Source organism: Clostridioides sp. ES-S-0005-03 (genome assembly GCF_020658455.1).
Lineage (GTDB): Bacteria > Bacillota > Clostridia > Peptostreptococcales > Peptostreptococcaceae > Clostridioides.
Genome location: NZ_JACVWI010000008.1, coordinates 1 through 57,671 on the forward strand (window position 1 = coordinate 1; position 57,671 = coordinate 57,671).

The 57,671-nt window shown below is 24.4% G+C and carries 56 protein-coding genes and 2 tRNA genes (1 of these 58 running past the window's edge); 46 read left to right on the plus strand and 12 right to left on the minus strand.

All coding sequences use genetic code 11. From position 1 onward, the window contains the following. Positions 1-280: 280 nt before the first annotated feature. The 6 genes from IC218_RS18485 (at position 281) to IC218_RS18510 (ending at position 7,717) form a co-directional block, all read left to right on the plus strand. Positions 281-799, plus strand: coding sequence for an ImmA/IrrE family metallo-endopeptidase (locus tag IC218_RS18485; protein WP_227825143.1), 519 nt, complete (start codon positions 281-283; stop codon positions 797-799). 120 nt (positions 800-919) lie between these two features. Then, the gene (locus IC218_RS18490) at positions 920-1,180 is read left to right on the plus strand and encodes a hypothetical protein (RefSeq protein ID WP_227825144.1); all 261 of its coding nucleotides are present in this window, start codon (positions 920-922) and stop codon (positions 1,178-1,180) included. 13 nt (positions 1,181-1,193) lie between these two features. Further along, positions 1,194-4,397, plus strand: coding sequence for a tetratricopeptide repeat protein (locus IC218_RS18495; RefSeq protein ID WP_227825145.1), 3,204 nt, complete (start codon positions 1,194-1,196; stop codon positions 4,395-4,397). A gap of 151 nt (positions 4,398-4,548) precedes the next feature. Further along, positions 4,549-5,232: a DUF4116 domain-containing protein gene (locus IC218_RS18500; RefSeq protein WP_227825146.1), complete on the plus strand. Its 684-nt coding sequence runs from the start codon at positions 4,549-4,551 to the stop codon at positions 5,230-5,232. A gap of 905 nt (positions 5,233-6,137) precedes the next feature. Beyond that, positions 6,138-6,428, plus strand: coding sequence for a hypothetical protein (locus tag IC218_RS18505; protein ID WP_095903682.1), 291 nt, complete (start codon positions 6,138-6,140; stop codon positions 6,426-6,428). 152 nt (positions 6,429-6,580) lie between these two features. Continuing rightward, a complete protein-coding gene (locus IC218_RS18510; protein WP_227825147.1) occupies positions 6,581-7,717 on the plus strand; it encodes a hypothetical protein in 1,137 nt (378 codons plus the stop codon). A 56-nt stretch (positions 7,718-7,773) separates the two neighbouring features. Here IC218_RS18510 and IC218_RS18515 read toward each other — a convergent pair whose 3' ends face one another. After that, on the minus strand, positions 7,774-8,421 hold the full coding sequence (locus IC218_RS18515) for a hypothetical protein (protein ID WP_227825148.1): 648 nt from the start codon (positions 8,419-8,421) through the stop codon (positions 7,774-7,776). Between the two features lie 131 nt (positions 8,422-8,552). Here IC218_RS18515 and pth2 point away from each other — a divergent pair, with 131 nt between their 5' ends. Both pth2 and IC218_RS18525 read left to right on the plus strand, forming a co-directional pair. Then, positions 8,553-8,960 (plus strand): aminoacyl-tRNA hydrolase, encoded by a 408-nt coding sequence (gene pth2, locus IC218_RS18520; protein WP_227825149.1) that lies wholly within the window; start codon positions 8,553-8,555, stop codon positions 8,958-8,960. Positions 8,961-8,987: 27 nt separating this feature from the next. Beyond that, positions 8,988-9,791, plus strand: a complete 804-nt coding sequence (locus IC218_RS18525; RefSeq protein ID WP_227825150.1) for a hypothetical protein — start codon at positions 8,988-8,990, stop codon at positions 9,789-9,791. A gap of 360 nt (positions 9,792-10,151) precedes the next feature. Here IC218_RS18525 and IC218_RS18530 read toward each other — a convergent pair whose 3' ends face one another. Both IC218_RS18530 and IC218_RS18535 read right to left on the minus strand, forming a co-directional pair. Then, on the minus strand, positions 10,152-10,892 hold the full coding sequence (locus IC218_RS18530) for an MjaI family restriction endonuclease (protein WP_227825151.1): 741 nt from the start codon (positions 10,890-10,892) through the stop codon (positions 10,152-10,154). Between the two features lie 155 nt (positions 10,893-11,047). Further along, a complete protein-coding gene (locus tag IC218_RS18535; RefSeq protein WP_227825152.1) occupies positions 11,048-12,058 on the minus strand; it encodes an NlpC/P60 family protein in 1,011 nt (336 codons plus the stop codon). Between the two features lie 221 nt (positions 12,059-12,279). Here IC218_RS18535 and IC218_RS18540 point away from each other — a divergent pair, with 221 nt between their 5' ends. After that, complete coding sequence (locus IC218_RS18540) at positions 12,280-12,579, plus strand: hypothetical protein (RefSeq protein WP_227825153.1); 300 nt, start codon at positions 12,280-12,282, stop codon at positions 12,577-12,579. A 32-nt stretch (positions 12,580-12,611) separates the two neighbouring features. Here the strand turns inward: IC218_RS18540 and IC218_RS18545 are convergent, their stop codons facing one another. Next, a complete protein-coding gene (locus tag IC218_RS18545) occupies positions 12,612-13,040 on the minus strand; it encodes a hypothetical protein (protein WP_227825154.1) in 429 nt (142 codons plus the stop codon). Positions 13,041-13,255: 215 nt separating this feature from the next. Between IC218_RS18545 and IC218_RS18550 the strand changes: the two genes are divergently transcribed. From IC218_RS18550 to IC218_RS18600, 11 genes are all read left to right on the plus strand, one after another. Further along, on the plus strand, positions 13,256-13,798 hold the full coding sequence (locus tag IC218_RS18550; RefSeq protein WP_227825155.1) for a DUF2196 domain-containing protein: 543 nt from the start codon (positions 13,256-13,258) through the stop codon (positions 13,796-13,798). Between the two features lie 193 nt (positions 13,799-13,991). Beyond that, positions 13,992-14,756: a hypothetical protein gene (locus IC218_RS18555; RefSeq protein ID WP_227825156.1), complete on the plus strand. Its 765-nt coding sequence runs from the start codon at positions 13,992-13,994 to the stop codon at positions 14,754-14,756. 34 nt (positions 14,757-14,790) lie between these two features. Next, positions 14,791-15,936, plus strand: a complete 1,146-nt coding sequence (locus IC218_RS18560; protein WP_227825157.1) for a toxic anion resistance protein — start codon at positions 14,791-14,793, stop codon at positions 15,934-15,936. 140 nt (positions 15,937-16,076) lie between these two features. After that, positions 16,077-16,577, plus strand: a complete 501-nt coding sequence (gene nrdG, locus IC218_RS18565; protein ID WP_227825158.1) for an anaerobic ribonucleoside-triphosphate reductase activating protein — start codon at positions 16,077-16,079, stop codon at positions 16,575-16,577. 77 nt (positions 16,578-16,654) lie between these two features. After that, the gene (locus IC218_RS18570) at positions 16,655-17,206 is read left to right on the plus strand and encodes a hypothetical protein (RefSeq protein ID WP_227825159.1); all 552 of its coding nucleotides are present in this window, start codon (positions 16,655-16,657) and stop codon (positions 17,204-17,206) included. A 284-nt stretch (positions 17,207-17,490) separates the two neighbouring features. After that, on the plus strand, positions 17,491-19,029 hold the full coding sequence (locus IC218_RS18575; protein ID WP_227825160.1) for a hypothetical protein: 1,539 nt from the start codon (positions 17,491-17,493) through the stop codon (positions 19,027-19,029). Between the two features lie 54 nt (positions 19,030-19,083). Then, positions 19,084-19,419 (plus strand): hypothetical protein, encoded by a 336-nt coding sequence (locus IC218_RS18580; protein WP_227825161.1) that lies wholly within the window; start codon positions 19,084-19,086, stop codon positions 19,417-19,419. 87 nt (positions 19,420-19,506) lie between these two features. Continuing rightward, positions 19,507-19,728, plus strand: coding sequence for a hypothetical protein (locus IC218_RS18585; RefSeq protein ID WP_227825162.1), 222 nt, complete (start codon positions 19,507-19,509; stop codon positions 19,726-19,728). Between the two features lie 347 nt (positions 19,729-20,075). After that, positions 20,076-20,402: a hypothetical protein gene (locus IC218_RS18590; protein ID WP_227825163.1), complete on the plus strand. Its 327-nt coding sequence runs from the start codon at positions 20,076-20,078 to the stop codon at positions 20,400-20,402. Positions 20,403-20,909: 507 nt separating this feature from the next. Next, positions 20,910-21,917, plus strand: a complete 1,008-nt coding sequence (locus IC218_RS18595) for a hypothetical protein (protein ID WP_227825164.1) — start codon at positions 20,910-20,912, stop codon at positions 21,915-21,917. A 13-nt stretch (positions 21,918-21,930) separates the two neighbouring features. Beyond that, the gene (locus IC218_RS18600; protein ID WP_227825165.1) at positions 21,931-22,473 is read left to right on the plus strand and encodes a hypothetical protein; all 543 of its coding nucleotides are present in this window, start codon (positions 21,931-21,933) and stop codon (positions 22,471-22,473) included. A 38-nt stretch (positions 22,474-22,511) separates the two neighbouring features. On the opposite strand, the gene IC218_RS18605 is transcribed toward IC218_RS18600, so the two are convergent. Beyond that, positions 22,512-22,859, minus strand: coding sequence for a DNA-directed RNA polymerase subunit alpha C-terminal domain-containing protein (locus IC218_RS18605; protein WP_227825166.1), 348 nt, complete (start codon positions 22,857-22,859; stop codon positions 22,512-22,514). 162 nt (positions 22,860-23,021) lie between these two features. On the opposite strand from IC218_RS18605, the gene IC218_RS18610 reads away from it, so the two are divergent. Next, on the plus strand, positions 23,022-31,757 hold the full coding sequence (locus IC218_RS18610; RefSeq protein ID WP_227825167.1) for an immunoglobulin-like domain-containing protein: 8,736 nt from the start codon (positions 23,022-23,024) through the stop codon (positions 31,755-31,757). Positions 31,758-31,804: 47 nt separating this feature from the next. On the opposite strand, the gene IC218_RS18615 is transcribed toward IC218_RS18610, so the two are convergent. Both IC218_RS18615 and IC218_RS18620 read right to left on the minus strand, forming a co-directional pair. Next, on the minus strand, positions 31,805-32,077 hold the full coding sequence (locus IC218_RS18615; protein ID WP_227825168.1) for a hypothetical protein: 273 nt from the start codon (positions 32,075-32,077) through the stop codon (positions 31,805-31,807). 83 nt (positions 32,078-32,160) lie between these two features. Then, positions 32,161-33,162, minus strand: a complete 1,002-nt coding sequence (locus tag IC218_RS18620; protein WP_227825169.1) for an LCP family protein — start codon at positions 33,160-33,162, stop codon at positions 32,161-32,163. 120 nt (positions 33,163-33,282) lie between these two features. On the opposite strand from IC218_RS18620, the gene IC218_RS18625 reads away from it, so the two are divergent. Next, positions 33,283-33,945: a hypothetical protein gene (locus IC218_RS18625; RefSeq protein WP_227825170.1), complete on the plus strand. Its 663-nt coding sequence runs from the start codon at positions 33,283-33,285 to the stop codon at positions 33,943-33,945. A 6-nt stretch (positions 33,946-33,951) separates the two neighbouring features. On the opposite strand, the gene IC218_RS18630 is transcribed toward IC218_RS18625, so the two are convergent. Further along, positions 33,952-34,587, minus strand: coding sequence for a hypothetical protein (locus IC218_RS18630; protein WP_227825171.1), 636 nt, complete (start codon positions 34,585-34,587; stop codon positions 33,952-33,954). Positions 34,588-34,731: 144 nt separating this feature from the next. Here IC218_RS18630 and IC218_RS18635 point away from each other — a divergent pair, with 144 nt between their 5' ends. The 8 genes from IC218_RS18635 to IC218_RS18670 all read left to right on the plus strand — a co-directional run bounded on the left by IC218_RS18635 (position 34,732) and on the right by IC218_RS18670 (position 38,902). After that, a complete protein-coding gene (locus IC218_RS18635) occupies positions 34,732-35,601 on the plus strand; it encodes a hypothetical protein (protein WP_227825172.1) in 870 nt (289 codons plus the stop codon). Positions 35,602-35,707: 106 nt separating this feature from the next. Then, positions 35,708-36,178, plus strand: a complete 471-nt coding sequence (locus tag IC218_RS18640; protein ID WP_227825173.1) for a Panacea domain-containing protein — start codon at positions 35,708-35,710, stop codon at positions 36,176-36,178. 28 nt (positions 36,179-36,206) lie between these two features. After that, complete coding sequence (locus IC218_RS18645; RefSeq protein WP_227825174.1) at positions 36,207-36,410, plus strand: hypothetical protein; 204 nt, start codon at positions 36,207-36,209, stop codon at positions 36,408-36,410. Between the two features lie 20 nt (positions 36,411-36,430). Next, entirely contained in the window at positions 36,431-36,940 is a 510-nt protein-coding gene (locus IC218_RS18650; RefSeq protein ID WP_227825175.1) for a Panacea domain-containing protein, read from the plus strand. A gap of 10 nt (positions 36,941-36,950) precedes the next feature. Further along, a complete protein-coding gene (locus IC218_RS18655) occupies positions 36,951-37,472 on the plus strand; it encodes a Panacea domain-containing protein (protein WP_227825176.1) in 522 nt (173 codons plus the stop codon). Next, a complete protein-coding gene (locus IC218_RS18660) occupies positions 37,473-37,832 on the plus strand; it encodes a hypothetical protein (protein ID WP_227825177.1) in 360 nt (119 codons plus the stop codon). Positions 37,833-37,920: 88 nt separating this feature from the next. Then, positions 37,921-38,454: a hypothetical protein gene (locus IC218_RS18665; protein ID WP_227825178.1), complete on the plus strand. Its 534-nt coding sequence runs from the start codon at positions 37,921-37,923 to the stop codon at positions 38,452-38,454. 19 nt (positions 38,455-38,473) lie between these two features. Then, positions 38,474-38,902, plus strand: a complete 429-nt coding sequence (locus IC218_RS18670) for a DUF4116 domain-containing protein (RefSeq protein ID WP_227825179.1) — start codon at positions 38,474-38,476, stop codon at positions 38,900-38,902. A gap of 33 nt (positions 38,903-38,935) precedes the next feature. Here the strand turns inward: IC218_RS18670 and IC218_RS18675 are convergent, their stop codons facing one another. Then, positions 38,936-39,781: a DUF6076 domain-containing protein gene (locus IC218_RS18675; protein WP_227825180.1), complete on the minus strand. Its 846-nt coding sequence runs from the start codon at positions 39,779-39,781 to the stop codon at positions 38,936-38,938. Between the two features lie 420 nt (positions 39,782-40,201). On the opposite strand from IC218_RS18675, the gene IC218_RS18680 reads away from it, so the two are divergent. Next, positions 40,202-40,507, plus strand: coding sequence for a hypothetical protein (locus tag IC218_RS18680; RefSeq protein WP_227825181.1), 306 nt, complete (start codon positions 40,202-40,204; stop codon positions 40,505-40,507). A gap of 205 nt (positions 40,508-40,712) precedes the next feature. Beyond that, complete coding sequence (locus IC218_RS18685) at positions 40,713-42,152, plus strand: DUF4116 domain-containing protein (protein WP_227825182.1); 1,440 nt, start codon at positions 40,713-40,715, stop codon at positions 42,150-42,152. A 287-nt stretch (positions 42,153-42,439) separates the two neighbouring features. Here the strand turns inward: IC218_RS18685 and IC218_RS18690 are convergent, their stop codons facing one another. Continuing rightward, complete coding sequence (locus IC218_RS18690; RefSeq protein WP_227825183.1) at positions 42,440-43,486, minus strand: DUF6076 domain-containing protein; 1,047 nt, start codon at positions 43,484-43,486, stop codon at positions 42,440-42,442. A gap of 260 nt (positions 43,487-43,746) precedes the next feature. Here IC218_RS18690 and IC218_RS18695 point away from each other — a divergent pair, with 260 nt between their 5' ends. Next, positions 43,747-44,061, plus strand: coding sequence for a hypothetical protein (locus IC218_RS18695; RefSeq protein WP_227825184.1), 315 nt, complete (start codon positions 43,747-43,749; stop codon positions 44,059-44,061). 546 nt (positions 44,062-44,607) lie between these two features. Continuing rightward, positions 44,608-45,291 (plus strand): hypothetical protein, encoded by a 684-nt coding sequence (locus IC218_RS18700; RefSeq protein WP_227825185.1) that lies wholly within the window; start codon positions 44,608-44,610, stop codon positions 45,289-45,291. A 597-nt stretch (positions 45,292-45,888) separates the two neighbouring features. Here IC218_RS18700 and lepB read toward each other — a convergent pair. Then, positions 45,889-46,413 carry a signal peptidase I gene (gene lepB / locus IC218_RS18705; protein WP_227825186.1) on the minus strand — a complete coding sequence of 175 codons (525 nt, stop codon included), beginning with the start codon at positions 46,411-46,413 and terminating at the stop codon, positions 45,889-45,891. Positions 46,414-46,618: 205 nt separating this feature from the next. Further along, complete coding sequence (locus tag IC218_RS18710; protein WP_227825187.1) at positions 46,619-47,368, minus strand: hypothetical protein; 750 nt, start codon at positions 47,366-47,368, stop codon at positions 46,619-46,621. A 471-nt stretch (positions 47,369-47,839) separates the two neighbouring features. On the opposite strand from IC218_RS18710, the gene IC218_RS18715 reads away from it, so the two are divergent. From IC218_RS18715 to IC218_RS18770, 12 genes are all read left to right on the plus strand, one after another. After that, a tRNA-Pro gene (locus IC218_RS18715) sits at positions 47,840-47,911 on the plus strand. Between the two features lie 792 nt (positions 47,912-48,703). Further along, positions 48,704-48,776 (plus strand) — tRNA-Met (locus IC218_RS18720). A gap of 301 nt (positions 48,777-49,077) precedes the next feature. Then, positions 49,078-49,431, plus strand: coding sequence for a hypothetical protein (locus IC218_RS18725; RefSeq protein ID WP_227825188.1), 354 nt, complete (start codon positions 49,078-49,080; stop codon positions 49,429-49,431). A 162-nt stretch (positions 49,432-49,593) separates the two neighbouring features. Beyond that, positions 49,594-50,115 (plus strand): hypothetical protein, encoded by a 522-nt coding sequence (locus IC218_RS18730; RefSeq protein ID WP_227825189.1) that lies wholly within the window; start codon positions 49,594-49,596, stop codon positions 50,113-50,115. A gap of 415 nt (positions 50,116-50,530) precedes the next feature. Continuing rightward, positions 50,531-52,954 (plus strand): helix-hairpin-helix domain-containing protein, encoded by a 2,424-nt coding sequence (locus IC218_RS18735; RefSeq protein WP_227825190.1) that lies wholly within the window; start codon positions 50,531-50,533, stop codon positions 52,952-52,954. 10 nt (positions 52,955-52,964) lie between these two features. Next, positions 52,965-53,309, plus strand: coding sequence for a helix-turn-helix domain-containing protein (locus IC218_RS18740; RefSeq protein WP_227825191.1), 345 nt, complete (start codon positions 52,965-52,967; stop codon positions 53,307-53,309). A gap of 103 nt (positions 53,310-53,412) precedes the next feature. Next, on the plus strand, positions 53,413-53,691 hold the full coding sequence (locus IC218_RS18745; RefSeq protein ID WP_227825192.1) for a hypothetical protein: 279 nt from the start codon (positions 53,413-53,415) through the stop codon (positions 53,689-53,691). Between the two features lie 195 nt (positions 53,692-53,886). Then, positions 53,887-54,357: a hypothetical protein gene (locus IC218_RS18750; RefSeq protein WP_227825193.1), complete on the plus strand. Its 471-nt coding sequence runs from the start codon at positions 53,887-53,889 to the stop codon at positions 54,355-54,357. A gap of 47 nt (positions 54,358-54,404) precedes the next feature. Then, a complete protein-coding gene (locus IC218_RS18755; protein ID WP_227825194.1) occupies positions 54,405-54,737 on the plus strand; it encodes a hypothetical protein in 333 nt (110 codons plus the stop codon). 16 nt (positions 54,738-54,753) lie between these two features. Then, positions 54,754-55,392 carry a hypothetical protein gene (locus tag IC218_RS18760; protein ID WP_227825195.1) on the plus strand — a complete coding sequence of 213 codons (639 nt, stop codon included), beginning with the start codon at positions 54,754-54,756 and terminating at the stop codon, positions 55,390-55,392. Between the two features lie 91 nt (positions 55,393-55,483). After that, positions 55,484-55,882, plus strand: coding sequence for a hypothetical protein (locus IC218_RS18765; RefSeq protein ID WP_227825196.1), 399 nt, complete (start codon positions 55,484-55,486; stop codon positions 55,880-55,882). Positions 55,883-56,120: 238 nt separating this feature from the next. Continuing rightward, positions 56,121-57,671, plus strand: the 5' portion of a protein-coding gene (locus IC218_RS18770; protein WP_227825197.1) for a radical SAM protein. The gene runs 183 nt beyond the window's last position; the window shows 1,551 of its 1,734 coding nt (coding positions 1-1,551); its start codon is at positions 56,121-56,123; its stop codon lies beyond the right edge, outside the window.

Consider the following 57,671-nt stretch of genomic DNA (forward strand, 5'->3'; position numbering starts at 1 on the left):
GCTATCGAATAGGAATCTTCATCTTCAAACGCTACCAAGGGTAGTTAAGGTGGAGTAGTTCAAAATATGTTAATAGATGATAAAAATATCTTTAAATATAATAACTTAAATTCTCAAAAAGATGATTATTTAATTTTTTTAAAACATTTAGAAGAAAAATAATAAAAAATATTTATATTAATAAAAATTATAAAATAATATATTATTTTATAAAAAATAATAATATTTATGCTTATTCGTAAAAATAAATATTATTTTATAAATATTTAGGAGAATTATTATGAATAAAAAAAATATCAATTTAATTAATGAACTAACAAAAGATATAATAGATATTTATATGATTGAAATTCCAATAAAAGATATGAATAATGTTATTGATAAAATGGGAGGAATAATTAAAAAAGATGATTCTTTAAGTGAATTTTCAGAATCTTATATTAGAAAATTAAAAAATAATCACTATGAATTTGAAATAGTGATTCCTTATGGTCAATCTAATCATATACGCAATATGCATATAGCTAAAGTATTAGGACACTTATTTTTGCACATGAGATATAATATAGATGAGGAAGTATGGAATTCTCAGAAAATAAATGAATTTTATAAAAGTAAAAATTTGCAAGAAGAAGAACAAGCTAAAGAGTTTGCACTTGCATTATTAATGCCTAAAAGTGAATTTGAGCTTATTGAAGAGAATGATGTAATTAATATAGATAAAGTTTCTAAATATTTTAATGTTACTCAAAGAGATTCTTTAAATCGAGTAAATAGTTTAGGATATATAAAAAAATAATTGTTTAAAAAGGTGCTTTTAAAAGCACCTTTTTAAATTCCTTGTTGAAGTATATATTTTATTTAAGATATAATTTTAATTATATAGGTAATATATCCCATAGAAATAGAGGTGAGGACCATGGATAATTTAGATTGGAGCAAGATAGGAGCTATAGGTACAATTGTAATAGGAGTAATAACTATAATATTAACTTTTATAGGAGTACGTCAGAATAAAATAAATGTAAGTAAGAAAAATAACAAGCAAGTTATTAAGGGTAAAGATATCTTAAATAACGAAATATCTCAGTTAAATAATAATAAGAAACAAGGAGATAATAAACAACTTATTAAAGGTAAGAAGATATCTAAAAATAAAATAAAACAAAATAATAAATAAAAGGATTAATATTATGGGAATAAGGAAAATATTAAGTGGAATCTTTTTTAATAACAATATTTCTGAACAAAAGATAAATGGGGTAATTTTAAGTGGAAACACTATAATACAAGAATCAAATATTTATAAAAATGAAAAAATAGTAGATGATTACATGAATGGAAAATTAGATGAAATAGAGTCTTTGTTTGAGGTCCAAAAATATGAAGAGATAGAAGATAAGATTAACTGGATATATAGGAAAAAACAAGATAGGTTTAGCGAAGTTATTGAAAGAAAGTTATTACAATATAATTGTTTTTTATCAATAGTAACAAATAAGAAAGATAGATTAATTGAATACTTCAAAGAACTAAAAAAATATGGAGAAGAAACAGCTGAATTTATAAATGTTAAATTTAACATAGCTATTTTTTATAAGGATGATAAGGTCTTTAGAGAATTAATGGTTATATTTGATCGTATGGATATGAATAGAACAGATATAGATTGTAAGGAAGCTAAATATTTATATCTTTCTCAACAATACAGTACTTTAATAGAAAAGTTTAACAATGAAAGATATTTAGAAATATTAGAAATAAAATCATATGTAGCTAAATCTTTAATTGCAATTAAAGATTTTAATAAAGCAGAGAAACTTTTATTTGAGATAAAAGAAATGGGAAGTAAGTATAAGGCTGATTATATACTTTGTAAATTAAATCCTATAAGTAGATGCTTAGATGAAGTCAATGAAAATGAAAGAGCCTTTCTTAATGAATGTTTGATTGAAATAGAAGAAATAAATAAAAAGGAATTAGAATTTAATCAGTTTAAGGAAATATCATACTATAAACTTCTGGCTCTTTTATTTGTCGATGAAAAATTAGCTCTTGAAGAAATTAATAATATACCTGATATCTTTAAAGAAGACACTGATTTTAATGTTTTAAAGATAAATATTTTTAATTTAAATGATAAATATGAAGAAGCAGAGGAACTTAGCAAATATCTTTTAGAAAATAATGCTGAAATAGATATATATATTCCAAGTATAATTAATAATTATTTAAGCCTTGAAAATTGGTCTAAAATAATAGAATTATTTCAGAAACATAGAGATTTTTTAGAAAATGTAGAGTTTGCTTTTTTTGCTTATGGTTTGTCTGTATTAAATTTGCATGGAGAAGATTTTTTAATTAAAGTAATAGATAAAGAATGTAAGATAAAAGGACATCTTATAGATTTATTATGTGCTAAAGCTAATTCAAAAAATAAAGAAAAGAGTGAATTTTATTTAGATAAAATTGTAAAAGATGTAAAAAATAAAGCTTCAATTTTATTAGAGGTAGCAAGTGAATATAAAGAGATGAATAATACTAAAAAAGCTCTTAACATAGTAAAAGAAAATAGTATTTATGATATAAGATTTTTTAAAAGATATCTTTCTATTGTTTTAAGTGAGAATATGGATGAGTATTATGATAATATCTTAGAAATATATATTAAATTTTATAGTGATACCTATAATGAATATATAGAAAAATGTATGTATTCTATCTATCTTAAAAAAGAGTTATATAAAGGGGCTTACTTTGTGGCTAAAAAATCATTTGAAAAATCTAAAAAAATAGATTGGGCAAATGAATTAGCTAAGATGAAATTAGTAAATAAAGAATTAGATAATTTAAAAGAATTTGCTGATATGTTAAACAACGAGAAAGAGCCATTATATTTAATAACTGCAAGTGAATTGTATTTGAAGCTTGGAGATACTGTTAAGGCGAGAGAATTAAGTTATAAGGTTGCTTTTAATGTAAATAACATAGATGTAAATCTTGCAAATAGGATAGGAAATGTTTTGTTAAAAAGCAAGAAACAAAATTTATCTGATCTTAAAAAGAATATGGAAGAAATTAAATTAGTTGAATCTGATTATGTTGTTATATTAAGATCGGATAAAAACAAGTTTTTGAAAGTTTGTTTAAATAAAGAATTTTTTTATAGAATTAGTGATATGAGATTTGGTTGTTTACAGATTAATACAAATGAAGATCTATGGATTAATCTTTTGGGAAGTAAAGTTGGGGATGAAATTTATTTCAAACAAGAAAAATATATAATAATAGAGATAATTAATAAATATAACTTTTTAACAAGATTGTGTTTAGAAATTAGATGTAAAGAAAAAGATAGTAGTATAAAAAGCTTTTCTATAAAAGAAAAAGATTTAAAGGATAATAAAAATAATGAGTTAATGGTAGAATTACAAAAAGATTTAGATTTGTTTTATAAACGTATTAATATTTATTTAGGGGAAGATGAACAAATGGAGTCTTTTGGAGCTCCTATTAATTATTTGTTTTCTGATTTAGAAAGGATTAATGATACAATAGACTATTTATTACTATCTAAAGATTTGTATTTCAAGGCAGGTATTCCAAATTATGTAGAGAAAGATAGTAAAGTAGTGCTAACAATGGTTACAACGTTATTACTAAGTAAATTTAATTTACTTGATGAATTTATGAATTATTATAATGTTTATGTCCCAAAGCGTTTAGTAGAAGATATAGAGAATGTACTAAATGATTTGACTTCTAATTTTAATAATAAAGAAATAAGTTTGTATTTAATTGAAGGAAAAATAAAGTTTAGTGAGAAAGATCAAAAATATAAAAAATCTGAGCTGAAAAACTTTAGTGATATAAGAAATTCTCTAAAAAAGGGGATTATAATATCTAAAGACATATATCTAAAAGATTTTATAAACTTACCTAAAAATGCTATAGGCACATCAGATATTGAAGCTTTTGAGATATCAAACAAAGAAGATGCATTTATATTTATAGATGATAAATTTACCTCATTGTATTATAGCTGTTATTATAGAAAAGATACTTCTAATATAGCTGGGTTTATAAATTCATCTATGTTTGGTAATTTTAATAAATACTGGAAGACAGCAAAGAAATTAATAGAAAGTAGGTATGAATATTTTTTTAATGAAAGCTATTTGAGAAGGATTATACATATCTTAGATATAAATAATAAAAATAATATAAAAAAATTTAGAAATATAATTAAAACAATTTTAAAAAATGACATAAATGGTTTTTATACTCTATTATTAAAACATATTTGTATAGATGTAACATTTAGGCTTAAACTATATCCAGAATATAAAGTGAAAATAGATATTATAATGGATATAATATCAAATTCAGAAATATAAATTTGATATTATTAATGTAAAATTTATATTTATAGTAATATTCCCTTTTCCCTTATTATTTTGAATACTAAAGATATTTAATATATATAATGAAATAAACAAAAATGGTATATTTAAATATATTTTGAATTAGGATAAGGGAGGATGTCTAATGGACCAATTAGAGTATAATTTAGCAATGGTAATGGAAACAGGGAGTTATTTAAAAGAGATAGAAGAACAATCATATGAAGTTTGCAGGGAAGCAATTATCAATGATAGCACTTCTATAAAATATGTAGATTGGGATGATTTAAAAGATAGTTTATCAGCCTGGGAAATAGAAGATCTTTGTTTAGAAGCAGTTGTGGACAAAGGATTAAATCTTAGATATATACCTTTTGATTTATTAAAAGATAAATTATCAAAAGAACAAATAGAAAATATAACCTTAAAAGCAATACAGGAATTCGAAGATGCATTCCAATTTGCTCCTATCCAAACTGATAGAATTTGCTCAGAAGCATTAGTACGAGATGGAAATTTAATTGCATATGTAAAACATAAAGTAACAAAGCTTTGTTTAATAGCAGTAAGGCAAAATGGATTGGCTCTTAAACATGCAGGAGGACAGACAAAGAAAATTTGTATTGAAGCAGTAAGACAAAATGGTTTAGCTTTAGAGTTTGTTCATACTCAAACAGAAGATATTTGTTTAGAAGCAGTTAGACAGAATCCATTTGCACTTCAATATGTAAAGAATCAAACAGATAGAATTTGTTTAGAAGCATTAAAAGAAAATAAACAAGTTTTTGAGTATATAAGAGATAAAGAAAAAGTTATAGGAAGGTTTTAGTAATGAAAAGAGTTGTCTAAAGTACAGATGACTCTTTTTTTATTATATCTTTTGAGTACATTTGTTTTTTAGGTTTTTTTAAAAAATAAACTTGACAAAAACTATTTTTTAGTATATTAATATAGGTTATTGTTCTGAGTAGTTGTGAATATTCTGAAAATTATTTGTTTTGTTTTTTATAAACAACGAAAGCTTGACATTAAGTGTTTATAACAGTAATATATAAAGTGTAAAGATGATTAATTTAGCAAAGAGCAGAGATTGTCCATAGTGCTATTGTAAATATTCTTTATAAAAAAATGGATTTAAAATGCCCAAATATTAAATTTAGCTATATTGATTAATCTAAGGCTATCTCTTATAGTTATGCCTATTTAACTTTTGTTTAGCAAGCTTAGTTGAGATTTTTATATATAGTGACAACTCCCTCCCCAAATTCATCTCTTTTTTCTTATTGTTTTATTTATAATATTATGTAGATATTTATTGTATGTTTATAATAAATAATATTAGGAAATCATAAATTTTAAATTTATATTTTAGAAATCAATACTTATTCTTATTTTTTATTAAAAAAATCTAATTAAAATAAATTATTAAAACTATAATAATTAAAGAGATAAATAGGTTTTATATTTAATAATTATAAAAAAGGAGAATTGAGTATGAGTACTTAAAAAATTGCTTTTAAAAATATGAATTTAAAACAAATTTTAGTAAAGACATGGTAGAACGAGTTTAGAGACTATCAGAAATGTTCTTTGGATGTATTTATCTAAACGTTGTAAAAAAAGACTATAGGAGCCTTTATATAAGTTAAAAATGAAAGGTAAGATGTTTTTATATTCTAATAATGATTAAATTTTATATAAACAATATAAAAATAAAATAGGAGATGGATATTTATGAATAATAATGAGGTAATAGAAATTACAGATAAGATAGCTAATATTAGTAGTAGCCAATTATCTATAGATAAGATAATTGAACTTTGTTTAGAGGTGGTAAAACAAGATGGTAATGAGATTCGTAATATAAAGTGGCATGAATTTAATTTTACAAAAGAACAGGCTCTAATGATATGTGTAGAGGCAGTTAAAAGTAAAAGAGAAGCAATAACATATATTAAATGGCCTGAGTTGAAATATAAATTTTCAGATAATGATATTAATTTAATTTTAGATTGCGTTGCATAGTTATTATATTAATATTTAGATATTAAAAACAATTAAAATTATAAGTTAAAGTAGAAATATAGAATACTTTGGAAGGATGAATATTGATATGTATGGGGGATTAGAAAACATTTTAAATTTATCAAGTAAAAAAATAGAAAAAGGTTAATAAAATGGATAGTGTTGTATCGAACAAAAGTATTTTTACTTTAACTAATAAATATATAAAAAAAATATATGCAAACATACAACATAACTTATCTAATATATTTAATGTTGTTTATTTAAAAGAAATGCTTTCAAATAAAAATGATATAGAAAATATAGATATAAGTATATTGTTAAATATGGAAATAGATACATTTTATGAATGTAAATTTATAGCTAATAATTTTTGTTGGATAAGTAGAAATGCTAATGGCAAAATGAGATATTTTACTAAAAGATATATTTTATATGGATTAGATATATATGATTTACTTTGTATTTTTTTTAATTGTAGACTAACCGAAATTTCAAGTATTTTAATAAAAAAAGGATTTGGAGAAAAAATAAAGAATAATTTTGGAATACAAAAGTACTCTGAAAATATAAAGATTATAGAAGAATTGTTAATTAAAGATAAATATTTAAAAGACATGTTAGAAGAAAAAATTGATATATATATAGCTTTAAATAATTATGGGAAAAAAGTTAGTGCAGAGTCTATTATTTTTAATAATAAAGAATTATTTTTTGTATCGCTTAGACATCTAAAAAATGAATATAGTTTAAATTATTCAATAAGTACAATTTCAAAAACTATAAACTTATACAATTTGTTTGGGTTAGTCAAAAGAATAGAATCAGATAGAATAAGAGATGAATTAGACATAAAGAGCAATGTCTGTTTATACTTTATTCCAAGTATAAATATCTCTATTAAAGAATTAAAATCAAATGATTTATATACAAAGAAAGAATTGATAAAGGATTGCAATTTAAATAGAACTGGAATAAATAAAATTTTGAATGATGAATATAATTTAGAACAAGACTTATATTTTTTTAAAAATAAGAAGAAAAATACTCATATAGTTGAGATAGAACGATTATTCTATTTTTATCTAAAGGAATACAATATAGTAGCAAAAGAATGGATTATGGGATCTGACAAAGTTAGTACAAGTATATCTACTTTTAATAAAAAATGGAAACAATTATCTGAAGACAATTCATTTATTGGGAAAAGTATAAAACCTAATAAGGTCTTAAAGAAAAAATATTCATTAAAAACGAATCAAGATGTGTTTGTATTATTTAATAAGTAATAGCTAATAAAAAGACATATAAGGTTTTTTTATTAGCTATTACTATATTGATTTTTTTATAAAATAGATAATATGTCATTAAAATCACTGTTATCATTATCAGAAAAAAGAGAAGAAAGTCTTCTAAAGTCTAAAAAATTATATCCATTTAAGAAAGAACTTAAATTAGAAGTAATTCTATCTAATGTATTTTTCTTATGTATAAGGCTATTTAATTCTGTTTCTACTTTATTTATTTGATTTTGTATATCTTCTTTATGTATTCTGCTTCTCTTATGTTTAAGCTTTAATACAGATAAGTTTTCTTTTAACTCTAATAAGGAATTTTCTATATACGAGTATTCATATTTATAATACTTTTCAGGGATATTTATAGTAAAAATTCTTTCATCATTATATTCTATATTTATTTCAAATTCTCCTGTTTTATATTTTATATTGGTTAATACAATCAAGTTCTCAATTTCCTCTAAATTATTTTTAATTAATAATACTATCCCATCTATATTTTTAAAATATAATTCCTTATACAATTCCTCTTTATTTACTGAACCTATCGTACATAATAAATTTATATCATGTATAGTATTTTTATTAAAGCTAAGAAGGAAATTATCTGGGGAAGAAAATATTTCTTGAAGGTCATCCATTTTATAAGTAATTGTATTCATTACATCATCTTTTAAATTTTCGAATAAAGGCAAATTTTTTATCTCCTTCCTATAGGTTTATTCAAACAATAACTTAATTCAATTATATAATAAAAAAATAATTTATAAAACACAAATAGAATATCTATATTAAATATACTAAAAAAATCAGAAAGGATATAAAAATGGAAGATAATATAAAACAAGTAATAATTATAAGAAAAGATTTGAAAATGCCAAAAGGTAAAATGGTTGCTCAAGGGAGCCATGCTTCTTTGGGAGCTATTTTAGAAATAATGAGAAGAAAAGAACTTAATAAAAATAACTATGAATTAATATTAGATGTTGAAAGGCATTCTGATTTAGATGTTTGGATTAATGGGATATTTAAAAAAGTTTGCCTATATGTAAATTCTGAGTCAGAGTTGACAAATGTATATAATAAAGCTATGGAGATGAAGCTTCCTACTTATATGACTGTTGATTTGGGATTAACTGTATTTAATGGAGTTAAACAAAAAACAGCAGTAGCTATAGGTCCAGCTAAAGGGGATAAAATAGATAAAATAACAGGAGATTTAAAATTATTATAAAATAATATGAAAGTTTGGTGATGTTTAATGTTAGAGAAATTAATATTTAGTGACAATAATAATTTTTATACTGAATCATTAGATAAAATTTTAAATTTAGATAAATTTTATATGCTGAGTTTTATTGAGACAAAAGGTTCACCAGTAATAATACCAATTACTTTAACAGATTATATTAGTATAATACTATTTGAAGAAGAGACCTTAGCAAATAAGTATTTATTGGATAATAAAATTGATAAAATTATGTTCGTTAGTGAAATAAAATTAAACTCATTATTATTATTGTTAAATAATTTATTTTATAGGGGGTTATCTGGAATAATTTTTAATACTAAAATAGAAAAAGATTATTATTCATATTATTATTCTATCTTTGATATTTTTAATAAAACAGAAAATTTTAATAATACATTAATAAAAGAAGACAATATTAATCTTATTAGAAGCTTAAATAATGTATTATTTAAAAATGAATATATCTATTACATATATCACAATACATTATCTGTACAAGATATCTTAAATTGCATAATTAGATACAATATATATAATGATTCTAAGGGGTTAAAATTTATAAGAATTTTTTTAGAAGAAAAAGAGATAGAGGACTACTGTAAGAAAAACAAAATCATAGATAATTCCAGTAATGATTATCCAATCACAACAATACCAAAGGAGAATTTATTCAATAGTTTAGTGGTTTTAATTAATAGAGAAAAGGTTGACTACGTTAATGTCTTTAGTAAAGGGAAGATGTATACAGTAGGATTAAATGATTTTATTACACTTATTATAAACATTGGGTTTAAACAAGTTATATATGATTAAATAAAAATATACCAGTTTATATACTTAAATAAGTATAAACTGGTATATTTTTTTAGCTCTAACATATATTAACTTCTCCTTATATACATAAACATCCATTTTAACCTGGATGGGGCAACATAATAATTTATTCCTTTTTTAAATATCTATATAAACACTCTTCATGAGTGGTAAGCAAATTAAAATTACATAAAATGTATCCTGATTTTTACTTTATACATAATATTATAGATATGTAACTATAATTTTATTACTATAGAGTGGTGATTTTTTTGAAATTTTGATTATGTCTTAATTGTGTATTAAAAAATTAATATATAATATTAAAAAAATTATGAGTAAAAAACTAATTAAAAAAAACTAATTAAAAAAATTTATCTGATTCGATTTTATATCTTTTATTATTTTTGGAATAACATTTTCATTTAAAATTATCCCTGATGTCTCTGCATAAACATAATAAACATCTCTATTAAATCTTTTTTTATATTTTTGGTTCTTTTCTTCATTTAATTCTATCGTTTTATTTAAGTAAGAGTTATTAGCAGAATAACTCTTGGGCTTTATCTGAATCCCACAAACAATAGAACCTTTAAAGTATATTTCATAATCTACTGCGAATAAGACATCAAAATCGCTTGGTGTGTCGATTAAAGAAACTTCATAACCTAAATTGGTTATCTTTTTTGATAAAGCATCTTTAGTATTAGATTCTCTCCAGATTATGCCATTCCAAGTCTCTCCAATTATACGAAAATAAGCTGTCAACATACATTCTTCTTTAGTTAATTTTAAAGGATTACCAGTTTCTAAAAGATGTTTATATAGGTAGCAACCTATTTTAGCAATTTCTTTTTTTGTTCTTCCATAATTAAGATTTATATTTTTATCATATGGATTTAATTTTAACAACTCTTTTCTTTTTTCTCCACTTTCAAAATAAAAATCGGCCCAATCAAGTTTATCTGAAAATTTTTTTTCTTTAACAAGTTTACTTGTATATCCAATTTTCACAGGAGAATTAAAGTGCATTTTATTCCAAATTTCATTGGTACTGTTAAATTTTTTTTTATCTATTGGGTTTTCAAATAAATCTAACATTTTGAATGCTATGTATCCTTTACTATTATTTAATTATTCATTTTAAATTTTAAAAAAGTTTGTAGTTCTATTAATCTTATATTATTAATTATAGTTAAAAAATTTTATATAGTCAACAGAAATGGTGAAATAATATAAAGAAAATTAAAAATAAACTACTCTATAAATCTTGTAGCAGAAGAAACTTTGTTCCAATCAATTTGAGATATTTTTATTACATCTCCAGTTCGAGGAGCATGGAGATATTCTCCATTCCCAATATAAAAGCCTACATGATGAGCTGGATATCCAAAAAATATAAGATCTCCTGGTAATAGTTCATCAATTTTAACTTGATTTCCATCTAATTGTTGGTCTCTTGCAACTCTGGGTATATTTATTCCAATGCTTCTATAAACATATTGTGTTAATCCAGAGCAATCAAATCCAGAAGGTGTTGTCCCTCCCCAAACATAAGATAGACCTAAAAATTTTTTTGCATTGTTTATTAGTAATTCTGCTTTTTCAGATGGAGTTGCATTAGGGTCAGGAAGTTTAAAATCTAAATCTTTAAATTCCATTGGATCCACTTGATTTCTTTTATTTATTTTTTCCTCTTGAATTAAATTATTTAAAGCAAGCTCAGCTTCTTTTTTAGAATTATTTAAAGAATTTTGTTCTTTTTTTAAATTCTTTTTATCCTTATTTAAATTCTCTGATTTATTCTTTAATGAATCTTGTAATTCATTTAGTTGTTCCTCTTTTACATTTAAAAGTTTTAAAGTTTTGTTGTTTTGTTTTATTATAACCTTTGAAAGTTCTATGTTTTGTAGTAACTCACTTACACTGTCACTTTTCAAAATAAGTTCTAATACTTTAAAATCATTACCCTTTATTGACTTGCTTAATTTAGAATCATTACACATTTCAAGTTGAATTTTTTTAGTATTATATTCTTTTTTTATATCTATTATTTTATGTTGTTTATCTAAAATTTCTTTTTCTGTAATAGATATTTTTTCTTCTAAATCTTTAATTCTTATTATATTATCGGTTATATTACTGTTTAATATCTGGACTTTCTCTTCCAAATCTTCTTTTGGAGAAGCATACGCTACTCCTGGCAATAGATTAGCCCCAATTATTATTAGCGATATTATACTAATTATTTTCTTTTTTATTTTCATTTAATTTCCTCCAAATACAAAGTTAATATTTATTATATTTAATCAGAATAGAAATAAAATATAATAAATATATGAATAATAGCAACTATTAAAATATTAATATTATTACTTATACTAAAAAAGAATAAATTTAATAACTTAATAATAAAATGTATTAAAAACGAGAGGAGGTAAATATTTAATTGAATTGCTAAAACCATATTCAATTGATTATTAGATAAATGGAATTATTAGAACTAATAAAATATAATTACAGTAAGAAAAATAGTAGTATTTCTATAATATTAAAAGAAATACTAAATGAAGAAAGTGATATTGTTATTAAAGAAAAGTTAAGTAGGCTTTTTTATATGGCAGAAGGCTATACAGAATATAAGGTAAAAGACCTGGCAATAAATTTAAATGTATCTAAAACAGCTACAAAGTATATGTTAAAAAATTTATTGGAAGAGAATAAGATAGAATTACTCAAGATAAATAATACTACATTTATAATCCCAATTATAGATAACATATTTTAATTGTAATATTAAATAAGATATAAGTAAAAAACTTATATCTTATTTAATAAATATGTATTTATAGAGCTATTGTATAACAGATAATCTTTTAAGGCTTCACTTTCATCTTCTTTATAGGAGTTAAATATCCTATAAAAATCACTTATGTCTTTTAGATTAAATTTTTTTATAAGATTATATAGTGTATTAAAATTTGCATTATTATAATACATATTATTACTATATATTAAATAATTCAAACACTCTGTAGGTTCATTTTTAGATAAATACTCAAAGTATTCAAAAGATATCCCCTCTCTTATCTCTATATAAATACCTTCTAATTCAGTATAAGAGTACAATGTGTATTTATAATCATTTCTTTCTTTCGTTATTACCATAATCTTATAATTTTTTAAAATTTCAATTAGAAATTTTTTTAGAATAGAGTTTTTTAAAATTTCATTAAGCTCTTTTAACATAAAATCATCACCTTTTTATAAATTTTTAAAATAAAAAACTTTTACTATTATTAGATAATATAGTTCCTATAATTTTTTTTTATTCAACTTATATGCTGTTTTATAGTGCATATATAAAGAATAAAATTGCGATTTATAATTTATAAGATATAACAAAATTATAAAGTTATGGGGGTGAGAGTTTGCTATTTTATAGATAAAATAGCAATAAATAAATGTATGTAGATACAAGTAAATTAGATAATATATTTAAAGGCCTTTTAGTAGAAATAGTGGCCAAAGAAGACAAAGAGTCGCAGAAGCTAACAAGGGGGTATGTAGATACCATCATTTCAAAAAAAGATAAAAAAGGAGGAATAATTGTTGAGTTAACAAATGGGAAAAAAGGAGCTGTTAAAGATATAGTCAATAAAAATCAGTTGAAAAAAGAAAATTTCAAATTTTACAATTTATTTATAAATGAATCTAAAATCTATTCTATTTGGGATAAGTCAAATAAAAAATTTCTTGTTGTTAGACATTTAAATAAGATATCTGGCAACTATGAAAATTTAGCATATTTATTTGATGATCTTGAAATGGCAAAAAAAGAACTAAATAAGATAAGTGATAAGAATTATGTATTAAAGCCAATTAGCAGAAAGAAATTTATAACAGATAATTTTAAAGAGAGTAATGTAAAAGCTTTTTCTATCAATAAGAAAAGAAAAATAACAAAAGAAAAATTGTTGGAACTTGAAATATATCTAAAAAGATAAAATACGTTGAATATAAACAATATAAATGTTATAATTTTTATTAAATAGTAAGTTATAAATAGGATTTATAATTATAAAGATATAATTATGTAAAAAATGATAGGAGCATATTTACGAAATGACTATATAAAGTAAGGATGTGTTTGTAATAGGTATATTAATAGAACTAATAGTCGATAAATTTGAGGACATTGTGGAACAGTTATTTCTATTATTTGGGATAATGATAGAAGTTATAATCCTTTTGATTGTATTAATGTTTTCAACAAACTTAGCTTTACTTATTTTTTTTATTGTAGTTTTATCAAGGTTTATTCAATTTATTTTTTTGACTTTGAATTGTGTAAAATTAGAAAAAGCTATTAATAAAGAGATTATTGAAGTTACTGAAGAATATAAAACAGTTTTAATAGGAATAACATTAGATAAGTTAGATATTTGTTTTAAGTGGAAGTATTTAGTACCAATACTTGGATTATTTTGTATAAATACTGATTATAAAAAAGAAATAAATAATCTAAATAACTATAGAGAAAAAATCTTGTTTGAATTTATTGATTTCTTATGTATAAAAAAATTTATTATTAATAATTTAGATGGGTCGAGTTTAAATTATAAAACTCGTACTTATGTTGAGGATATAGAGGTCAACTGTAAAAATAAGTATTATATAGTTATAATTGAAACGTTCTTGAATTTAAAGGAGTTAGTAGATAAAAACAATAAAATAATATCAGGAAATTATAGTCTTAATGAAAAAGAAAAAGTTATAAATGCTAAGAATGAAGCAATCTTAGCATTTGTAAAATTGCTTCATGATTTAAATTATAGGGCACAAAATGAAAAGAGTTTTTCTATGGAAGAAGAAAATAATTTAAATGAACTAAAAAAATGTGGAGATTTATTAAAGCGAATAAATAAAGATGTAATAGAAGAAAAAGCAGTTTTTATGAAATAGTTTGATTAGGAGATAATTAAAAGGAGGATAAAAAATGGAAAGTTTAGTTTTAAATGAAGTGTCAGTTAATGAGTATGCAGTGAAGTTTACAGAAGAATATAAACTAAATCTACGAAATGATAAAGATGTGAAATGTATAATGACTAAAATAGACATAAGTGAGATTGAGAATATTTTAGCATTTGGAGATAAATCTGCGAATTCGATTTCAAGGTTGTCTGATGAAATTTTAAGCACAACTCAAAAAATCCAAAAAGAAAAAGATATAGGAGCTATATTAAATAAATTAAATAAAACATTTAAAGGTTTTGACTTACAAGACTTGCAAAAAGAGGAAAAGGGATTTCTTAAGAAGATGTTTAATAAAGCCCAAAGCTCTTTTGATAATATAGTGGATAGATGTACAACAATTGGAAATGAAGTTGATAAAATTTACTTAGATTTAAAAAAACATGAAGTTGATATAAAAGAGCAAATAAAGAATTTAACTAACTTGTATGAATCTAATATTATATACTACCGAGATTTAGAAAAATATATAGTAGCTGGCGAAATGGCTTTAGAAAAATTAGATAATGAATTAATTCCAAGTTTAGAAGAAAAAGCATTAAACTCAGGAGAAAATATATCTTTACAAAAGATTAATATTTTAAAAAATAATAGAGATATGTTAGAGCAAAGGGTCTATGATTTAAAAATAGCTGAAAATATATCTCTACAGAACATTCCGATGATCCAGCAAATGCAAAAAGGTAATTTTGACCTTATGAGAGCAATAAAATCTTCTTTTATAATTACCTTACCTATATTCAAACAATGTTTAATAAATGCGATAGTATTGAAAAAACAAGAAAAAATGTATAAAGATATTGAAAGCGTTAGAAATATGACTAATGATTTTCTAATACAAAATGCTGAACATTTATCTAAACAAGCTCCTGGAATATCAAAGTTAGCAGGTAATAGTCAAATTAGTTTAGATTCATTAGAGACTTCTTATAAAAAAATTATGGAAGGGATAGACGAATGTAGAAGAATTGAAATAGAGAATAAGTCAAATTTTAAAGGAAATGCAAGTAGATTAGAAGAATTAAAAATGGGAATTTTAACTCAAGGAGCTTCAGGTCCTAAAATAGCTTCTAATAAAGGTGATTTTGGAGTTGAAAAATTTAATATATAGATAAAATAGCAATTGGTTGTTACATTTAATAATCAATTGCTATTTTATTGTTTTTATATGAATTATTAATATATTCATTATCTATAATATATAAAAAATTAGTATTAATATATTAAATAATGATATAAGGGGGTAAGAATATGATTGTTTTAGCTAAGAATAAAGAAGAATGTATATTTGAAAGTATAGTTGATGGGACAGGCTTAAGATTAGTTATATTTCTTGCAGGATGCCAGCATAGATGTAGAGGTTGCCATAATCCAGAAACTTGGGATATAAACAGTGGTGTTATGTACTCAAATGAGGAGATTGTTAACTTCATAGTAGAAAAATATAAAAAATGTAATGGCTATTATAAAGGTATAACATTTAGTGGAGGAGATCCCCTTTTACAAAAAGAAGAATTAGAGTACATTATTAAAGACATTAGAAAAAAATTAAAAGAATATAATTTTGATATATGGTTATATACTGGATATAACTATGAAGAAGTGATATCTTTTAAAGTTATTAAGTTAATTGATGTTTTAGTTGATGGTAAGTTTGACTTAGATAAAAAATCTATTAATTATAAGTTTAGAGGTTCGTATAATCAAAGGTTAATTTATTTAAAAAATGGAAAAATAGAAAAAATATTATAAAAAAATACAAATTACGTTGACTATAAACAATAAAAAAGGTATTATATATAATATAAAATGAAAAGGAAGGTATTATTATGCATAAAATAATTTGTGAAGGAAGTGCTTCTTTAGAAAAAATGATGAAAGATATTGTTGAGGTGGTTGTCCAAGCTATAGAGACTAAGACTAATGATGATAAAAATGAAGAAGATAGTAGTAAGAAAAATAGATTAAATGTGTTTTGGAGTGAGAAAATGAAGAAAGGAGAAATTTATGTTGATGAAATAACTGAACTTTCAGTTATGTTTAATATACCTCTCAATGATATTTATAGGACAATTAAGATATTAGGAATAATTGTAAAACAAGATAATAAACAATGTGTCGAAGATCCAGAGTTAGAATTTTATTTAGCAAATAGAATTGCTCTAATGCATATGAACAAATTAAATAAAGAAAATTTGAAATTAGCTAAGATTAATTTAATAGTAGAAACTACAGAAATTTATAAAAATATGTTTCCTGAAAGAAAAGATGTTACTGTAGTGCCAAAAATAGAAAAGAAAAAAGTAGTGTTATATGTATATAATAAGAATATAGAATTATTTCTAAAAGAAAATGATATAAATAAATTACAATTAATTTAATATAAAAAATAGAAAGAAAAAAGATACTTGTAAAATTTAAAAATTTTACAAGTATTTTTTTTGACATTGTTATGGTATAATAATTAGTAAATAAGATAAAAATGTATATATTGATTAACTTTGGATACTTAGTAAATTTAAATTTAATTAATGCATATATTTAAATGAATAAGTCGCTAAATAGGAATTTAAGTAATAGTAATTTTTTTGAAAACTATGAATATAAATTTTAAGAGCGAATTTAAAAAATTAGTGAACGGTTTATTATAAAGGAGGAAAATTTTATGTTTGTACCAAGTGGATATGTAGAATATACAAAAAATATAATAAATAATTTTATAAATGAAAATGGTTATGTGCCAAGTTTTAGTGATTTAAATAATTCTGATGTAAAACAGTTACATCAAATTTATGGAAGTTGGAATAAAGTTTTAGAAAATCTTGGCTTTATAAATAAAACAAATAACGCAGAAGATGTGTTAAAAGAAGTTGAAGAATTAAGAGATAGATTAGGTAAAATACCTAACAGAGAAGAACTTAAAGAAAATAATATAAATATAAAACCTTTACTAAAAAAGTATGGTAAATGGAGTACTGTAAAGAGTAAGTTAAAAACAGATGTAGTAATAGAAAATCCTTTACTTGAAAAAAATAAGGATAAAAATGCGATACTTTTGGAAAAAGTATCGAATATAAAAGAGATAGAGGAAATAATAGAAAAAATATTAGATTTAACAAATAACAAGAAATGTATTCCAACACACAAACAACTATTGAAAAATGGAATAAAAATAAATAAATTAATGAGAGTAATGGGTAGTTGGGAAAAAATAAAAAAAGAATTGAATTTAGAGTCAATTGTTTCTAAATTTGATGAAGATAAGATAAAAAATATAAAAAAAGAAATATTAGACATTAAAAATGAAAATAAGTACAAAAGGGCACCATCTGAGCTTCTTCTGAAAAAAAGAGGAGTAGATGTTAATCTATTGAAAAAGACTTATGGAAGCCTTAAAGAAGCATATAAAAAACTAAAAATAGAAGAATATGATATAGAAGTATTTAATAATGAGATAATAAAATTAACAAAAAATAAAATTAAAGTGCCAAGTATGACTCGTCTTGTTTTTTATAAGATTCCAATTAAAATTTTATTTTCTTATTATGGAAGTTATGAAAATATGATAGATAGCCTTAACTTGAAAGCTATTGTAGAGAAAGCTAAAACTATTAAAGAGGAAAAAGAAAAAATATTTAGAGATAAAACTATGAAAGAAATAATGGAAGTTTACCAGATACTTGATAAAACTCCAATTATACGAGAGCTTAAGGAATATGGAATAAAAACAGCAACATTTTTTAGGAAATTTGGTAATTGGGGAGAAATAAAAGCAAAACTTAAATTGCCAAAACGAAGCAAGTACACAAATACAGAAATAAAAGAAAGTAAGAGAATAATTTTAGAAATGACACAATCTTTGGGTAAAATTCCAACTATTCAAGATCTTAAAGACAATGGAGTTCGCATAAATTATTTAATTAATAGATATGGATCTTATTCAAAGTTATTATTAGAATTAGGATTAATTACAGAGCCTTTAAAAAATAAATATACAGATGCAGAGCTGGAAGAAAGTAAGAGGATAATTTTAGAAATGGCACAAGCTCTGGGTAAAAAACCAACTATCCGAAGTCTTAAAGATAGTGGAGTTCATATCAATTATTTAATTAAGAAATATGGCTCTTATTCAAAACTATTATTAGAATTAGGATTAATTACAGAACCTTTAAAAAAAGATAAGGTAGAAATTAGCATAATATAATCTTAAAATAAGAAAATATCTAAATTAAAGATGTTTAAATTGGAGTAAAACAAAATGAAAAATAATTTACTTGAAGCGTTAAAAGAAAAAAAGGTTCTTAAAAAAAGTATAGGTGGAGGACTGAAAGTAGAAGATATCTTTTCTATGCCTTCTTATAAACGTCCATTAAGACAAGTTAAAGATGATTTAGTTATATATTATATATCTAATAATAATGTGAAGAAAAAATACGTTGTTTTTGGTGGCGAAAAATATAAAGTAATAAAACAGATAAAGGATAATAACGCTGTTGAGTTTTATATCCCTTTGTTTGTTCTTAAAAATTATTTTAATGACTTAGACGAATTTGATTATATCTATGACTCATTGGCTGAGATAGGGCTGTTTTAATTATTATGGTCGGGAGGAATAGTCCTATTCTTTAACTTATGTTTAGATATAATTAAAATATATTAACTATTGGAAAGGAATGATATTATGAAAGATGTAGAATTAGAATTAAAAATTTCAATACCATTAAAACAAGTTGCTATTTTTTTGGCTACTGTATCTATGGTATTGTTATGTTTTTCTGCTCTAAGAAATTTCGATAATATAAAATCAATACCAGTAAGTGCATTAGGTATAACAACTGGATTTATAATATTTCAACTTGGATTAAGTTTTTTTGAAAATAGAAAAAAATCTAAGAGTGAATAAAATTCTATGTTTGTAGATAAAAGGAGTTTTATCAGAAAAATCAATTTTAAGAAAACTCCTTTTTTTAAAAATTAAATATCTCATATTAAAAACAAAGTCAATTCTCTACAGTAGTATTAATGTGCCAAAAGTCTATAAGCACTATCCAACTTATCTTAAAATAATATTATTCTCAAATTAAATTAAAAATTTTATCATTTTTATTGCTTATAAACAACAAAAATGATAAAATTTTATATAAAGAATGAATAAAAAAGCTTATACTATAATATAATTTATATGTTATTATAACTAATAGTTAAGTAATTATAAGCTTATTTTAAACACATAACTGGAGGAATGATAAAATGGATACATATAACATAGAAAAGATAGACAAGCTTTACAATATGGTAACAACTTTAAAAAACAAAAATAGTTGCGAATCTAATGTTAATATGGATGAATTTTATAAGTCTTTTAATAAATTGAAAATATATATAAAAAAAGAGTTATCAAAAGAGAGTTTAAAAGACTTAAGTGATAATAATTATAAAAAACTATTAGAGAGAGTATTCTCTTTTATAAAAGATGAACAAATTGAGATATCTTATAAAAGTATTTTTTTAAAAATATACTTTATGAGTGAATGTATATCACAAGAAATTTGTTTTTTATGTGAAACAGATAATTAAAATAATTATTATAAACCTTCTTGTTTTGTTTTTTTAGAAAAACATAATAAAGTAAAGATAAAATAGGTTCCAAGAAGTTAGAGTAAGAATGATAGAATCATCACTGCGGGATCCTTGAGGGCAAATTTTTTAGGTTTTTTAGGCCCTAAACCTAAAAGAACAACTGAATTTAGCTGGTTAATTAATAAATACCAAGCTATCTAATAATGTTTTAATATATATGTACACAAAAAAAGATTATATAATATAATCTTTTTTTTGTGTACATATATATCGAAAAATGTTTTATAAATACAATAAATACAATAAAAAATATTATGTGATAATTTATAACATTTAAAAAATGCGAAAATAAATAAAAAATAAAATAATATATATTTATTTATTTAAAAACATAAAACAATCTAATAAAAACAATCCTTTTAGATTATAAAAATATTAACATAAAACTATACTAAATAGTTAAAAAGTTTATATAAAAAATAATCTATTAGAAGGAGAGAGTGTATGAACCAGTATGAAATAGATTTAAAAATAGCAATGAAAAATGGCATATATTTAAAGTGTATAAAGAACCAAGATTATAGGGTATGTATTGAAGCATTAAAAGAGAATGGGAGGGCTTTAGAATATGTAAGATGGGATAGCATGACGCTATTAGAAGAAGAGATTAAACAAATCTGTTTAACTGCTGTAAGGAAAAATGGAGATAGTATAAAGTATATAAATTGGAATAAGCTTAATTTAAAAACAGAAGATATTATGGAGATATGTATAGAGGCAGTAAAGAGAAACCGTTGGGCATTTAAGAATATACATTGGGCTCAAATAGTAAAAAATCTTTCAGAGAAGCAAATCTATCTTATTTGCCTTGAGGCAATAACAAGCTTTGGAGAAGTTTTAAAATATATGAACTGGGATTTGTTAAACCTTACAGATAAGCAAGTTTATAATTTGTGCTTAGAAGCAGTTGGACAAGAAGCATGGAATATAGCTTATATAAATAATAATTTATCTCCATATAAAAAAAATAAATTATATCTTATTGCTATAAAGCAAAATTTAGACGTTATTATTTTTATTGAGAAATATACAGAAGAAATACTTTTAGAATTATCTAAAATGTATGCAATAAAGGATAGAGATATATTAAAAAGAACAATAAAGGAAAGAGCTATAGAGACTATTAAAAATAATCCAAGCTTTATTATATATATAAAAAACCAGACTTATGAGATTTGTTTAGAAGCTATAAAAATAGATGGTTTTTGTATTGAACTAATAAAAAACAGAGATATGTTTAAATATAATATCTTAAAAGAAACTATTAGAAGTAGAAAAGTAATAGCGATTTATATAGATGGGAGATGGTTATTTACTATAGGATGCCAAAATAATATTACTAAAGAAGAATTTATTTATAGAATTTATAATACAGATGGAGGTTTTGATTTAGAGAAAGGTGTTAATGTCCATAGGAAAATATATCTTGATTTCTTAGAACAATTTTTATAATGGGAGGATTATTATGAGTGAAGTTTTTAATTATAAAGAGGAGTTAATTTTTATAACAAATGATGGAAATAATATAAATATAAAGAATGCATATTTTATATTTGATCCACATGATGAAGAGTATTATATAATAAGTTATAAAAAAAATAGAGGTAATTACGAATCTATTTGGTTTCAAGATAGGTACAAAGAATTAAGGAAGGACCTCTATAATAAAACTTATTTTAAAAGAGCTAATTTAAATATGGTTATGGAAAAGTGTAATAAAGAAATTAGTAGTATTGGAGAAAAGTACAAAAATGAAATAATAGGGTTAGAAGAGGATATATTATTTAGAAAAGGAAAAATTATTTTAATAGAAAAGGAAATAAATAATATTAAAAACAAGGAATTAACACCAAATAGAATTAAATCTATTAGAGAAAAAAGTAAAGGCTTAAGACGTTTATACAAGAGGGTAGAAAATAAAAATAATGAGATAGAGAAGCTTAAAATAAGATTAAGTTCTCTTAGAAAAGATACCTTTTTTAAATTAAAGAATGTCTTAAAACAATAAACTACTTAAAAGCTCAGCATATGCTGAGCTTTTTTATTTTAATTATTTTTAATTATGCAGTATCTCTTATCTATTCTAATCCCATTTACACAAGTGTCTAAAGCGACAACTCTTCCGTTTAATTTATTTACAATAGATTTATTTTTTTTGTAACTTTTTCTTCCTTCAGATTTTAAATACCTTTTCTTTGTAAATACCCCTTCTGTAACATTATTTGGTTTAGGGAGTAAACTAAGGGCTTGTTTTATTTCTTCTAAGCTTTTAGGTCCAATACCATTTATTGCTAAAAGATCATTAGATGTCATCGTTTTTAACTTTTCAATGGAGTTTATATTAGCTTTTATTAGATAATTTACTATTTTTTTAGATAATTTAAGTTGATTCATATTTTTCTCCTTTTATATTTTTTATAATCATATATAAAATATAAAAAAATATAATTAAAGTTTGAACTACTAAAAAAATTTTCTATAAAACATATAAATTGTTATTAAAACTCTATATATACATATAATGGTATATATTTTTAAAGAAAAGGAGTGTGTTTTGTGGATAACAAGAAATTAATTTCAATAGTTCTTTCTGCTTCAATTTTAAGTACAAATGTGCCATATAATGTGTTTGCAGATAATATAAAGAGAGATGCAATAGTTTACAATGAAAACAATTCCATAAATAAAAAAGCACAAAACGAAGGAAAAGAGAAAAGTAGTGAAAGTTTTTCATTAGATATGGGAAATTATGTAGATACAAATGGGATTTTAACTTTTCCAGAAGCAAAAGGAACAATAGATAATCCAACTTATTTACGATTTGATTTTAATAGAAATGTGTATGAAAATGTAACAATTACTTATAGTTTAAATTCGGAAGAAAAAACTTTAATTGGTAAAAACATAAAAATACCTGTTAAAACACAAAATGAATTGAATGAGGTTTTAAGAACTTTAAAAATAGATACAAAAAATAATAAAAAATTAGGATTTGATATTATATTAGGAGGGTTACCACTTTACAAGAGTATAGAAGGTGTACCTTCAAGATTATATAAGGCTGAAAGAGCAATAGACGGGAATAGTGATAGTTTTTATGGTGCAATAAATAAAAATAATAGCGTATTTACCATTTTATTTGAAGATAAAACGTATATAGAAAGTGTACTTATTAAAGCAAATAAAAATTTTGTTATAAAAGGATTAAAAAATGGTAGCTGGACAAAAATAGGTGAGGGTACTCCATCGTTTGGAAAAGATGAAAGTAAAAAAATAGTAAACGTCACAGCTGGAGAGTATGAAGGTATTCGAATCGAACAAGCTCATTCTGGGGTAGATTCTTGTACTATATCTGAATTAGAATTTAATAAAGAAAGTGATAGAGAAAAAATAAATTACAATCGTTCGGAATATAGTCTTAATTTAGGGAAAAAAAGTATTAACAATGATGGTAGTATTTCTTTTACAGAAGCATCAGCTAAAGGGGATAATGTAAAACTTTTAATTAATTTTAAAAACAGCAGTAATAAAAATAAAATATCTTATATACAAAATGGTAAATATAATGAAAAAGAAGGAGATAGTGGAATTACTGTAAGTAATGAGTCTGAATTAAATGAAATAATTAGAAGTTTAAAAATTTATAATGATAATAAGGTCGAGAATAATGTAAGAATAACATTATTACCAGATACTTTTTCTTTTACAGAAGATGTTCCAGAAGGAGTATTAGCACAAGGGAATTCCTTGGCTGATAAGTATACAGCAGAGAATGTGTTTAGTGGAAGTAATGGATATTTTATATCTGGATCAGATAACCAGTTAATTTTAAAGAATACAAAAGAACTTTATATAAATGGAGCCTACTTTTTAAATGGAAATAGTATTATCATAGTAAAAGGATTAAAGAATGGAACTTGGACAGATATAGGAAAACATTCTTCAAACGAAGCTGAAATGATCAATTTAGCCCCTGGTTACTATGATGAGATTAAATTTGTTAGCTCATCTACTTTAGATATGAGAAATCTGTATCTTCGATATAGTAATATAAGTAAAGATTTTAAATTAGAAATATTTAAAGATGAATCACCTGAATTAAAAGTAGGTGCTAATATAGATATTTTACAAAATAACAAGTTTGATATTATGAAGGGAGTAACTGCAACTGATGTTATAGATGGAGATTTAACAGATAAAATAACTGTTGAGATAATGAATCCAAATGGAGAGAGTGTTTCTGAATTAGATACAAATATACTTGGAAAATGGACAATTAAATATAGTGTAAAAGATAGTGGGGATAATACTACAAGCTATTTAAGAACATTAAGAGTAGTTAAAGATTTTAATGTTAGTATAGATTTAGGAAAAGAGCTTGTTACAAGTAAGTATGTGAAATTTCCTAATGTAAAAATAAGTTCTACTGATGAAAAACAAAAAATAGATGGATTAAAAATGTATTTCCCTCAAAATTTCAATAAGGATACTTTTAAAGTACATTATATATTAAATGGAGTTGAAAAGGTATCAACAGATCAAGTGATAGAGATAAATAATGAATTTAGCATAAATGAGGCAGAAGAATTAATTAAATCTATAAAAATTGAACATAAAAATAATGAAGAGTTTAAATTTACTGTAAGACTGGGTAAAAATGAAGTTGACGATATGGTGTACAACTATGAAAATAATCATTACTATAAATTTATTTCTGCATCAGGAATAACTTGGAAAGAAGCAAAAGTAGATGCAGAAAAACAGGAATTTTTAGGAGTTCGAGGATATTTAGCAACAATAACTTCTGCTAATGAACAAGAAGTAGTACATAATTTAACTTCTAATTGCGTTTGGCTTGGTGGAACTGATGAAGAAGCAGAAGGCAACTGGAAATGGGTTACAGGAGAACCTTTTGAATATACAAACTGGTATCCTGGTAGACCAGACAATTATTTAAATCAACAACACTACATTATTTCCTACAATGATAATCAGAGATTATGGGATGATGATTTTAATATAGCAAGTGGGGGGAAAATAGATGGATATATTGTAGAATTTGGCTTAGATGAAAAACTGCCTTATCCTAATACTTTAGATAAATTTAAGTATGAAGATACTGCAACGATAGAACCACTTAAAGCAAAACAAGACATAGTGCTTAATGCTTTAGTAGATAAAGATAACAACAAAGTAATACTTGATTGGAATAACATAAAAGATATAGATTACTATAAAATATGGCAGAAAAAAGAAGGACAAAACGATTTTCAGACAATGTCTTCAAACAATTTTGCAAAAGGAGAAAAAGTAAAAGTTTTAAATATATATCCTACTGTTTCTGTTAAAAATACGTTCAAAAATTGGGTAAATGAGTCTGGTCAAGGCTTAATTGATATAGATGTTGTAAGTAATGCTGATTTTAATAATAACCCAGATTATTATTTAAAAAATGAAAGTGGGAACTATAAATATGATGTAATTGCGTGTGGATTTGCTAATATAAATTCATCTATAGCACTTCCAGAAAAATCGGTGATTGCTATAAATGAGGCTAAAAGAAATAATGTTGGAATTCTTCTGGGGCACCATTATATTGGAGAAAATATAGGTAATTTCCCTAAATATAGTGAAGAATATTACATGAATAAATACAAGAATACATCTGAGGTTTGCAGTAATGAAGTAGAGATTGATAAATCTCATGAAGCACTGAATTATCCAAATCAATTAGGAAAAGTAGGTGATGTATTAGAGATACCAAATTCCCACAGTAATTATAGTGCTTTCCCTTTTGAAGAAGATGTTATAATAAAATTCCATAATCCTAAAAAACATGTATATCCTTATAATTGTAATAAAGATTATAATGGATTTACAGGAGAGATAAACGGGAAAAATGTATCTCAAAACGCTTATTTAAGTATACATGGGAATACAGCACAGATTCAGACAGGGCATTCTGGAAAAAGTATAACAAACGATGAAAAAAATATGTTGGCAAATACTGTTTTTTATTTAGCACAAAAAATAGATGAAAGTTATCTTGAAGATGTAAATGGAAAAGACATTAATTCTCCTACAGTTCCAAAGTACCAATTATATGACACAGGTATAAAACAAGGGATTCAATTTAATTCAGAGGATAGAGGATCTACATACGAATATTATGTAGAAGGAGTTTCAAAATATGGGGATGTGACTAATATTTCAAATAAGAAAAAGGTTGAAATAAAATCAGGATTTAAGGGGTACTCATATGAAGTTAGTAATAATCCTACCCCATCAGTAAGTTTGGGAGATGTTATAAATAGTACAGATGGATTTATACCTGCAAACGAATTAGCAAGTAAATTATATGTTCATATAATCTCATTAGATAAGGTTGGAAATAAGAGCGAAGTAGTTACACTTCCAATTAGTGGTATCTTTGAAGATTTGCCTCCAGTATTAGATGTTGGAGGAAACATAAGTATAAGCAGAGGTAAAGATTATAACTTAATGGAAAATATCACAGCCACTGATGATTATGATGGAGATCTGACTAAAGATATTAGTATTACAATAAAGGATCCTTCTAATAAAATTGTTGATCAATTTGATACAAATGTACTTGGAAAATGGAGTATTGAGTATAGCGTTAAAGATAGTAAACAACAGGAAAGCAAAGCAATAAAAGAAATAACAGTAAAAGAAAATTTGGATTATTTGAGTATTAATTTAGGAGAACCTAACAAAAAAAGATTTGTTGTTTCTTTTCCTAATGCTACTGTTGTAAATAATAGCAATGAACTAATAAGTGGGATAAAATTATATATAAGCGAAGGTTATAATGACAGTATATTAATAAAATATAAAGATAAAGGTGTACAAAAAACGACTAAGGGACAACAAATAATATTAACAGGAAATTATTCACGTGAAGAGGCTGAAGAATTAATAAAATCCATACAAATTGAACATGACAACAGCACAAGTTTTATATTTAATGTAAGATTACAAAATAATAGCGTAGATGATATAATATATAATCCTGTAAATGGAAATTATTATCAGTTTGTAGCAGATAGAAGAATTAGTTGGAAAAATGCAAAATTAAAAGCTGAAAAAATGGAGTACAAAGGTTTAAAAGGTCACTTAGCAACAATTAAATCAAAGCATGAACTTAACTTATTTAATTCTTTAACAACAAAAACGGTTTGGCTTGGAGCGACAGACGAAGAAAAAGAAGGACAATGGAAATGGGTAACAGGAGAGTTTGTTAAATTTACGAACTGGTGTGCTGGAGAACCAAACAACTTCGGAGGAACAGAAGATTATATGGTGTCTATTAAAAATTCAAATGGGTTATGGAATGATACAAATAACGCCCCCGATCCATATTGGACTGATATAGAAGGATTTGTCGTGGAATATGAAAATGTAGACAATAATAATGGTTCTTCTTATGAAGTATGTAAGTATGAAGATAGTGTAAAGGTGGATAATATTATAGCGAATCAAGATATTGTTTTAAATTTAGATAAAAAAGATAATATTGTTTTAAATTGGAATAAGTATAAAGATGCAGAATATTATAAAATTCTAAGAAAAGAAGAAAATTCTTTTGAAATAATAAAAGATAATTTAAAAGAGAGCTTGTTTAGTGATAGTTTAGCTGAAGATAAAGTTTCTCCTAAGATGGAATATTCTTTAATATTAAATAAAGAAAGAACAGCTAAAATGGAATTTCATTCTGAAGATTTAGGATCAGAATATGAATATAACGTGGAAAGCTACGATGAAGATAATTACCAAACTGCATATTCTAATACTGTAAAGACAAAAATTACATCTGGTTTTAAAGGATACAGATATTTAGTAGATGAGAGTCCAAATACAGAAATTAGTGGAGAAGTAAACAATACAGATGGTAAATTTGAGTTTAAAAATGTAACAGATAATACTTATCTCCATATATATGCAATAGACAACAATGGCAATAAAACAGAAACTAAGCACATAAAATTATCCGATGATACTTACAACAATAAGCCAAGAATAACTTTACCTGGGAAAAACAGAGTTATTAGCATAGGAGAAGAGTTTGACAAATTACAAGGAGTATCTGCATATGATTTTGAGGATGGTGATTTAACTAATAAAATTAAAGTTGAAGGTGAAGTTAATAACAATAAAAAGGGTGTATATAAAATAAAATACACAGTTGAAGATTCAAAAGGTATTCAAGTGGAAGAGATTGTACAGGTCCATGTAACTGGAGATATGGAAGTTAATATAGAAGAAGGAAGTAATAATTTAGAAGTTAATTGGACTAAGGTTAATAATGCTGTTAAATATGTTCTTTATAGAACAAATGAAAATGGGTTTTCTTTTGAAGAAAAAGGAACATTTAATGATACACAGTTTATAGATAATACTGCTACAGATATAAGTTCTCCTGTTATAACATATTTAGGAGAAATAAATGAAGATTCTATTAAAACAAGAAAAGTTGTTTCTTTAAGTAAAGAAATATTAAGAAAATTGAATAAGGAAATAGATAATACAGATAAGATTAAGCTTAAAGTTATGTCTAAGGACTTAGGAACTACATATAGATACTTTGTAGAAGCTTTGGATAAAGATAATAATGTAATAAATTCCAGTGAAATTAGAAATGGTAAAGTTACAGCAGGATTAGCTGGATTTAGCTATATAATAGATGAAAAAGAAAATACAGAAGTTAAGAATTCTGTTAATATAAAGAATGCAGAAGATATAGATATAAAAAATAATAAATCTAAATTCTTGCATATTAAAGCAATAGACAAGAATGGAAATGTGAGTAAGACAATACATCATTTAATAACTGGTAAATATGATACTAATTATGCCCCTGTTATTAAAGGATTAACATCAAAAAGAGTAAAAGAGGGAGAATCTTTTAATCCTCTTGCTGGAGTAACTGCTTATGATGTGGAAGATGGAGATATAACAAACAAAATACAAGTAATAGGTTCAGTTAATACAAGTAAAAATGGGAAATACAAATTAACTTATAAAGTAGAAGATAGATCAGGGAATATAAGAGAGGTAAAAAGAAATATTCTTGTACATGGAGATATGGAAATAGAAGTAACTGCTAATAAAGAAGATAACAATGTAGTTGTATCTTGGGATAAAAATGTTTTAGGAGAAGATGTTTTCTATGAAGTAAGAAAGTGGAATAGTGTTTTAGATAATTATTCTACTATAGGATATACTGAAGATTTATCTTTTGTAGATAATAATACAAAAGATATCTATGGTCCAGAAGTAAATGGAGTAACTGAAGATAAAGAAGAACAACAACCTACAGAGGAAGAAGACAGTATAACTGAAAACCAAGAAGCTGAAGAAGAAAATAGCGTATCTGAGGAACAGGATTATAACCCTGTAGAAGAAAAAGATATTGAAAGTATAGACGGCATAGAAGAAAATAATATAAATAGTGATGTATCTCTAAGAAAAGAAAGTAACATAGATGATCACATGAAATTAAATATAAATGCAAGAGATAGAGGTGTATCTCAGACCTATCAAGTTAGAACAAGATTGAAAAAAGATAATACAATAGTAAGAGATATGACAGATGAAGAGGGCAGAGACTGGGATGTAGGTGTTGAATTTAGTGGAGAAATAGAATACTATAGATGGAAACTAAGCAACAAAAGAGAAGATAATTTAGAGACAGGAATAGTAAAAACATCTGTTTCTTCAAATGAAATAGAATTTAATCCTGAAGACTATAAGTACATTCATTTTATTCCCTATGATACTTTTGGAAATGCTGGCCAACTTGTTCACTACGAATTAGGAGAATTTGGAAATGAAGAGAGCCCTATTGGACCTCCAGTAATAGAAGGAGTAAAAGATAGTGTAATCATGGTGGATAGTAAATTCGATGTATTACAAGGAATAAAAGCTCATGATTTTAAAGGCGAAGATTTAACTAACTATATAAAGGTTAATGGATTTGTAAATGTAAATAGAGTAGGAGAATATACTATTACATATAGTGTTATGGATTTTAAAGGACAATTAACAGAAGAAACTGCTATTATAAGAGTGGCAGATTTTAATGAGAATATACCAGATAAAAAACCTGACAAGATTGATAATGCTCCAGTTGTAAATATGCTAAATGAAGAAGTTTATATAAAAGTAGGTTCTAAATATAATGTTATGGATGGAATTAAAGTAACAGATATAGAAGATGGGGATTTAACTTCTAAGGTAACATATACGACCAACTTAGACACAAGTAAAGTAGGGGATTATATTGTAAGCTATTATGTAAGAGATTCAAGAGATAATAGAGTTAGATGGAATAGAGTTGTCCATGTTGTAGACTATGAAATAGAGGAGGATTCTGACTCAAATGACCCTTCAAATACTGAAGGCAATGGAGCATTCCCTCAAATATATGCATATCCTGCATATATAGCTGTAGGAACAGAATTTAATCCTTATAGCGATGTAAGAGCATATGATGAAGAAGATGGGTATATTACTAATAAATTAAAAGTTAGTGGATATGTTAATACTTTAAAACCAGGGATTTATTATTTAACATACAAAGTAACAGATAGTAATGGAAATACTTCTTATTGTGGTAGAGGTGTTTATGTCTATGAAGGTGGCTGGGATAATGGGGCTGGAGAAAAACCAGATCCAAATCCAGATTGGGGCGAAAACGACAACGAAGAGGAAGAAGGAGACCATATACCTTCTAAGCCTAATCAGCCTAATCAAGATGAAGATGAAGATAACTCAAGTAATTTACCTGACATAGATGATAATCAAGATGGAGATGGACAAAATGACATTTATATAGATAAAAACGGAAATGTAATAAAACCAGATGGTTCAATAGTAACACCAGATGGGACAGTAATAAAGCCAGATGGAGAAACTCCATCTATAGATGAAGAAGGAAACATCATAATACCTCCAAATGTAATTGTTATTAAACCAGATGGTAGCTCAGATAAATTTATTAATGGAGCTATAATCAGACCAGATGGAACAATAGTGGTCAATGACGATTATAGTGGAAAAGAACCAGATAATAAAAATCCTAATGATGATGATGATAACAATAATTATAACAATGATGACAATAATTACAACAATGAAGAAAAAACAAATACTGATAGCTTAGATTCAAATGGTAAAAGCCCCTCTACAGGGGATAAAGGAATATTAAGTTCTGTAGCTTTAGGATTATTGGCCATAGGAGGATTATTCTTTAATAGGAAGAAAAAATAAACATAATAATACCAAGTGGATATCCACTTGGTATTATTAATTTATATCTATAAATTTTTAATATAATAATTCATCATATCAATTATAAGTATAAAAAATTCAATCAACAATGATGAAAAAAGTAAGAACTTTAATATAGGGAAACCATCAACAGAAAAAAGAGTTTTTCCAGAAGGAAGCGAAAAAGTCATTATACTTGCTTCCATGTGGTTATTCATATAAATAAAAGAAACATTTAAAATAAACGATTTAATTAAAAATCCTATAAGTGAATCTTTTAATTGTTTTTTCTCATTGTCATTTTTATCTATCTTAATCACTCTCCATAATTTTCCAAATATAACTTCATTGTAGCATATTTAAGTTTATTATACGAGAAATTTTAGATATATTTAATTGAATTTTATTCAATAATTGTAAGATTATTTTTGCTGATGTTATTTAAATTAACAGGAATATCTTTAAATATATAATCATTTAGTAGTTTTGCTGTTAAATCTAAATCAGTTCTAAAAACCCAACCATAATCCTTATATTTACCACATATGGAGAGTTCTTCAAATGGGATACATAGAGTTTCAATTGTATTAAAATCTATTTTATTAGCTGTATATAATATATCTAATATATCTTTAAAGTTTAAGTTAGTATCAATGTATTTTATAATGGTATTTAATATAGATGGATATTTAAACACACTAACATGTTTCATTTTTTCTGCCATGGAACTAATAACCTTTCTTTGTCTTTCTGTTCTACCTTGCTCTCCACCAGAATTATATCTTATTCTTGTATAGGATAATGCTTGGGCACCAGTTAAAGTTTTTAAACCTGGAGATTTTATTTCTTCTGAATTATTAGGTATATCTTTTAGATGCTTGTTAAAATCTTTAAGTTCAGATTTTTTTATTTCAACATCTACTCCACCAAGAACATCTATAATTTTAACAAAATCATTAAAATTAACTAATGCATATTTATCTATACTTAAATTATAATTTTCTTCAATAGTTTTTTCTAAAAGATCAACCCCTCCATATGCATATGCATGGTTAAGTTTGCTTTTATTATGGCCAGGGATATTAACTAAAGCATCTCTAAAAAGAGAAGTCAATTTTATCTTATTGTTTATTGTATCTATAGTTAAAATTATCATTGTGTCAGTTCGTGTAGTAACATTAGAGCTCCTTTCATCTGTGCCCAAAAGAAGTATATTTGTAATGCCTTCTATTTTTTTGAATTTATTTTCTTTTTTATTTATACTTATCGTATCTTCTTTTACCTTTTTTGTCTCGATCTTATTATTGGATAATGTATAGGAGGTAAAGAAGCTAACAACAAACATTATTACTATAAATAATAAAATAAATAATGTTTTTATTATTTTTTTAGCTTTCAGTTTCATTATTCTCTCCTTTATAATTAGTATATTATATTAATTATAAAATTTATATTTTATATAGTCAATAAAAACGAATAAAAATATATTTTAATACAATATATATATAAAGAAAGGAGCATAAATATGAATATAATTAGAAATAGAGATAGAAAAATTAAAAAAGAAAAATATATAAAAGATCAAGAAGAAATGTTAGAGGAAGAGCTTATACCTTTTACTCAAATAGATTCTAAGTTATTGTTATGCTGTGGGATACTAATTATCTCCATAATAGCATCCTTTATTGTAGCTAAATGGGAACTTTTTATTTATAGTGTTATCTGTACATTTTTAACTATTTATATTGGCAGGAGATTAAAATTTAAAGAAAACAATGATGAAGTCACAAATGTTGTAATAGGGAATCTGTCTCAATCAATCAATGATTTTATAGAGTATAAAATTAAAAATTATGATCTATTAGGAGACTATAAAAACTTATTATTAAAAACTTCTATAGTATTAACTATATGTTTATTATTTGTTGTAAATAGTGCTATATGCCTCATACCAACCCTGTTTTTTATTTTATTATTTTTTATCTCTTTCGCAAATAAAAATTTTTGTGAAATAAGGAAATGTATTAAGTGGTTAATAGTAACTGGATTTTTTGGGTTTGTGCTAAAAATGATATTTGCTATAATAGTTACAAATAATTTATCTATAGATCTATTTAACATAATAAATATAAATATTTTTACAATTATTCAATTAATAATAGATAATATAGAAATAAAAGAGCCATAGGCTCTTTTATTGTTTATTTTCCCAATACGAATTTGAAAAATATGGATTGTATTTTATTGTTAGATAAGATTCTATGTGTATCTTAATCATTAGAGCTAATGTCTTTAATTGTTCTGAATTTAAAGGGACCAAAATTCTACTATCAGGATTTTGATTATATCTTGGAGTTATTAGTCCTGTATCTGTTTCTTCTCCTTTACCTTCTTCTGCTGTAAATAAAAATCCAATTTTGCCAGGAGATAATTTTAACATCCTTGATAGAGCATAGCCATCTTTTCTCTCTTTATTTTGTTCTTTCAATTTTTTTACAGATGTACCACCTAAATTTTTCCAAATAGGCTGAGGATACTTACTATCTTTTTGTTTAGCTTCCTTTTCAGAAAGAACAGCTAATTTTTCCATTTTTCCAGATAATATATCTTGGCACAATACTAAGGCATTTTCTATGTTTATAAATATATCTACCTGTTGAGTAAATTTCTCACCTTTATTTGCATTTTTATCATATTTCCTAAAATTTATTTGTACTTTTCCTATTGGAAAAGCATTAGATAAAACTTCAAAAAATACATTACTTCCATCAATTCTTATTATTTGATGTCTTAAAAATTTTTTTTCTAAATTATCCTTGTTAAAATTCATAATAAAACCTCCTAAAATTTATTTTGAAATATTAAAATAAAACTAAAATATATAATATATATACACAATTATTAGAAAGATTATAATTTTTATTGACTATATAAAATATAAATTTTATAATTAATGTAATGATTATAAGTTGAGGTGATATATATATTTGATTATTTAGAAGAAATAAAAATAGGATTATTTAATAAAGTATCTTATACAAAAAGTAGTGGTCTTGAGATAGATAATGGATCAAATAAAAATTATAAGATTAAGGACAGATTGCCTTTAGAAAGTTTATATTATAATTATCCAAAAAATTTTTTAGTATTAAACATGGATCAAAATAAAATAAATTTTCTTAAAATAAGAGGCGAAAAATACATTGGGAGAACTGATAAAATAGAAGAAATAGAAATTCAGGATTTTAAAAAAATATATTTTCAAGATGGTAGAGAATTGCAAATAGAATACTTGGAAGAGATACCAATGTTTTTAAAAAGCTTAGAAGAGTTTAAAAATCATATTAAGAAAATAGAATTGAACAAAAATAAACTAATGATTGAAATTAGAGATAGCTCTGATGAGCTAATGTTTATAAAGAAAAAACCATTAATAGATAAGTTAAATGAAGAAATGAAGATTTGTAAAAAACAATATCAAGAAAAATGGTTTGTAGAGAAAGAGAAAGATATCATAAAATTTGGAATGTATTTAACTTGCCTATTAGAAAAATTAAAAGATTTTCAGTTGATACAAGAAGTTGGGACTCTATTAAAGAAAGAAGATACGGTTCCTATTAATAAATTAATTAAATATAAAGATATAGATATTGAGAATTTTGAAAAAGATTTGATTTCTTTGAAAGACAATTTTTCAGATTACATCTCCATTAATAATAATATAGACAAAAGATATTTAGATTGGTTAGATTTAAACAACAGAAATGTATCTGCCAATGAAGTTAATGCTACAAAAGATTTAATACTTAATATACAAGAAATATTAGAATCAGAAGCTTTTTAATTCACATGTAGTTATACATGTGAATTATTTATTATGTTCATTTATATAATAGATTAAACAAAACATAGGTTTTATATTTAATAATTATAAAAGAGGAGGAAATTTTATGGAATTTATTAATCTTACTGGATTTTGTCCTAATTATGATGCAATGGATGTGGCTGAATATATTTTATGGTACTGTGAAAATAAATTAAACAAACCAATAAATAATTCTAAATTACAAAGAATCTTATATTTTTTGCAAAAGGAGTATATTTGTAAATTTAATAAACTATTATTTGAGAATGACATGGAGGCCTGGTCCTATGGAATTGTATTTCCAGATGTTTATTATTCCTATAATAATTATGGAGTAGAAGATATAACAGGAATTCGCCCATGTAGATATTTTGAGATATCTACAGAGGATGATAGTAAATTTATAAATGATATGGTGGAGTCATTGGCATACAGGGATATTGAAGATTTAATAAAAGAAACCCAGAGAGAAGAGACCTGGAAAGCATATTGTACTCTCAAAGAAAAAACGATTCCTGTATGGGAGATTTTGTATTGGATATCTAAGGAAAAATAAATGAAAAATTATAGAAGGAGGAGTAAAAATGGTTGTATGTGAACAGAAAAAATGTAAATATTCTAAGTATATAGATAATAGTGAACATTATCCATATAAGCCAATTCTAATATGTACAAAAGACTTTATATGGATTAGTTATTATAATTCTTGTCAAAGTAAAGAGAAAATTACAGATGAAGAATATAAGTCTAAGTTGAAAAAGATAGAAAATAAAGAGGTTGAAATCTAAGATAAAAGAGGTGAAGTTTTATGGGTTGTATAGAGTTTAATGATTATGATGCTATAGATATTGCAAATTATATCTTATGGTATTGTGAAAATAAATTAAAAAATCCATCCACAAATTTGAGATTACAAAAATTATTGTATTTAATTCAAGAGAGATATCTTTATTTATATAAAGATAGTATCTTTAGTGATAAATTTGAGTGGTTTGAAGCTTGGGATTATGGACCTGCAATGCCAGAAGTTTGGTTTACTTTTTATGAATTTAATTCAAAGCCAATTACAGGTATCATACCTAAAAACAATGATTTAGTAAAAGGTAAAGAGAAAGACACTATTGAGGAGGTAATTGAACTTACTAAAGATATAAGTACTAAAGATATAATAGAATATCTAAGGTTAGAGGAGCCAGAGCATTTTATGGATAGACAAACAATATCTTCATTTGATATAGAATATTATATAGAAAAAAGAAATGGGGTATTGATATCTAAGGAATTATTAGATAAAAAGTTAAATTTAAGTAAAGAATAGAGGGATTTTTATGGTAAATACAAGTATTTTTATAGAGTCCAGATATAGTGCTCAAGATGTAGCAACCTATGTACTATGGTACTGTGAAAATAAATTGAATAAAGCAATAGATAATTTGAGATTAAATAAGTTATTGTATTTAATTCAAGCAAAATATTTATATTTATATAACGAGAGCATCTTTTTAAATTTAGATGAAAGGTTTGAAGCTTGGGATTATGGGCCAGCTATGCCAAAGGTTTGGTTTGAAATTAGCAAGACATTTGAATCTCATATAATAAAAGATGTTTGCCCTGCAGATTGTAACTTATTTACTAAGAAAGAAAAAGAGGTCATTGAAGATATACTTAATATTACTAAGAACATAAACACTTGGGATTTGGTTAAATATCTAAAAGATACAAATCCTTTTATTTGGAATTATAAAATAGGAGATAGCTCAATTCCAACTCAAGACATAAAGTTTTGGGCTAAAGAAAATAATGGTATTTTAATTCCAAAGTTCTTGTTAGAGGAGAAAGAGGTGAATTAAATGAAAGAATATAAAGATGACTTAGCAACTATATATATAGATGTGGATGATACCATAACTCCAAATATGGGGGATTCATTTTTCCCAAAAGCATTAGAGTCCATAATAAAGTTATCTAAAAAAGCTAATATAATAATTTGGTCAAAGGGTGGTTTAAATTATACGAAAGAAATAATTAATAAAGCAAATTTGGTAGATTATATCACCTTCTGTATGCCAAAGCCAGATTTAATTATAGATGACTTATTTTTCCCTGAGTTTTCATTCTCTAAAATAATAAAAGAGGGAATATGGGATTTAGATATAGATAAATTAGAAGGAAATTGGGTAGATGATAGGATTAATGTGGGAAGAATTTAATACTAATAAAAAATAGTGATAATTTTATTGAATATAAACAACAAACATGATACTATTTTATTATATAAAATAAAAGAGGTGTAACTATATGGATAAAAATTGTTTTAGTTGTTCTAAACAATTTCTTAGAAACTGTGAAATTTTAGAAAGTAATAAATTATATATAAAAATAAATGAGATGGATGGAATAGCAGGAGCTAATGAATTTAAAGAAAATTTTATGTGTGAAAACTATAGAAGTGGCAATATAGAATATCCAATTCAAGTATCAAAAATAAATGATAAATATATAAACAAAGGTAGCTATAGGAAATCTGAAATAGGAAAATTTGTTAAGGTAAGACCATGTAAAAAAGAATATGAGAATAAAACATACTTAGGTCTTTATCTTGGAGAGTTATCAAATTCCTTATTAATAAGTTATGCTCCTAAGACAAAAGAATTAGATATAAGTTCTGGAACAAACCCTGCTATGTTTGTGTTTGAATTAAATGAAATAATTTATGGGAATGAAAGTTTTTGGGGAGTTATTGAAAGAGAAGAAGATTTAAAAGAGATAAGTAATAGTGATATAGAAAATTTATGGTATGTGAAAGCTTTAAAGAGTATAGATAAATACTAAATAGAAATGAGGAATATTTATGATTCAAATTAAAGATAGTTTATATACAGCAGTAAGACAAACTGAGGAGTTATGTATAAAAGCAGTAAGAGATGACGGAATGGCTTTACAGTATGTAAAGGAACAGACAGAAAAAATATGTTTAGAAGCAGTAAAAGAAACTGGTTGGGCTTTAAGATTTGTAGAAGATCAGACAGAAGAAATATGTTTAGAAGCAGTTAAGAGAAGTCCTTATGCACTTCAGTTTGTAGAAGCACAGACAGAAGAAATGTGTTTAATAGCGGTCAAAAAAGTTGGTAATGCACTTAAGTATGTAGAAAAACAGAACTACACAATATGCTTAGAAGCCTTAAAGCAAGATATAAGATCTTTCAACCATATAAAATGGGATGAATTTGGAGTATCAAAAAATGAATTAATAGAAATGTTTACTAAATTAGTTTCATAAAACAGATAAATAGAGAGTGATAAAAATCACTCTCTATTTATTTGTTATATGTAATATTAGTTCATCACCTGAAATCTTTTTAGCTAAGTATTCCTTTCTCAAATGTTGTGCTTTTTTTGACCAATTTTTAAACTTATCTCTTGCTATTCCATTGTTTAATCCATGCATCTCTTTTGCTTCATCTCGTTGCATTTTAGCATAATTAGCTTTATAAATCTTTTCATATTTTTTAAGTATAGAATCTTTTAAGACTTTATTATTATATGATTCTTTATTACCAATTTGTTTACAGGTAAAGTTATCTTTATATATCCTATTACAAAATAAGGTATTGTGCTTATTCTTTAATATAAAATATTTTCCACAAAGATTACATTTTTTAACCACTAATCCAAGTTTGGCCATCTCAGAAAATTCATAGAATAGAAATTCCTCTAATTCTTCTAAAATAATATAATTAATTAAGCTAACTCTACCAGTAGATTGTTCTCCTATAATAGAAACTAATTCTCGATTATTATTAATACTTTTGTTGTTTATACTCATAACAGAATCAAAATCCATTCTCCCATTTTCTGTAACAGTTATAGCAAATTTAGTGTTTAAAGAGAAATTTGCATAGCTTGGATATTTTCCTAAAAAAACAGCGAATCTTTCAACTTTACTAAATGCTGTAGAAAAATCTATGTCAAAACATATATTAGCTCCATCCTGGAAAATATCATGAAGTATAACTAACTCATTTAAAACATTAAAAGCTAAATCTATTTGTTCTAATAGGGTAGTTTTACTGTTAAAAACCTTGTTTAATTTACCTATTAAATAAAAATGTGCTATTTCATGCTCACTAATAATATTGGCTATTTTATAGATAACCATATATATACCATAATGATCCTCAGGTAGATTGTAAAAATTAGTTTTTTGTTTATCATAATCATAATATAATTTTAACTGTTCTTTATATTTAGATAAATCAAGTAATATAAAGTCTATAAAATCTGTACCTACACAGTCTAAATGTTTAGGACAACTGTTTTTACTATCAAAATGTCTTACATAATGTACATTGTTTTTACTATCAATAAAAACCTTTATAAATGGATAATTAATCTTTTTTAAGATAGAAATTCACCTCTTTCCATTTTCATAATATCATAGAGAATTAATATTTTAAATATTTAAATTTTCAATTCTTTATTTTAAAAATCTTAACAAAATAGTATCATTATTAATAATAAATAAAGGAGATATAAAAGGGCCCATATATCTTTTTAAAAATTAAAGGAGGTAATTTTTATGTTTTCCTATAACATATATGTAGTTATAAATAAAATAGAAGGGGATGTATTTTTAAAATCAAATTGTATGGATCAATCAGAATTTGACTTTTTCCAAAATTTTGTTGATTTTTATAATCAAGAGGATTTGGTTGAAATAGAACTTTCAAGTTTTTATAGTATTAAAAAGAGTTTTGTCGAAGATTATTATGAACAATGTAAAGTTGTTAAAGGTGGAGAAGGACTCAATAATATAAAAAAATTGATTGAAGATATAAATAGTAATATAGCTAAAGCTAAAAAAATTATTTTTTATTGGAAATAAATTATATCAGTAATTATTTAATTTTATCTTATAAATTGTTTGATATATTGTTTATAATCAAAAAATTATAAATTTTTATAGAAAATTGAATTTTTTAGTAAAAGGTAAATGTGAAAAACTAAGAAATATGAGTCTCATAAATACATTTATTATAAATAATTTGCCAATTCAATATAATTACATAAATAAAAAAAGGGGATTTCTTATGAAATTAGAAAAACATAATTTATTAAAAATAAGGGAAGACTGTAGGAATTTAATTTTCGTTGATCAAAATTTTAATATTTGCATGGAAGCAATAAAAATAAATGGAGAATCTTTAAAGTATATAAAATGGAAACGAATAAAAAACCGAATGACAAGTGAAGAGTTAGAAAAACTATGTATAGAAGGGGTAAAGTATCAAGGTTTAAATCTTGAATTTATAGACTTAAAACAACTAATAGATAAACTTAGTAACAGACAATTATATAACATATATACTAAAGCAGTAAAAGAAAATGGTAAAGCTTTAGAGTATGTAATATTAGATGGCTTAACAGAAATGCAAATAGAGAATATCTTTTTAATAGCAGTAAGACAAGATGGAGATGCACTTCAATATATAAATAATCAAAGCTATGAAATTTGTATTGAATCAGTTAAGAAGTATAGCTGGTCTATACAATATGTAAATTGGGACGAACTTAATTTAGCTAAAGAACAGATATATAACTTATGGATTGAAGCTGTAAAAAAATATGGAAGTGCATTAATATATATAAAATGGAGTAAGTTAAAGGATAAACTTTCAGACGAACAGATTAATGAGATATGTTTAATAGCAGTAAGGCAAGAAGGAAGTGCTTTGAAATTTGTAAAAGAACAAACTCCAGAAATATGTATAGAGGCAGTAAAAAAGGATGAAAATGCACTCAAGTATGTAAATAGGGATATACTATCAAAGGAACAAGTATATAAACTATACTTGATAGCAATAAGGAGGAATGGGTCAACACTTGAGTATGTGGAGGAACAAACAGAAGAATTATGTAAAGAAGCAGTAATACAAAATGGATATGCTCTTAAGTTTGTAAAAAATCAGACTGTAGAGATATGTGTTGAGGCAGTAAAGGAAGATGGAAATGCTTTAAAATTTGTAGATGCACAGACTAAGGAAATGTGTCTTATAGCGGTAAAGCAGAATGGAAATGCTTTAAAATATGTAAAAGAACAGACAGAAGAAATATGTGTTGAGGCAGTAAGACAAAATGGATTGGCTTTAGTATTTGTAAATAATCAAACTGCTAAAATATGCCTTGAAGCAGTAAAACAAAATGGTTTGTATTTAAAACATGTAAAATGGGATGAATTAAGAGGTAAATTTTCAAACGAACAGCTCGATGAAATATGTATAAAGGCTATAAGAAAATCACCAATGGTCTTGCAATATATAGAAAATCAAACAGAGGAAATGTGTTTAATAGCAGTAAAAAAAGATGGATTAGCACTTAAGGATGTAGATAACCAAACAGAAAAAATATGCTTAGAAGCTATGAATGAAAATCCATTGTCTTTCTATTCAATAAGACGAAAAGAAGTTAAATTTACGAAAAAAAATTTACTTAAAATGTATATTAAGCTAATAAAGTATAAACTATTTTAAAATTTATATTAAATAGGAAGCAATATCTCATGAACTTTTTGGTTCATGAGATATTCTATTTTATAATGGTTTGTGATATAATAAAAGCAAGAAGAACTACAATCTATTTTAATCTGGAGTGAAGTTCTTTATAAGCCATAGTTTATTTTTTGGATTTAAATATAAATTTAAATTCAACTAAAAAGCCAGTCTTTGTGCGAGACTGGCTTTTTACTTTTTTGTAAGATTGATTAGAGTATTTAAATATATCTAATATTAAAAACTATTGTATAAAATAAAAATATTTATTATAAAGATAGTTTAAGCAAAAAATCTTCTTTTGTTATTTCATTGTTAATGTATTGTTTTCTTAGTTTTTGTGCAACTTTAGACCATTTCATAAATTCTTCCTTTGATTCTCCTATGTAATTTTCTTTTAATTCATCTCTTTTCATTTTTGCATATTTTGCATTATATATCCGTTCATACTCTTTTAAAGTAGGATTGTTGGATATTTTTAGTTTATATGTTTTTTTAATGCCGATTTGGTTACAAGTAAGATTATTTTCATAAATTCTATTACAGTAATAAGCATTATGTTTACTTTTAAGTATAAAAAATTCACCACATAGCTGACATTTTTTTATTTTCAATTCTAATTTGCACATCTCTGCAAACTCATAGAATAAAAATTCTTCTAACTCTTCTAAAATTAAATACTTTATTGGATTTACTTCTTCAAATTGTTTATATGTAAGAGGAGGATGTTTTGTTTTATAATTGGTATTGTTATAATTTATGTCATTTATCTTATATAAATCTGATTCACAATTTTTCACAAGAGTTAAAGAATGAGGTGTTTTAAAAGAAAAATTTTCATATTGAGGGTGTTTATCTAAAAATAGAATAAATCGTTCACTTTGTGTTAATTTCGTTAAAGATTCTGTGTTAAGACAAATCTCAGCACCTTCTTTAAAAATCTCTTGCAATCTAATTATTTCTTCTAAAGCTCTAAAAGCAAGATGTAGTTGGTTTAAAATATTCTTCTCACTTAGAAATACAAATTCTATTTTGCTAACTAAATAAGAATAAGCAATATCATGTTTATTTTTTATAAGTTCTGCTATATGGTATATAATATTGTGGAGATTATCATAATTATTTTCTATATCTTCAATAATTATTTTATTATTTATAAAGTATTGGTTTAGTTGATTTTTATATTCAGCTAAATCCATTAGTAAGAACTCTATTAAATCCTCTCCAGGATAATCTATTTTTTTATCTTTAATTTGCTTTGAATTAATATAGTGTATTTTGTTTTTATTGTCTATTATTACTTTTATATTAAACATGTCTTTTATTAATGCCAGAGATTAAAAGTTTTAGTAATAATCCCAGCTACTCCTTTTTCTTTATAATATATTATAATATCATAAAGAATTAAATTTTGTAAAATATGGGTTTTTTCGATTCCTTATTTTAAAATTCAACAAACAATGATATTATAATCCATAAGAATAAGTAAAAAATTTATGTACAACAATGAAGATATTAGAATTTATAAAGGGCCCTATATATCTTTTTTTGTTAAAAATGAGGGGGGTTATTTCTTATGTTTTATTATAATGTAAACGCTATCATAGAAAAATTAGAGCAGGATGTGTTTTTAAGATCAAATGAATTATCTCAAAGTGAATTTGACTTTCTCCAAAATTTTATAGATTTCTTTAATTCACATAATAAAAATGAATATATAGAAATAAGTGCTTCTAAATTTCTTAATATAAAAAGAGAGTTTGAAAATGATTATAAGGAACATTGTAAATTTATTAAAAATGGAAATGGCCTTAACAATATAAAAAAAATATTCGAAGATATAAGTTATAATTTATCAATGGGAGAAAATATACTTTTTAATTGGGAATAATCATTAATTCTTATAAATAAAATATAGTTGATAATTTCTATTGTAGGATAGGAAAATTAGTTTTTTAGTATTTTTAGTGTTTTTAAAAAAATAAACTTGACAAAAACTATTTTTTAGTATATTAATATAGGTTATTGTTCTGAGTAGTTATGAATATTCTGAAAATTATTTGTTTTATTTTTTATAAACAATATTAATGTTGAAATATTAGTAAAGAAGTGTTAAAATACTATTAATGGATAAAGATTTGTATTAATAACAAAGCAGAGATGGCTATAGTATTAATCAAATAATAAGATAATATGGGTAGAATAGCTGGAGGACATGTAAACTTATTTGAGTATACATGTGAAATTCAATGCGACAAATCTGATTATGCCATAAAATTAGACTCTGAATTGTTGTTAAAAAAAATATATTAATAAAATAGACTAATGAGTTACCTAAATTTAGGTAACTCATTTTTATATAAAGTTTTAGTTATAAATAGCATTTAAATGTATATAATAAAAAAAATTAAATATAAAGAGGTGAAATTGTAATAAAATGAATAAATTTAATAAATTAGGAGATTCTCTTTTAGACTGCAAAAGAGAACTGTTAAAGGATTACCCAGAGATAATAACTAATAGTTTAATATTTTTTGCTAAAGATATGTTAGAAAAACAAATTATAGACGAAGATGTATTTGAATTATTAAAAAACAAAAATATAAATTTTAATGATTTTAGGAATACAATCATTTTTAATAGTAATTGTATAAAAACACAAGAAGAATTATTGGAAGAATATGAAGCTATAATCCAAAAAATAAGTGAATTTTTAGATTTTGAGAGCTTGGACATAAAAGTATCTGAAGATATTGAAAAAGAGATAATCTCTTTGAGTAAAGCTTTTATAATTCCTATTTCTTTTATCAAAAATTATTTTGATATTGATTCAGAAGAAAGTTTTAGAGAAATTACAAAGCAACAAGGATTTATGCATAAATTTGCAGTATTAAGAATGCCTAAAATAATAGCACCTTTTATAAAAGAAGGAGAATTTTTTGATGTTATAAACTCAGATGTATTTTTTCAAAAAGAAGAAGAGTCCTATGGGATTTTTCTATCTTTCAATATAAAATTAGCAGGATTTGAAAATAATAAAATTTTAGAAGATACAATAGGGGAGATTTCAAACATATTAGAATCTGTCCAGGTTGCCTTTAAGAATGGATTATCCTGTTAAACAAAAAAGAAAACCTTAAGGTTTTCTTTTTATTTGATTTATTTCAAATCAATCTCAAGTCTCCTCTTAAAGAATCTATACTTTAAGATAAGCTTATTATTACTTATATTTATTATAGCAAATAAAAAATCCTTACTATAATAAGGAGGGATCTTATCAATATCATATTTTAGATCTAAAATATGCAATACAAATTTAGCATTAAAATAAAGACAACATGATAGTGCAATCCATATAGTATAGAATACTATTAACAAATACTTAATCTGTATATGAGAAGATCTTAGTATAACTAATATCAAAGGAGCCAAATTAACTATAAATAATAGTATTTTATATAACTGGGATTTAAAAAAGATATTGTCTTTGGTAGTAGTATTTTTTAACAAATATAATATTATTTTATCAGTAAATATTATATTCACTGAACTTATTAATATATATATAAAACAAATTAGAAATATAAATAACATAGTATTAAACACCTTTCTTTAGTAATATTCTATAAGTTATTCTATTTCCAAAAAAAAATCTTATAACAAATTTAAGGCTATATAAACAAAAAGAAAGAGGTATTTAATAAATACCTCTTTCCCCTTAAGATTTAAATTTTTTAAATTGACTTAGATTAAAAATAACTTTTCCTTCAATATCTTTTTGATCAATTAGACCAACTATGGAGCTTCTGCTGTCTATGCTATTATTTCTATTATCTCCCATAACAAAGATTTTATCTTTAGGTATTTTTATCTCTAAGTCGCTTGTTTGCATTTTTTCATTTATATAATTTTCTTCAATTAATTTATCATTTATATATAATTTATTATTTACTATTTTTAAAGTATCCCCTTCAACAGCGATAACTCTTTTTATTATATATTTGACGTTTAGATCACTTCTTTTAATTACAACCACATCTTTATATTTTGGGTCTTCTTTATTATAAGCTATTTTACTTATTATTAGTTTTTCTCTGTCATATAAAGTTTGGTCCATTGAATGTCCCATTACTGTAGTTAAACGAATAACAGAAGAAATTAATAAAAAAGCTATTACACTTAATATTGCTGTTACGATTATATCTTTAAAAGTAAACTTTTCATTTACTTGTTTTTTACTCATTTTCAGTCCTCCTAAATTAACTATAAATATAGCTAATTAATCTTATTTATATATATATATATGAATATATGAAATGTAATGATTGCATTTTATATAAAAAATGTAAATATATATTTAATTTATATAATAAAGTAATAAATATCAAAAGTCAATTAAAAACACTATATATAGTTTCGCATTTATAAATTAATCAATATATAGTAGGTTAAACTAATTTTTTAAAATTAAAGAAAGTCATTAGCTTATCTAAAAAAATAGTTTTTAAAACATCGACATTTGCTATGTTTTTATATTCTTCTTCTAATAATACTTTATATGTAATGATTTCTTCAGCTAATCTATTTATATTATTAGAATTTGAAACCATTTCTTTATGTATTTCATTTAGATACTTTTTTGTTCTTAATCTAATATCAACCATTTTTAAAATATTATCATTAGATAATAGTTGAGGGGATTGGGAAATAGAGTATAGATAAAGTTCATACTCTTTTAATTTATTAAGTTCTATTTTTTTTTCAGAAATACAGTTATTCATGTTTAATATATACTCATATTCTTTTTCTTTAATTGTTTTTAAATAAGGGTCCAAAGTCAATAAATTGTATTCTTTATTATTTTCTGTAAAGATAACATCTAAAAAATAAATTTTCTGATTTGTATTTATACTGAAGTAGATATTATCCTGGTTAATTTTATTATTAATTGTATCAATTATACTTTTTAAATAAAATTCCTGGAAAGTATTTAACTCTTCAGCATTAAAGATGTTTTCAAAAGTATTAAAAAAATAAGATAAGTCTTCAATGTCTAAAAATAAATCTTCAGTTAATAATTTATATTTATTTTCCTTACTATTATTAAAAAGATCCAGAATATGTTTAAATTTATTTATAATATCATTGGATATATCAATACCTTTATCTAAAGGTATTGACTTGTTTATATTTTTCATAGAATTTACAACTCCTTTATTATTAATATTTATTATTATATGATTTTATTTAATATAAATAACAAAAATTGAACGATTACGTTTTTTATAAAAAATTTTTTTGCTAAAAAAGTTGACACAAAAATAAAAAAATGATATATTTAGAATATAAAATTACAGAAAAAGGAAAAATGCCAAAGCTTCTCAAATAGGAGAGAACTATTAATAGTCAGTTCAAATCTGAGCTTTGGAACCATTATTAAGTAATTTTTATCAAACAAAGGTGAAGCACCTCATCTGAAATGATAAAATTAGTGGGGATAGAATATCCCTCAAAATTTATGAATGGTTGCTTATACAATAAAAACAGTTTTGCTATAAATTTGTTGATAATGTATTCCCCCTTTTAAAAAATATAATTGCAACCATTTTTAAAATTTTAAAACTGAGGTTTATTACTATTAAATATAGAGTAAATCTCAGTCATATTTTCGGGATATAGCCAAGTGGGAAGGCGGGGCATTTGGGATGCTCAGGTCATAGGTTCGAATCCTATTATTCCGACTAAAAAAGGAGGCATCAAATGAAAATTAGAGATATGTTAAAAAAAGATATAATAAATGAATTATATGAAATTAGTAAAAAAAATGAAAAAAGTAAACCTAAAAAAGATGTCTACAAAAACAGAAAAATAAAAAATTGATAAGTTGGAGAGTAGAGATTCTATTTATATAAGATAAAGGAACGAATTCTCTCTTACTGTTATAGAAGGAAGAGAAGTATCTTAAGCATAAATTCATATGAGGATACTGGGAGTATATTTTAGCTGGTGGGGGCTATTAAATTTAATTAGGAAGAAAGAGGTGATTCCACCAAAGTTTTAAAGGAATTATTGAAACACAAACTTCTACCGAATTGATTTTATATTTTCCTATTTTAGTATTAAAACACTAAGTAAAAAAAAGTAGAAAAGTCATACTTTTTAAATGGGTTTTTAAGACACATCTTGACTTCTCTGGATGTAAAAGGAAGAGAATAACAACTAAAAAATGCCCTATAGGATAAAAACTCCCCTTGGAGCTTAAAACAAAAGTAGATTAAAATATTCGTTTGGAGTTTTGGCGATTTATTGAGATTTGCTTGAGATAGATTGTTTGTTGTTTTTGCTATTTAATAAGGAACCTACTAAGCTTAATCATAGCTCAAATAAGTAGGACATTCTCATATAATTATATGAAACAAATATGTTATTGACGAGTGCGATAACGGTATAAGATAAATCTTGCTATTAGTTTAACTATATAGTGGGAGTATTGCTATTGGATAAGCCCTTTGGCCAAGGCACAATAGCATTATAGCAGGATAATGCAAATGGTAGCAAATTTGGCTCATTACCAAAAAGTTGAGGGTTCGAATCCCTCTCCTGCAATGAAGAAGATAGCTTCTTCTACCTATGTAAATTTAATAATGTAAATAAAAACTACAAATATTTCTCACAAAAATCCGAGTAGAAATGAATTACATCTTTAAAGTACATTAAATCCAAATATATTTGGAAAAGGAATAAATCCTTAATCGTGCAAAAAGAATATTAACAAAAAATATTTTTTACTGTAGGAGCTCCAAGAGAAAACTTGTAAAAAAACTTGCTATGGTAGAAGCTCGATACCATGTCTGGATTAACAGAATAACCAAATATAAAAATTAGTGTATGAAAGGGTGACTTATTTTTGGATAGAATACTTACTATAGTCGTTAGGTTTTTGATGAAAAGACTTAGCTCATATAATAAAAATGAGGAAGATAAAAAAGTTTTGCTTGAAATTAATGATTCCATATATCTAACCAGTGTTGATGATATAAAGAGTCAGAATACTGAAGAATATTTTCCAATAAAAACAAGCTCTCTAAGTGTAGCAGAGTCTATATTAAGTGAGATCATTCTTAAAGAAGCGATAAATGTAGAGCTTCCAATAGTACACAGATGTACAATTTGTAGTAATGTTATATATGGAGATAAAGTAAACAAAGGTATATATGGAGATATATGTGAAAAATGTAATGAAAGCTTTAATAATATATAAAATTTTATATGGCAGGTTGAAGGTGTCTATTTATAACTTTCCTTTTGGAATACTTAAGGGTTCGAGTCCCTTGGAAATTTTACTACTAAAAGCTTTTAACCAGGGGAGTTGTATATATAAGGGTTCAAATCCCTTGCTTGCCATCAATAGGAGGTAAATTTAATGAAATTAAATTTAAATGAATTAAGATTACTTATAAGCGATAAAGAAAATGATTTATATAATAAGCGAAGAGAACTTTTAGATAATAGTATTGTAATTGAACATTCTACATTTGTTCAAGGGAGAAATGAGTTAACTCAAATGACTCCAAAATATTCATTCGATGAAGAGCTGAGTAACTTTGATAAAATGACAGAGAATATTATTAAATATAGAAATTTACTGCAAAATACTAATAATAAAACAAAAATAAGTGATGAAGATACTATATCAAGTGCCTTAACAAAAATAAGAGAATATAGAAACTATTTAAATGTTCTTGATAAATTATCTTCATTGGATAAAGAGAAAAAACATAGAAAAGTAGATACTCAATATGCATCTTCTTTTTATATGGAAATAAAGACTTTAAATTTTGATAGAGATGTTATGATAGAGAAGAAAAATGAATTAAGAAAAAAAATTAATACACTTGAGTCTTTAATAAGTAAGATGAATAGTGATACCTATTTAGAAATTTAATAGCTATATCACATTAATAATTAATTATTGATGTTTTATATATAAAAATAATCTATCTTGTTTTTATTATTTGTGTAATTTACTGCTTTTGAATTCAGAGTATATAAAGACTCTAACCAAATAAAAAACATAAATTACATTTTACACATTACAAGTAACTATTTATTAAATTATAACTATTAACAATTTACAAATTAAATTTAATGCCAGTTAAAAAGAACAATGAAAGTTCATAAAATATATAAATTTATTAAAAACGATGATAGATTATTTATAAAAGAAGGGGAATTTCCCCTTCTTTTATTTTTATGTAAAAACAATCCATTTAAGTATTATAAGAATTGCTCCTAAAATCTAATATATATTATTAGAAAAAGTATTTATATATAAAATATAAAAAAGGGGACGATAAACTATGGATTTAGAAAAATATAAAAATGGGGATTCTATTAAGGTAACTGGTATCTGTGGAAATAATATTTTTTTTATTGAAGATACTTCCTTTGGGATTTACAATTTTGAAACGAATGACGATGTTAAGGTAACAATAAAAGGTACCTTTAATAAAAAATTAGTAGAAGGACAGACTTATGAGTTAAAAGGTACAATAGTTCTATATAAAAGAGAGAAACAGATAAAAGTAAATGAATTTAGAGTATGCAAGCCAAATACAAAGAAAGGGATAATAGCCTATCTTAAAACATTATATGGGTTAAAAAGTAGAGCAGAAAATATATATAATATATTTGGAGATGAATCCATACAAGTATTGCTTAATAATCCATTAGAAGTAGTTAATAAAGTTAGAGGGATTGGAAAGAAGTCAGTTTTAAAATGGCAAAAAGAATTAAAAGAAATTGAAGATAATCAATATATATTTATTGAATTATTAAACTATGGAATAAATTATAAAAATGCAAGAAAGTTACATGAAAAATATAAAGATGAAATACTTAAGTTAATAGAAGAGAATCCATATATGCTAATAAAAGAAATAAGAGGGTATGGCTTTTTAAAATGCGATAAAATTGCATTAGATTTAGGAGTAGAATTAGATAATATTAATAGATTAAAAGCTGGAGTAAAATTTTTACTACAAGAAGCTTTACTTAGTGGACACTGTTATCTTCCTCTTGAATTAATAATTGAAGATGCAATTAACTTGCTAAATCTTTCTTTAAGTTATAAAGAAATGTGTTCTTGTAGTAAAAGTTCTTCTGATGAGATTGTTAAGTTCGACAAAACATATAAATTAGACAAAGATCTATTGGCTGAAAAAATTTGTTTATATGAGAAAAATAAGAAGACAAAAAACAACTATATCTTATTTAGCATCAAGGAAAAGCTGATTTTAGAAGCAATTGAAGAATTAATAAATGAAAATGAAATAATAAATGAGGATGATTGCATTTATTTAAAGTATCTATACTTATCTGAAAAATTGCTTGCTGAAAGGTTAAAGTTGTTTACTAATTATAACCAAGTATATAAAAAAATTGAAGTAGAGAAAGTTCTTGATGAAGTATGTTCTGAAAAAGGATATATATTAGAAACTAAACAAAGAGAGGCGTGTATAGAATTTAATTTATATGATAATGGGCTATTTGTATTAAATGGACCTGCTGGGACAGGAAAGACATTTACTCTTAATTTAATCTTAGAAGTAGCAAAGCGACTAAGTAAAAGAAAATTAAAAATAGAAGCTGTTGCACCAACAGGAAAGGCTTCTAAAGTGGTTAGAAACGCTACTTACATGGATTGTTCAACAATTCATAGATCTCTTGGATACGTGCCTTATACGGGCTTTACCATGAATGAGTTTAATCAATTTAATAAAGACATAATTGTTTGTGATGAAGGGACTATGATAGATGTTGAATTAGGATGGAATTTTATAAAAGCCATAAAAACTACTTCTAAGTTAATTATTATGGGGGATGTACACCAATTACCTTCAGTTGGACCTGGTACAGTACTAAAAGATATTATAGAGAGCCAGATTGTAAAAGTAATAACTTTAGATGTTTTAAAGAGACAAGACTTATTATCTGGAATAGCTAAAAATGCAAATGGAGTTGTTGAATCAAAAATGGTTTGTCCAAATGAAGATGATAAAGATTTTTATGTTTTAGAAAGAGATTCAGTAAGAAAAGTAAGATTAGCTGTAATTAGTAGCATAAGAAGACTCATAGATAAATATGGGCTTGAAGAAATACAAGTTCTTCTACCTCAAAGGACAGGTTCATTGGGGACTAATGTGTTTAATTATATAATACAAAAAGAGTTTAACCCATATGCTAATTCTGAAAAAAAGATTTTAAAAACAAAGTTTGAAGCTCAAATTGCAGAAGTTGGGGCATCTGAAGAAGTAAGTCTTTTTATTGCAAAGAATGATAAAGTAATACATGTTAAAAATAATTATAATATGGCTCTATATGAATTAAAAGATGGTTCTTTTAAGAAAATTAACAATACAGATGTTACAAATGGAGAATGTGGAGTAGTTTATGATATTGTCCCTTTAGAAAAAGGTGGTTTAAGAGTAATCGTAAAATATGATGAATTTTTTGCATTTTACGATGATGGTGTAGATGAATTAGAACTATCTTATGCAATTACAATACACAAAAGCCAAGGTAGTGCATGGAGAGCAATATTACTTCCAATTGTACCACAGCATATTTATATGTTATACAATAATCTAATTTATACAGGGATGACAAGAGCAAGAGATTTTTTAGCAATGATAGGAAGCATAAAAACAATACAACAGGGAATAAAAAGAGATATTGCAATTAAGAGAAATACAAAATTGAAGGAGAGAATGTTAGTAGCATAAGGAGGGAAAAATGGATTTATTTGGGGAGAGATTTAAAGGGCTAAGAAAGGAAATGGGTTTAACACAGGAAGAGCTTGTAGAAAGATTTAATAAATTAAATAATACACGTTTTAATAAATCGACGATATCGCAGTATGAAAATAATAAAAGAAAACCCGAACTGCCAATATTATATAAATGGGCAAATTTCTATGGAGTTTCTTTAGATTTTATTCTTGGAAGAAGCGAGATTAAATCACTTGAGCTTGAAGAAGACATGAAGGCTATTAAAATAGCTTATGAAAAAATGTCTCTTAAAGATAGAACAAAAATGATGTTCCTGTTAAAAGAAATATTTGATATAAATTTAAAATAATTATTTTAAAGAGCATATTTTTAATAGAATATGCTCTTTACGTTTTATATAATCAATAAATATGATATAATTAAGTTATAAATATAAAAAAGGAGCAGGTATATTGAATTTATTAATTGGAATATATGTAATTCAATTAAGTTTAGTTTTCTTATTTTTACAAAGAGTTTTTATACAAGAAAAAACCAGGGATAAAAATAATTCATTAAACATTCTAAAACAAAATCAGGAAGAATTAGGTTTTGTAAATCAAAGTGAATTTTTTACATTAGAAGATTATTTATTTATTTTTATACCTATATTTGGCTTACTTATAATGTTTATTCAATCAGATGTCTATAAGATTTATCAAGAAAACTTTGAGTCAATAACCCACCTCTAAAGAGGTAGGCTTGAAGTTATCTACAAGTCATATTGACCAGATTAAGTTTTAAACTACATTATTAAGGTCATAACACCTACAAATGCTTCTCCAGTTTGTAGCTTCTGTTGCATATTATTAAACAGTTTGTGGGTACAAACAGTGTAATATGCTATCAAGCCTTAATAATATTATCGAGGAGAGCAGTTTCTAACTGTGTTACCTATGAAGTTATGTAAATTAACTTCTGATGTAGTAGTCTCTACTGGAGGAGTAACTAAGCATAATAGAGTAAAAGCTAACTTGCCTAAAACTCATTACTATGATGCTTTGTGTGTTAAGGAAACGCCTAAAATCAAAATACACAAAGGGTTGAAGGAGTTATATATAAAATCAATAGGAAGAGGTACAAGAAGCAGAACATTATTAAATAAATATGGTTTTCCAAGAGCATATTTACCAAGACAAAAACAGTTCTTTGGCTATCAATCAGGAGATATGGTAAAAGCTAATATACCAAAAGGAAAATATATAGGTCAATATGTATCAAATGTAAGTTGTAGAAGCACAGGTACCTTTGCAATCTATTCAAAGAAACATGGCAAACAGATAGATGTAAACCATAAATATTTAAAACTAATACAAAAGGGCGATGGTTATAGATATGAGTTGAAGACTCTTGCTTAACACAAAGAGGGCAAATTCCTCACATCACTAAAGTAGCGTGTTCCCTTTTGCCTTTTTTATGGAAGTATTATAACTACTTATTATATAGTCTAAAAGCTATAGTAGAAAATGAAAAATATGAAAATGAATTTAATATTATTGAGGTAATTTTGTCTAATGACAAAAGTCCTTATTTTAAAATAGTTGCAGAAAATATGATTATATTTGGCTCACTCATAAATGAATTCAATAGTATAAAGAGCTATATTGAAGATGAACAAGAAATTATTGATATAAGAGATGAAATAAAATTATCTCTGATTGATTTTTTAAAGTTTATTGACTTTATAGTCAATGATTCTAAGAAAGAGATAGGATTATATTGGCTAAATAAAGTTTAGAAAGGGAAAATATATAATGAGTATATTAATAGATGAAATAATTGAAATGTATATGATTCAAGCAGTCTCAGGAGTCTTTTTATTCTTAATAAGTTTTTTTATAAAAAAAAATAAGTATAAAAATAAGTCCTTGAATTTTATAGAACAAAGTGACAATCCTATAAAATTTTTGTCTTCTGTAGCAGGTCTCATAGTATTACTTATACCTATTTTTGGATTAATAGTTTTTATATCTGGGATGAAGGAAATATTCTATAATCTAATAAGAGGAAATATTGAGAAAGAACATTCTCAATATTTATTAGATGTCATCAGAGTTATGTTTGATAAAGAATATGATATTAAGAGCCAATATAACAAAGAGTTTAGGCTTACAGAAAATATTTTATCTGATAGTGAAAGCCCTCATCATGAAATAGTTGTAAAATATGCAATTGCTTTTGAGTCATTGGCACATGAATATAATAACATAAAAGAATATATTGAAGATGAAAAAGCGATTAGAGATATGAGAGATGAAATGAAATTGGCCTTAATTAATTTATTGAAGACAGTTTATTCTATAGTTAATGACCCCAAAAGAGAAGTAGCATTGAAAGAAAAAGATATATTATTAGAAAATATGAAAAAATATAATAATATATTATCTAAGTGAAAAATGAACAAAACAATGCAAATAAAATATAGAATTTGTTATTTAAATTAAACTTAATAGTAGTTTGGATATGTTATATAAGGAGGATATTATGAAGGAAATAATTAGAACTATATATGATGAACATTCGGAAAAAAGTAAGTTTGAAAAAGCAAAGAAAATAAATATAGAAAATTATGAACATGATTTTCTGTATGATATTAAAACTGAACGATATTTTGAGGAAATAGATATTTTAAAAGAATATTATGAAAATGAAGAAATGGACTTGCCTAATTATGTTTATGGTTGTATACCAATAAAGTTTAAATTAAATATGTATGAAATAGTAAAAGATGAGTTGGAGGATAATCATTATGAGGATGCTATTAATCATGTAGATAAGGATAGCTTAAAATCTTTACAAGAGGTGGTTGACAAATGGACTGAATCACAAGGAATAGTTAGCTATGTACAAGATGATGATACCATAATATTATTAAATGAATAAGAAAAAGAATGAAGTGAGTTAATAAAAATTTGAAGTTATATATAATAACAAGTTAACATTATGATTTATTCAATTATAGGCGAAATACTTCATCTTCAACGTAAGTAGGGTGGAGTATTTCAAAGTTGTTAAATCTAAAAAGAGTCAAAATTTAAAATGATAAAGTTATATTTTTATATACATAAAGTATAAGATAGATTAGAAAATATAACTTTATTTTAATGGGAGGATTTCTTTTATGGAAAGTATAGCTAAAGTATGTTTATTTAAACATATTGATATGGATGGGGAAAGTTCAGAGATTGTTTTAGAGTTAAATAATATTAATGTTTTAAAATCAGTTGGATGTGATTATAGTAATGTAGATAAGCTTGTATTAGATTTTATTAATAAAAAAGAATATTTAAATTTTGATATGACTTATATAGTTGATATAAGTGTATCAAATGAAGTTGCTAAAAAGATAGATGAAGTTGTAAAAGAAGGAGCAAAGTTTAAACTTATAGATCATCATAAGACGGCTTTAGATTTAAATAAGTATTTTTGGGCAAAAGTAATACTATTTGATAGAAAAGGAAAACCCACTTGTGGCACAAAGCTTCTTTTTGAAGATGTATTTGGACCTTCAGATTTATATTTTAAAGAACTAAGATATTTTGTTGAATTAGTTCAGGAGTGGGATACTTTTTCATGGACAAAAACTAACAATCTTGAAGCTGTAAGACTAAATGATTTGTTTGAAGAAATGGGATCTATTGATTTTATAAAATCAATTATCGAAAAGATAACTAATAATAAGGAATTGTTTAGTGAAGAAGAAAATATTAAGATAGATTTAAAAACAAAAAGTAGAATAGATTATTTTGATGAAATTGGAGCGAAGTTAGTACAACGAAAAATGAATTTGTTAAAAGATGAAAAACAACAAGAGTTTAATGTTGGGATAGTAAGTGTTGATGATAGGAGAGAAATAAGTCTTTTAGGTCATTTCTTATATACTAAATTTGACAAGTTAGATTTTATAGCTATATTGAATAAATTAAATAATAATGTTAGCTTAAGAACGAATAAAAATATTGATTTAAGTGAAATAGCTAAACTAAACTTTAATGGAGGAGGGCATCCTTCTTCCGCTGGGTGTGATTTGGATATCTTCATGGATAAACTGAATATAAGCTTTAGAAAAGGAAGGGAGGACGTTTCTGTAACAGTATTTGCACCTTTTGATTGTATAAATAATTGTGAGTTTTGTACATCAAAAAAAGAATACAAAAAAGGTTTACCAAACATTGAAAATATTAAAAAGTCTATAAGCATGTTAAATAAAAAAGGATTTAAAAGCTTTGTTTTTACAGGAGGAGAACCTTTTGCAGATTTAGAGATATTAAAAGATTTAATTAATTTAATAGATAAAGATAAAATTGTTTATATAAACACCACTCTACCAAAACATAAAATATTAGATACCATTAACTATATTAATACAGAAAATAGAATTAAAGGAATAAGTTTAAGTAGGCATGATGGAGTAATTTTAGATGATTTAGCAGAAGATTATTATCTAAATGATATAAAGAAAGATATAAGAATAAATAGTGTTTTAACTAATAGTACAAACATAACAAATATTATAGAAAGATTTAGTCGTTTTAAAAATGTCCTTATAAATTTTAGAGCTGATTATAGATATATGGCAGATTCTAATTTAAAAATCTTGGATGGGATAGGTCTTGATTTATTTAACAATAGTTGTTATAAAATGATTTATTCTGGAGGAAGTGATATTTGT

Excerpts from the sequence above, each read along its gene's own strand:
- IC218_RS18485 (WP_227825143.1), top strand. The coding sequence starts at position 281 with ATGAATAAAAAAAATATCAATTTAATTAATGAACTAACAAAAGATATA.
- IC218_RS18490 (WP_227825144.1), top strand. The coding sequence starts at position 920 with ATGGATAATTTAGATTGGAGCAAGATAGGAGCTATAGGTACAATTGTA.
- IC218_RS18495 (WP_227825145.1), top strand. The coding sequence starts at position 1,194 with ATGGGAATAAGGAAAATATTAAGTGGAATCTTTTTTAATAACAATATT.
- IC218_RS18500 (WP_227825146.1), top strand. The coding sequence starts at position 4,549 with ATGGACCAATTAGAGTATAATTTAGCAATGGTAATGGAAACAGGGAGT.
- IC218_RS18505 (WP_095903682.1), top strand. The coding sequence starts at position 6,138 with ATGAATAATAATGAGGTAATAGAAATTACAGATAAGATAGCTAATATT.
- IC218_RS18510 (WP_227825147.1), top strand. The coding sequence starts at position 6,581 with ATGGATAGTGTTGTATCGAACAAAAGTATTTTTACTTTAACTAATAAA.
- pth2 (WP_227825149.1), top strand. The coding sequence starts at position 8,553 with ATGGAAGATAATATAAAACAAGTAATAATTATAAGAAAAGATTTGAAA.
- IC218_RS18525 (WP_227825150.1), top strand. The coding sequence starts at position 8,988 with ATGTTAGAGAAATTAATATTTAGTGACAATAATAATTTTTATACTGAA.
- IC218_RS18530 (WP_227825151.1), bottom strand. The coding sequence starts at position 10,892 with ATGTTAGATTTATTTGAAAACCCAATAGATAAAAAAAAATTTAACAGT.
- IC218_RS18535 (WP_227825152.1), bottom strand. The coding sequence starts at position 12,058 with ATGAAAATAAAAAAGAAAATAATTAGTATAATATCGCTAATAATAATT.
- IC218_RS18540 (WP_227825153.1), top strand. The coding sequence starts at position 12,280 with ATGGAATTATTAGAACTAATAAAATATAATTACAGTAAGAAAAATAGT.
- IC218_RS18545 (WP_227825154.1), bottom strand. The coding sequence starts at position 13,040 with ATGTTAAAAGAGCTTAATGAAATTTTAAAAAACTCTATTCTAAAAAAA.
- IC218_RS18550 (WP_227825155.1), top strand. The coding sequence starts at position 13,256 with ATGTATGTAGATACAAGTAAATTAGATAATATATTTAAAGGCCTTTTA.
- IC218_RS18560 (WP_227825157.1), top strand. The coding sequence starts at position 14,791 with ATGGAAAGTTTAGTTTTAAATGAAGTGTCAGTTAATGAGTATGCAGTG.
- nrdG (WP_227825158.1), top strand. The coding sequence starts at position 16,077 with ATGATTGTTTTAGCTAAGAATAAAGAAGAATGTATATTTGAAAGTATA.
- IC218_RS18570 (WP_227825159.1), top strand. The coding sequence starts at position 16,655 with ATGCATAAAATAATTTGTGAAGGAAGTGCTTCTTTAGAAAAAATGATG.
- IC218_RS18575 (WP_227825160.1), top strand. The coding sequence starts at position 17,491 with ATGTTTGTACCAAGTGGATATGTAGAATATACAAAAAATATAATAAAT.
- IC218_RS18580 (WP_227825161.1), top strand. The coding sequence starts at position 19,084 with ATGAAAAATAATTTACTTGAAGCGTTAAAAGAAAAAAAGGTTCTTAAA.
- IC218_RS18585 (WP_227825162.1), top strand. The coding sequence starts at position 19,507 with ATGAAAGATGTAGAATTAGAATTAAAAATTTCAATACCATTAAAACAA.
- IC218_RS18590 (WP_227825163.1), top strand. The coding sequence starts at position 20,076 with ATGGATACATATAACATAGAAAAGATAGACAAGCTTTACAATATGGTA.
- IC218_RS18595 (WP_227825164.1), top strand. The coding sequence starts at position 20,910 with ATGAACCAGTATGAAATAGATTTAAAAATAGCAATGAAAAATGGCATA.
- IC218_RS18600 (WP_227825165.1), top strand. The coding sequence starts at position 21,931 with ATGAGTGAAGTTTTTAATTATAAAGAGGAGTTAATTTTTATAACAAAT.
- IC218_RS18605 (WP_227825166.1), bottom strand. The coding sequence starts at position 22,859 with ATGAATCAACTTAAATTATCTAAAAAAATAGTAAATTATCTAATAAAA.
- IC218_RS18620 (WP_227825169.1), bottom strand. The coding sequence starts at position 33,162 with ATGAAACTGAAAGCTAAAAAAATAATAAAAACATTATTTATTTTATTA.
- IC218_RS18625 (WP_227825170.1), top strand. The coding sequence starts at position 33,283 with ATGAATATAATTAGAAATAGAGATAGAAAAATTAAAAAAGAAAAATAT.
- IC218_RS18630 (WP_227825171.1), bottom strand. The coding sequence starts at position 34,587 with ATGAATTTTAACAAGGATAATTTAGAAAAAAAATTTTTAAGACATCAA.
- IC218_RS18640 (WP_227825173.1), top strand. The coding sequence starts at position 35,708 with ATGGAATTTATTAATCTTACTGGATTTTGTCCTAATTATGATGCAATG.
- IC218_RS18645 (WP_227825174.1), top strand. The coding sequence starts at position 36,207 with ATGGTTGTATGTGAACAGAAAAAATGTAAATATTCTAAGTATATAGAT.
- IC218_RS18650 (WP_227825175.1), top strand. The coding sequence starts at position 36,431 with ATGGGTTGTATAGAGTTTAATGATTATGATGCTATAGATATTGCAAAT.
- IC218_RS18655 (WP_227825176.1), top strand. The coding sequence starts at position 36,951 with ATGGTAAATACAAGTATTTTTATAGAGTCCAGATATAGTGCTCAAGAT.
- IC218_RS18660 (WP_227825177.1), top strand. The coding sequence starts at position 37,473 with ATGAAAGAATATAAAGATGACTTAGCAACTATATATATAGATGTGGAT.
- IC218_RS18665 (WP_227825178.1), top strand. The coding sequence starts at position 37,921 with ATGGATAAAAATTGTTTTAGTTGTTCTAAACAATTTCTTAGAAACTGT.
- IC218_RS18670 (WP_227825179.1), top strand. The coding sequence starts at position 38,474 with ATGATTCAAATTAAAGATAGTTTATATACAGCAGTAAGACAAACTGAG.
- IC218_RS18675 (WP_227825180.1), bottom strand. The coding sequence starts at position 39,781 with ATGGTTATCTATAAAATAGCCAATATTATTAGTGAGCATGAAATAGCA.
- IC218_RS18680 (WP_227825181.1), top strand. The coding sequence starts at position 40,202 with ATGTTTTCCTATAACATATATGTAGTTATAAATAAAATAGAAGGGGAT.
- IC218_RS18685 (WP_227825182.1), top strand. The coding sequence starts at position 40,713 with ATGAAATTAGAAAAACATAATTTATTAAAAATAAGGGAAGACTGTAGG.
- IC218_RS18690 (WP_227825183.1), bottom strand. The coding sequence starts at position 43,486 with ATGTTTAATATAAAAGTAATAATAGACAATAAAAACAAAATACACTAT.
- IC218_RS18695 (WP_227825184.1), top strand. The coding sequence starts at position 43,747 with ATGTTTTATTATAATGTAAACGCTATCATAGAAAAATTAGAGCAGGAT.
- IC218_RS18700 (WP_227825185.1), top strand. The coding sequence starts at position 44,608 with ATGAATAAATTTAATAAATTAGGAGATTCTCTTTTAGACTGCAAAAGA.
- lepB (WP_227825186.1), bottom strand. The coding sequence starts at position 46,413 with ATGAGTAAAAAACAAGTAAATGAAAAGTTTACTTTTAAAGATATAATC.
- IC218_RS18710 (WP_227825187.1), bottom strand. The coding sequence starts at position 47,368 with ATGAAAAATATAAACAAGTCAATACCTTTAGATAAAGGTATTGATATA.
- IC218_RS18730 (WP_227825189.1), top strand. The coding sequence starts at position 49,594 with ATGAAATTAAATTTAAATGAATTAAGATTACTTATAAGCGATAAAGAA.
- IC218_RS18735 (WP_227825190.1), top strand. The coding sequence starts at position 50,531 with ATGGATTTAGAAAAATATAAAAATGGGGATTCTATTAAGGTAACTGGT.
- IC218_RS18740 (WP_227825191.1), top strand. The coding sequence starts at position 52,965 with ATGGATTTATTTGGGGAGAGATTTAAAGGGCTAAGAAAGGAAATGGGT.
- IC218_RS18760 (WP_227825195.1), top strand. The coding sequence starts at position 54,754 with ATGAGTATATTAATAGATGAAATAATTGAAATGTATATGATTCAAGCA.
- IC218_RS18765 (WP_227825196.1), top strand. The coding sequence starts at position 55,484 with ATGAAGGAAATAATTAGAACTATATATGATGAACATTCGGAAAAAAGT.